At 71.5% G+C, this 53,900-nt stretch carries 68 protein-coding genes, 1 tRNA gene and 1 pseudogene (1 of these 70 running past the window's edge); 61 read left to right on the top strand and 9 right to left on the bottom strand.

The annotated features are described in order from the left end of the window. The 24 genes and pseudogenes from DT076_RS16770 to DT076_RS16670 all read left to right on the top strand — a co-directional run. Window positions 1–225, top strand: partial view of a hypothetical protein gene (locus DT076_RS16770; RefSeq protein WP_114127859.1) — the 3' portion only. Its footprint begins 93 nt before the window's first position; 225 of the gene's 318 nt are visible here — the last part of the coding sequence; its start codon lies beyond the left edge, outside the window; the stop codon is at window positions 223–225. Then, the gene (locus tag DT076_RS16765) at window positions 218–1,222 is read left to right on the top strand and encodes a DNA-methyltransferase (protein WP_114127858.1); all 1,005 of its coding nucleotides are present in this window, start codon (window positions 218–220) and stop codon (window positions 1,220–1,222) included. The genes DT076_RS16770 and DT076_RS16765 overlap by 8 nt, the downstream gene beginning before the upstream one ends. A gap of 127 nt (window positions 1,223–1,349) precedes the next feature. Next, window positions 1,350–1,616 carry a hypothetical protein gene (locus DT076_RS16760; RefSeq protein WP_114127857.1) on the top strand — a complete coding sequence of 89 codons (267 nt, stop codon included), beginning with the start codon at window positions 1,350–1,352 and terminating at the stop codon, window positions 1,614–1,616. After that, the gene (locus tag DT076_RS16755; RefSeq protein WP_114127856.1) at window positions 1,616–1,798 is read left to right on the top strand and encodes a hypothetical protein; all 183 of its coding nucleotides are present in this window, start codon (window positions 1,616–1,618) and stop codon (window positions 1,796–1,798) included. The genes DT076_RS16760 and DT076_RS16755 overlap by 1 nt, the downstream gene beginning before the upstream one ends. Next, a complete protein-coding gene (locus DT076_RS16750; RefSeq protein WP_114127855.1) occupies window positions 1,795–2,115 on the top strand; it encodes a hypothetical protein in 321 nt (106 codons plus the stop codon). The genes DT076_RS16755 and DT076_RS16750 overlap by 4 nt, the downstream gene beginning before the upstream one ends. Further along, a complete protein-coding gene (locus DT076_RS16745) occupies window positions 2,115–3,812 on the top strand; it encodes a DNA cytosine methyltransferase (RefSeq protein WP_114127854.1) in 1,698 nt (565 codons plus the stop codon). The genes DT076_RS16750 and DT076_RS16745 overlap by 1 nt, the downstream gene beginning before the upstream one ends. Then, window positions 3,809–4,201, top strand: coding sequence for a RusA family crossover junction endodeoxyribonuclease (locus DT076_RS16740; RefSeq protein ID WP_114127853.1), 393 nt, complete (start codon window positions 3,809–3,811; stop codon window positions 4,199–4,201). Before DT076_RS16745 ends, DT076_RS16740 begins: the two co-directional genes overlap by 4 nt. Further along, window positions 4,194–4,625, top strand: coding sequence for a hypothetical protein (locus DT076_RS16735; protein WP_114127852.1), 432 nt, complete (start codon window positions 4,194–4,196; stop codon window positions 4,623–4,625). Before DT076_RS16740 ends, DT076_RS16735 begins: the two co-directional genes overlap by 8 nt. Next, on the top strand, window positions 4,622–4,909 hold the full coding sequence (locus DT076_RS16730) for a hypothetical protein (RefSeq protein ID WP_114127851.1): 288 nt from the start codon (window positions 4,622–4,624) through the stop codon (window positions 4,907–4,909). Before DT076_RS16735 ends, DT076_RS16730 begins: the two co-directional genes overlap by 4 nt. Continuing rightward, a complete protein-coding gene (locus DT076_RS19485; RefSeq protein WP_158548181.1) occupies window positions 4,906–5,061 on the top strand; it encodes a hypothetical protein in 156 nt (51 codons plus the stop codon). Before DT076_RS16730 ends, DT076_RS19485 begins: the two co-directional genes overlap by 4 nt. Then, complete coding sequence (locus DT076_RS16725; protein ID WP_147264181.1) at window positions 5,058–5,381, top strand: hypothetical protein; 324 nt, start codon at window positions 5,058–5,060, stop codon at window positions 5,379–5,381. Before DT076_RS19485 ends, DT076_RS16725 begins: the two co-directional genes overlap by 4 nt. A gap of 50 nt (window positions 5,382–5,431) precedes the next feature. Next, the gene (locus DT076_RS16720; RefSeq protein WP_114127849.1) at window positions 5,432–5,620 is read left to right on the top strand and encodes a hypothetical protein; all 189 of its coding nucleotides are present in this window, start codon (window positions 5,432–5,434) and stop codon (window positions 5,618–5,620) included. Beyond that, window positions 5,613–5,876, top strand: coding sequence for a hypothetical protein (locus DT076_RS16715; protein ID WP_114127848.1), 264 nt, complete (start codon window positions 5,613–5,615; stop codon window positions 5,874–5,876). Before DT076_RS16720 ends, DT076_RS16715 begins: the two co-directional genes overlap by 8 nt. A 144-nt stretch (window positions 5,877–6,020) precedes the next feature. Then, complete coding sequence (locus tag DT076_RS16710; protein ID WP_114127847.1) at window positions 6,021–6,446, top strand: hypothetical protein; 426 nt, start codon at window positions 6,021–6,023, stop codon at window positions 6,444–6,446. Window positions 6,447–6,624: 178 nt separating this feature from the next. Then, entirely contained in the window at window positions 6,625–6,978 is a 354-nt protein-coding gene (locus tag DT076_RS16705) for a hypothetical protein (protein ID WP_114127846.1), read from the top strand. Further along, the gene (locus tag DT076_RS16700) at window positions 6,975–7,229 is read left to right on the top strand and encodes a hypothetical protein (protein WP_114127845.1); all 255 of its coding nucleotides are present in this window, start codon (window positions 6,975–6,977) and stop codon (window positions 7,227–7,229) included. Before DT076_RS16705 ends, DT076_RS16700 begins: the two co-directional genes overlap by 4 nt. Then, window positions 7,226–7,354 (top strand): annotated as a pseudogene (locus DT076_RS20465) (HGGxSTG domain-containing protein); the annotation flags it as partial. The gene DT076_RS16700 and the pseudogene DT076_RS20465, both read left to right, overlap by 4 nt. 57 nt (window positions 7,355–7,411) lie before the next feature. Then, window positions 7,412–7,912 carry a hypothetical protein gene (locus DT076_RS16695; protein WP_158548180.1) on the top strand — a complete coding sequence of 167 codons (501 nt, stop codon included), beginning with the start codon at window positions 7,412–7,414 and terminating at the stop codon, window positions 7,910–7,912. Beyond that, the gene (locus tag DT076_RS16690) at window positions 7,909–8,247 is read left to right on the top strand and encodes a hypothetical protein (RefSeq protein ID WP_114127843.1); all 339 of its coding nucleotides are present in this window, start codon (window positions 7,909–7,911) and stop codon (window positions 8,245–8,247) included. Before DT076_RS16695 ends, DT076_RS16690 begins: the two co-directional genes overlap by 4 nt. Further along, entirely contained in the window at window positions 8,244–8,372 is a 129-nt protein-coding gene (locus DT076_RS20285) for a hypothetical protein (RefSeq protein ID WP_267896840.1), read from the top strand. The genes DT076_RS16690 and DT076_RS20285 overlap by 4 nt, the downstream gene beginning before the upstream one ends. Then, window positions 8,369–9,235: a hypothetical protein gene (locus DT076_RS16685; protein ID WP_114127842.1), complete on the top strand. Its 867-nt coding sequence runs from the start codon at window positions 8,369–8,371 to the stop codon at window positions 9,233–9,235. The genes DT076_RS20285 and DT076_RS16685 overlap by 4 nt, the downstream gene beginning before the upstream one ends. Before the next feature lie 52 nt (window positions 9,236–9,287). Then, complete coding sequence (locus DT076_RS16680) at window positions 9,288–9,479, top strand: type II toxin-antitoxin system HicA family toxin (RefSeq protein ID WP_114127841.1); 192 nt, start codon at window positions 9,288–9,290, stop codon at window positions 9,477–9,479. Next, window positions 9,476–9,853 (top strand): type II toxin-antitoxin system HicB family antitoxin, encoded by a 378-nt coding sequence (locus DT076_RS20280; RefSeq protein WP_114127840.1) that lies wholly within the window; start codon window positions 9,476–9,478, stop codon window positions 9,851–9,853. Before DT076_RS16680 ends, DT076_RS20280 begins: the two co-directional genes overlap by 4 nt. After that, entirely contained in the window at window positions 9,850–10,440 is a 591-nt protein-coding gene (locus tag DT076_RS16670) for a hypothetical protein (RefSeq protein ID WP_114127839.1), read from the top strand. The genes DT076_RS20280 and DT076_RS16670 overlap by 4 nt, the downstream gene beginning before the upstream one ends. 254 nt (window positions 10,441–10,694) lie before the next feature. Here the strand turns inward: DT076_RS16670 and DT076_RS20110 are convergent, their stop codons facing one another. After that, entirely contained in the window at window positions 10,695–10,922 is a 228-nt protein-coding gene (locus DT076_RS20110; RefSeq protein WP_233494026.1) for a hypothetical protein, read from the bottom strand. A gap of 27 nt (window positions 10,923–10,949) precedes the next feature. Between DT076_RS20110 and terL the strand changes: the two genes are divergently transcribed. From terL to DT076_RS16515, 31 genes are all read left to right on the top strand, one after another. After that, window positions 10,950–12,470 carry a phage terminase large subunit gene (gene terL, locus DT076_RS16665; protein WP_233494025.1) on the top strand — a complete coding sequence of 507 codons (1,521 nt, stop codon included), beginning with the start codon at window positions 10,950–10,952 and terminating at the stop codon, window positions 12,468–12,470. 12 nt (window positions 12,471–12,482) lie between these two features. Continuing rightward, on the top strand, window positions 12,483–14,036 hold the full coding sequence (locus DT076_RS16660; RefSeq protein WP_114127837.1) for a hypothetical protein: 1,554 nt from the start codon (window positions 12,483–12,485) through the stop codon (window positions 14,034–14,036). Further along, window positions 14,033–14,353 (top strand): hypothetical protein, encoded by a 321-nt coding sequence (locus DT076_RS16655; RefSeq protein WP_114127836.1) that lies wholly within the window; start codon window positions 14,033–14,035, stop codon window positions 14,351–14,353. Before DT076_RS16660 ends, DT076_RS16655 begins: the two co-directional genes overlap by 4 nt. Window positions 14,354–14,356: 3 nt before the next feature. Beyond that, complete coding sequence (locus tag DT076_RS16650; RefSeq protein WP_114127835.1) at window positions 14,357–15,418, top strand: phage minor head protein; 1,062 nt, start codon at window positions 14,357–14,359, stop codon at window positions 15,416–15,418. Between the two features lie 125 nt (window positions 15,419–15,543). Then, a complete protein-coding gene (locus DT076_RS19480; protein WP_158548179.1) occupies window positions 15,544–16,839 on the top strand; it encodes a hypothetical protein in 1,296 nt (431 codons plus the stop codon). A gap of 2 nt (window positions 16,840–16,841) precedes the next feature. After that, window positions 16,842–17,216, top strand: coding sequence for a DUF2190 family protein (locus DT076_RS19475; RefSeq protein ID WP_158548178.1), 375 nt, complete (start codon window positions 16,842–16,844; stop codon window positions 17,214–17,216). Window positions 17,217–17,229: 13 nt separating this feature from the next. Further along, complete coding sequence (locus DT076_RS16635; protein ID WP_114127834.1) at window positions 17,230–18,375, top strand: phage major capsid protein; 1,146 nt, start codon at window positions 17,230–17,232, stop codon at window positions 18,373–18,375. A gap of 240 nt (window positions 18,376–18,615) precedes the next feature. Next, window positions 18,616–19,002: a hypothetical protein gene (locus tag DT076_RS16630; protein ID WP_114127833.1), complete on the top strand. Its 387-nt coding sequence runs from the start codon at window positions 18,616–18,618 to the stop codon at window positions 19,000–19,002. Continuing rightward, complete coding sequence (locus DT076_RS16625) at window positions 18,987–19,445, top strand: DUF6093 family protein (protein ID WP_114127832.1); 459 nt, start codon at window positions 18,987–18,989, stop codon at window positions 19,443–19,445. The genes DT076_RS16630 and DT076_RS16625 overlap by 16 nt, the downstream gene beginning before the upstream one ends. After that, on the top strand, window positions 19,445–19,621 hold the full coding sequence (locus tag DT076_RS19470; protein WP_158548177.1) for a hypothetical protein: 177 nt from the start codon (window positions 19,445–19,447) through the stop codon (window positions 19,619–19,621). Before DT076_RS16625 ends, DT076_RS19470 begins: the two co-directional genes overlap by 1 nt. Beyond that, the gene (locus tag DT076_RS16620; protein ID WP_114127831.1) at window positions 19,611–19,958 is read left to right on the top strand and encodes an HK97-gp10 family putative phage morphogenesis protein; all 348 of its coding nucleotides are present in this window, start codon (window positions 19,611–19,613) and stop codon (window positions 19,956–19,958) included. Before DT076_RS19470 ends, DT076_RS16620 begins: the two co-directional genes overlap by 11 nt. Further along, complete coding sequence (locus DT076_RS16615) at window positions 19,955–20,365, top strand: hypothetical protein (RefSeq protein ID WP_114127830.1); 411 nt, start codon at window positions 19,955–19,957, stop codon at window positions 20,363–20,365. The genes DT076_RS16620 and DT076_RS16615 overlap by 4 nt, the downstream gene beginning before the upstream one ends. Beyond that, window positions 20,362–20,604 carry a hypothetical protein gene (locus DT076_RS16610; protein WP_114127829.1) on the top strand — a complete coding sequence of 81 codons (243 nt, stop codon included), beginning with the start codon at window positions 20,362–20,364 and terminating at the stop codon, window positions 20,602–20,604. The genes DT076_RS16615 and DT076_RS16610 overlap by 4 nt, the downstream gene beginning before the upstream one ends. Next, window positions 20,601–21,131 carry a phage tail tube protein gene (locus DT076_RS16605; RefSeq protein WP_114127828.1) on the top strand — a complete coding sequence of 177 codons (531 nt, stop codon included), beginning with the start codon at window positions 20,601–20,603 and terminating at the stop codon, window positions 21,129–21,131. Before DT076_RS16610 ends, DT076_RS16605 begins: the two co-directional genes overlap by 4 nt. Before the next feature lie 133 nt (window positions 21,132–21,264). Continuing rightward, window positions 21,265–21,579, top strand: coding sequence for a hypothetical protein (locus DT076_RS16600; RefSeq protein ID WP_114127827.1), 315 nt, complete (start codon window positions 21,265–21,267; stop codon window positions 21,577–21,579). After that, on the top strand, window positions 21,576–22,124 hold the full coding sequence (locus DT076_RS16595; RefSeq protein ID WP_114127826.1) for a hypothetical protein: 549 nt from the start codon (window positions 21,576–21,578) through the stop codon (window positions 22,122–22,124). The genes DT076_RS16600 and DT076_RS16595 overlap by 4 nt, the downstream gene beginning before the upstream one ends. A 50-nt stretch (window positions 22,125–22,174) precedes the next feature. Next, window positions 22,175–22,579: a hypothetical protein gene (locus DT076_RS16590; protein WP_114127825.1), complete on the top strand. Its 405-nt coding sequence runs from the start codon at window positions 22,175–22,177 to the stop codon at window positions 22,577–22,579. A gap of 18 nt (window positions 22,580–22,597) precedes the next feature. After that, window positions 22,598–26,332, top strand: coding sequence for a phage tail tape measure protein (locus DT076_RS16585; protein ID WP_114127824.1), 3,735 nt, complete (start codon window positions 22,598–22,600; stop codon window positions 26,330–26,332). Then, entirely contained in the window at window positions 26,329–27,273 is a 945-nt protein-coding gene (locus tag DT076_RS16580; RefSeq protein WP_147264179.1) for a phage tail family protein, read from the top strand. The genes DT076_RS16585 and DT076_RS16580 overlap by 4 nt, the downstream gene beginning before the upstream one ends. Window positions 27,274–27,275: 2 nt before the next feature. After that, a complete protein-coding gene (locus tag DT076_RS16575; protein ID WP_114127822.1) occupies window positions 27,276–28,412 on the top strand; it encodes a Gp37-like protein in 1,137 nt (378 codons plus the stop codon). Window positions 28,413–28,420: 8 nt separating this feature from the next. Then, window positions 28,421–29,374 (top strand): hypothetical protein, encoded by a 954-nt coding sequence (locus tag DT076_RS16570; RefSeq protein WP_114127821.1) that lies wholly within the window; start codon window positions 28,421–28,423, stop codon window positions 29,372–29,374. Between the two features lie 14 nt (window positions 29,375–29,388). Next, a complete protein-coding gene (locus DT076_RS16560) occupies window positions 29,389–31,587 on the top strand; it encodes a glycosyl hydrolase family 28-related protein (RefSeq protein ID WP_233494024.1) in 2,199 nt (732 codons plus the stop codon). Window positions 31,588–31,693: 106 nt separating this feature from the next. Further along, window positions 31,694–32,107: a hypothetical protein gene (locus DT076_RS16555; protein ID WP_114127818.1), complete on the top strand. Its 414-nt coding sequence runs from the start codon at window positions 31,694–31,696 to the stop codon at window positions 32,105–32,107. Between the two features lie 3 nt (window positions 32,108–32,110). Further along, window positions 32,111–32,359 (top strand): hypothetical protein, encoded by a 249-nt coding sequence (locus DT076_RS16550; RefSeq protein ID WP_114127817.1) that lies wholly within the window; start codon window positions 32,111–32,113, stop codon window positions 32,357–32,359. Window positions 32,360–33,433: 1,074 nt separating this feature from the next. After that, window positions 33,434–34,489: an N-acetylmuramoyl-L-alanine amidase gene (locus DT076_RS16540; protein WP_114127816.1), complete on the top strand. Its 1,056-nt coding sequence runs from the start codon at window positions 33,434–33,436 to the stop codon at window positions 34,487–34,489. Window positions 34,490–34,500: 11 nt separating this feature from the next. After that, entirely contained in the window at window positions 34,501–34,950 is a 450-nt protein-coding gene (locus DT076_RS16535; RefSeq protein WP_114127815.1) for a hypothetical protein, read from the top strand. Further along, window positions 34,947–35,105: a hypothetical protein gene (locus DT076_RS19465; protein ID WP_158548176.1), complete on the top strand. Its 159-nt coding sequence runs from the start codon at window positions 34,947–34,949 to the stop codon at window positions 35,103–35,105. Before DT076_RS16535 ends, DT076_RS19465 begins: the two co-directional genes overlap by 4 nt. An 18-nt stretch (window positions 35,106–35,123) precedes the next feature. After that, the gene (locus DT076_RS16530; RefSeq protein ID WP_147264177.1) at window positions 35,124–36,131 is read left to right on the top strand and encodes a hypothetical protein; all 1,008 of its coding nucleotides are present in this window, start codon (window positions 35,124–35,126) and stop codon (window positions 36,129–36,131) included. Between the two features lies 1 nt (window position 36,132). Beyond that, the gene (locus DT076_RS16525) at window positions 36,133–37,140 is read left to right on the top strand and encodes a right-handed parallel beta-helix repeat-containing protein (RefSeq protein ID WP_147264176.1); all 1,008 of its coding nucleotides are present in this window, start codon (window positions 36,133–36,135) and stop codon (window positions 37,138–37,140) included. Between the two features lie 9 nt (window positions 37,141–37,149). Beyond that, on the top strand, window positions 37,150–38,118 hold the full coding sequence (locus DT076_RS16520) for a PKD domain-containing protein (protein ID WP_114127812.1): 969 nt from the start codon (window positions 37,150–37,152) through the stop codon (window positions 38,116–38,118). 161 nt (window positions 38,119–38,279) lie between these two features. After that, window positions 38,280–39,182 carry a glycosyltransferase gene (locus DT076_RS16515; RefSeq protein WP_114127811.1) on the top strand — a complete coding sequence of 301 codons (903 nt, stop codon included), beginning with the start codon at window positions 38,280–38,282 and terminating at the stop codon, window positions 39,180–39,182. A gap of 203 nt (window positions 39,183–39,385) precedes the next feature. Here DT076_RS16515 and DT076_RS16510 read toward each other — a convergent pair. The 3 genes from DT076_RS16510 to DT076_RS16500 form a co-directional block, all read right to left on the bottom strand. Continuing rightward, window positions 39,386–39,458: transfer RNA gene (locus DT076_RS16510), tRNA-Thr, on the bottom strand. A 7-nt stretch (window positions 39,459–39,465) separates the two neighbouring features. Beyond that, entirely contained in the window at window positions 39,466–40,344 is an 879-nt protein-coding gene (locus DT076_RS16505; protein WP_114127810.1) for a dihydrodipicolinate synthase family protein, read from the bottom strand. 24 nt (window positions 40,345–40,368) lie between these two features. Next, window positions 40,369–41,322 (bottom strand): hypothetical protein, encoded by a 954-nt coding sequence (locus DT076_RS16500; RefSeq protein WP_114127809.1) that lies wholly within the window; start codon window positions 41,320–41,322, stop codon window positions 40,369–40,371. Between the two features lie 157 nt (window positions 41,323–41,479). Between DT076_RS16500 and DT076_RS16495 the strand changes: the two genes are divergently transcribed. Genes DT076_RS16495 through DT076_RS16480 form a run of 4 tightly spaced genes read left to right on the top strand, consistent with a single transcriptional unit; the run spans window position 41,480 to window position 45,153 of the window. Further along, a complete protein-coding gene (locus tag DT076_RS16495) occupies window positions 41,480–42,121 on the top strand; it encodes an ABC transporter permease (protein ID WP_114127808.1) in 642 nt (213 codons plus the stop codon). Continuing rightward, entirely contained in the window at window positions 42,121–43,326 is a 1,206-nt protein-coding gene (locus tag DT076_RS16490; RefSeq protein ID WP_114127807.1) for an ABC transporter ATP-binding protein, read from the top strand. Before DT076_RS16495 ends, DT076_RS16490 begins: the two co-directional genes overlap by 1 nt. Continuing rightward, complete coding sequence (locus DT076_RS16485) at window positions 43,316–44,137, top strand: ABC transporter permease (RefSeq protein ID WP_114127806.1); 822 nt, start codon at window positions 43,316–43,318, stop codon at window positions 44,135–44,137. Before DT076_RS16490 ends, DT076_RS16485 begins: the two co-directional genes overlap by 11 nt. Next, window positions 44,134–45,153 (top strand): glycine betaine ABC transporter substrate-binding protein, encoded by a 1,020-nt coding sequence (locus DT076_RS16480; RefSeq protein WP_114127805.1) that lies wholly within the window; start codon window positions 44,134–44,136, stop codon window positions 45,151–45,153. Before DT076_RS16485 ends, DT076_RS16480 begins: the two co-directional genes overlap by 4 nt. Window positions 45,154–45,193: 40 nt before the next feature. Here DT076_RS16480 and DT076_RS16475 read toward each other — a convergent pair whose 3' ends face one another. The 5 genes from DT076_RS16475 to DT076_RS16455 form a co-directional block, all read right to left on the bottom strand. Further along, the gene (locus DT076_RS16475) at window positions 45,194–45,937 is read right to left on the bottom strand and encodes a DedA family protein (RefSeq protein ID WP_114127804.1); all 744 of its coding nucleotides are present in this window, start codon (window positions 45,935–45,937) and stop codon (window positions 45,194–45,196) included. Continuing rightward, the gene (locus tag DT076_RS16470) at window positions 45,924–47,099 is read right to left on the bottom strand and encodes a glycine C-acetyltransferase (RefSeq protein WP_199539261.1); all 1,176 of its coding nucleotides are present in this window, start codon (window positions 47,097–47,099) and stop codon (window positions 45,924–45,926) included. The genes DT076_RS16475 and DT076_RS16470 overlap by 14 nt, the downstream gene beginning before the upstream one ends. 40 nt (window positions 47,100–47,139) lie before the next feature. After that, window positions 47,140–48,165 carry an L-threonine 3-dehydrogenase gene (tdh, locus tag DT076_RS16465; RefSeq protein ID WP_114127803.1) on the bottom strand — a complete coding sequence of 342 codons (1,026 nt, stop codon included), beginning with the start codon at window positions 48,163–48,165 and terminating at the stop codon, window positions 47,140–47,142. A gap of 221 nt (window positions 48,166–48,386) precedes the next feature. Further along, window positions 48,387–48,896 (bottom strand): 5-(carboxyamino)imidazole ribonucleotide mutase, encoded by a 510-nt coding sequence (gene purE / locus DT076_RS16460; RefSeq protein WP_114127802.1) that lies wholly within the window; start codon window positions 48,894–48,896, stop codon window positions 48,387–48,389. After that, window positions 48,889–50,049, bottom strand: a complete 1,161-nt coding sequence (locus tag DT076_RS16455; RefSeq protein ID WP_267896839.1) for a 5-(carboxyamino)imidazole ribonucleotide synthase — start codon at window positions 50,047–50,049, stop codon at window positions 48,889–48,891. Before DT076_RS16455 ends, purE begins: the two co-directional genes overlap by 8 nt. A gap of 70 nt (window positions 50,050–50,119) precedes the next feature. Here DT076_RS16455 and DT076_RS16450 point away from each other — a divergent pair, with 70 nt between their 5' ends. Beyond that, window positions 50,120–53,464 (top strand): DEAD/DEAH box helicase, encoded by a 3,345-nt coding sequence (locus tag DT076_RS16450; protein WP_114127801.1) that lies wholly within the window; start codon window positions 50,120–50,122, stop codon window positions 53,462–53,464. 240 nt (window positions 53,465–53,704) lie between these two features. Further along, the coding region (locus DT076_RS16445; protein WP_147264175.1) for a hypothetical protein at window positions 53,705–53,900 on the top strand (196 nt) is incomplete at its 3' end.

Below are 53,900 nucleotides of genomic sequence, written 5' to 3'. Positions count from 1 at the left end.
GCCTTCACCAGCACCCACGAAGGGCTCCTCAGCGTCTGCTTCGGGCACGTGCCGGGACGCCTCGGCCTCGGCCAGGCCGACAGCGGCGTCCACCTCGACCCTGACGCCGCCCGCGCGCTGGCCGCCGAGCTCACATGGTGGGCCGACCAGGCCACCAAGCCCGCACACGACCCGCTCGAGCAGGACGACCTCCTCAGCGTGCTCCCGGAGGTCGACCATGCCTGAGCCGTTCTACTCCGACGACACCACCACGCTGCACCAGGGCGACGCGCTCACCGTGCTTCGCCAGCTGCCGGCGGCCGCGGCCGACTGCATCGTCACCAGCCCGCCCTACTTCGGCCTCCGCGACTACGGCCACCCCGACCAGTACGGCCTCGAGGCCACCCCGGCCGAGTACATCGACCGCCTCCGCGAGTTGTTCGCCGAGGCGCGCCGGGTGCTCGCCGACGACGGAACGCTGTGGCTCAACCTCGGCGACTCCTACGCCAGCGACCCTGGGGCCGGCCGAGGGTCTAGCAGCGCCTTGCAGGGTCGAAAGCACGATGCTGTCCAGGCACCCAGCCTGACGACGCGCCGGAAGAAGCCGGGCGTCGCCGTCCCCCGCAAGAGCCTCCTCGGGATGCCGTGGCGGGTGGCTCTGGCGCTCATCGACGACGGATGGACGCTGCGCAACCAGGTGGTGTGGGCGAAGCCGAACGCCATGCCGGAGTCAGTCACCGACCGCCTGAGCAGCCGCCACGAGCTGCTGTTCCTGCTCACCAAGGGGCCGCGGTACTGGTTCGACCTCGATCCCGTGCGCGAGCCCATCCTGCATCCGGACAAGCCCAGCACCGTCGGGGGCAACCACATCGACCAGGGGCGTCGGCGCGGCGGCAAGTGCGACCCGAGCACTCGCTTCCGCCCAGCTGACGGACAGCGCCACACCGGCGGGCACACCGCCGGGCGCAACCCGGGCGACGTGTGGACCATCCCGACCCAGCCCTTCCCCGGCGCCCACTTCGCCACCATGCCGGTCGCCCTCGCCGAGCGGTGCGTGCTCGCAGGGTGCCGACCCGGTGGCACCGTTCTCGACCCGTTCTCCGGCTCGGGCACCACCGGGCTCGCAGCAGCCCGCCACGGACGCCGCTACATCGGCATCGACCTGTCCGCCGACTACCTCGAGCTGTCGCTCCAGACCCGACTACGGCAGCCAGGCCTCGACTTCGCCGGCGGCGTCGCATGAGCCACCCACCTGACCACACCGGCTGCCCGCTCTGCGACAGCAGTCGAGCCCTGCCCGATCGGTGCACCCGCTGCTGCTGGCACCGCACGCAAGGCCACCACCCGAACTGCCCCGACAGGAGAACCCGATGACCATCAGGCCAGGCCAGATCTACGACCCCGCCGTGCGCGATAACGACAGCTGGCGCAGCGAGCCGACCGCCAAGCACCCCGTGCGCGTGGTCGAAGGACCACACCGCGACCGCTGGCGCACCGTCGACGTCGTCACCGTCGAGAGGCTCGACGGCAAGTACCGGCGCAACGTCCTCGCCAGCCAGTTCCACCAGTCCGACACCACCCACACCGGGGCCCGGCGCCAGTACGGCTACATCCTCCGCCCGGAGGCCACCGCCTGATGCCCAACGTCGACAACCCGCTCGCCGGTATCGGACGCGCCCGCCTCGAAGCCCGCCGCCGCGCCACCGCCCAGCGTCTCCGCGCCGCCCGCCAAGCCGGCCTGCAGGGCGCCGTCGAGCGCTACACCGCCGACCTCGCCGCCATCGACAGCCAGCTCGACCAGGCACAGGTGACCGCGTGAGCCAGCCGCTGCTGTTCGACGTCGGCCCGCTCGCCCGGCACATGGTGCTGCCGAACATGAGCCTGGCCTGCGGCCGCGACCTCCTCGCAACCTGCGATGCCGCCGACAAGGCCGGCCGCACCGAGTCGGTGCTGTCCACCAGCAGCGCCGACACCACCTGCCCGGCCTGTCTGGCCGAGCCGATCCGCGACCTCATCCGCTGGATGCAGACCGACGTCAAGACCCGCGGGCCGCGCCCCGGATCGGGCCTGTTGCCCCCGTGCCAGGACGTCTCCGTGGCCGGGCGGCGCCGCACGAAGGCCGAGGCGGCCGCCTGATGCTCACCCTTACCGACATCTTCGCCGGCGCCGGCGGCTCCTCCTCCGGCGCCGCGGCGGTACCTGGGGTGCAGGTCGTGATCGCCGCCAACCACTGGCGGCTCGCGGTCGATGTGCACAACCTCAACCACCCCGCCACCGTGCACGCCTGCGTCGACCTCCACATGGAGGACCCCCGGAACTTCCCGCGCACCGACCTGCTGTGGGCCTCCCCCGAGTGCACGAAGTGGTCGATCGCGAACAGTCGCGCCCGGCAGCTGTCGGTCGCGATGGGCGGTGACCCCACCCTCTTCGATGACGTCCCGGCCGACCTGGAGACGTCCGACCAGGAGGAGATCGACCGCTCCCGGCTGCTGATGTTCGACGTACTCCGCTTCATCGAGCACCACCGCTACCGCGCCGTCGTGGTCGAGAACGTCGTGGACATCGCCACCCAGCCGAAGTACGCCAGCGCGTGGGCTGCCTGGCGCCGCGGGCTCCGCCGCCTCGGCTACGCCTTCCGCGTCGTCTCCCTCAACAGCATGCACGCCCAGGCGGTCGGCGCCCCCGCCCCCCAGTCGCGGGACCGGCTGTACGTCGTCGCCTGGCCCGAGCGGGAGAAGGCGCCCGACCTCGACGCGTACCAGCGGCCGAAGGCCTGGTGCTCCCGCTGCGACGTCGTCGTGGAGTCCAGGCAGGCGTGGAAGCCCGGCCGCACCGTCGGCCGCTACCGCGCCCAGTACGTCTACGTCTGCACCGCCTGCGGCCAGCAGGTCGAGCCGGGGTGGCGCCCGGCCGCCGACGCCATCGACTGGACGCTGACCGGCCAGCGGATCGGCGACCGCGCCCGCCCCCTCTCGCCGAAGACGATGGCCCGGATCCGGGAGGGCCTGCGCCGCTACGCCCACGAGTTCGTGCTGGAGGCCGCCGGGAACACCTACGACGTCCACGACCCCCGGCACCCGCGCTACGGCGAGCCCGGCGGGTACAGCCGCGCCTGGCCCGTCACCGAGCCCCTGCGCACCCTCCACACCACCAGCTCGAAAGGGCTGCTCATCCCGACCGAGGGCCGCGACGGCAAGCTGGCCATGTCGGCCGGGCAGCCGTTCCGCACCCAAACCACCCGCAACGAGCTCGGCATCCTCACCACCCTCCGCGGCACCAACGCCCCGAAGACCACCCGCGACACCCTGGACACGGTCGCCGCTTCCGGCAACCACCACGGGCTGCTGGTGCCCTCCGGCGGCACCTGGCACACCGAGGCCCACCCGACCGGCGACCCGATGCGCACGGTCACCACCAGCGAGAACCACGGCCTCCTCGTGCCGTACTACTCCGCCAGCGAGACCGGCCGGCCCACCAGCCAGCCGATCGGCACCCTCACCACCCGCGACCGGTACGCGCTGATCATGCGGAACAACACGCCCCGCGGCGACGCCGGCCAGATGACCACCCCGGTCACCGAGCCGATGCGAACCCTCACCGCCGTCGGCGCCGGACAGTCCGTTCTCGAGCCCACCACGATCGATCCCGAGGACTGCACCTTCCGGATGCTCGAACCGCACGAGATCGCCGCCGGCATGTCGTTCCCGCTCGACTACCAGTGGCAGGGGTCCAAGCGGGACCGGGTCAAGCTCGCCGGCAACGCCGTCACGCCGCCCGCAGCACGCGACCTCATCGCCGCCGTCGCCGCCAGTCTCCTCGGGGAGGCAGCGTGAGCACCTGGACCCTGCCGCTGCCGTGGACACGGCCGCCGCTGTCGATGAACGACCGCCTCCACTGGCGGAAGAAGCGACCGATCGTGGCCGAGATCCGACGCGTGGGCGCGCTGCTGGCTCGACAGCAGAAGGTGCCCGCCTGCGCCCGGGTCGAGGTCCAGCTGCACTACCGGCCCAAGGACAACCGCCGCCGCGACGCCTCCAACCTGTGCGCGACCAGCAAGCCGCTGATCGACGGCCTCGTCGACGCCGGCGTGGTCCCCGACGACTGCGAGCCGTACCTGACCGAGGTCATGCCCCGACTGCACCCAGCCGAGCCCGGACAGCCCGGTGCCCTCTGGCTCACCATCACCGACCTCACCGACGAGAAGGAGGGCACCCGTGCCTGACCTGTCCGCTGCTGACGTCCCTGCCGCCGTCAACGCCGCAGCCCGGGCTCTGGTCAACGCCGAGCCGCACGAGGCAGTGGGGAGCGCATGGAAGGTTGCCGCCACGATCGCTCTGAACGCTGCTCTGCCCGCTCTACGTGCCGCACTGTGGCCGTGCGACAACTACGCAGCCCCTCGGACCTGCCTGACCGCTCCCAGCAGCGAGCCAGGACGTTGCGACTTCTGCTCAGAGCAGGCAAGTGCCACCGTCGAGTGGGCCGACGCCGAGCAGGACATCGAGTGGGGGTTCCGTCACCGGGAGACGGGGGATCAAGTCATCCGAGTCCCGGGCAAGGCGTCACCAGCCGGGATGGTCGGAGACAGCCCCGGCGTGACGGCCATCGTGCGCCGCACGGTCGGCCCGTGGGTCGAGGTGACCGAGTGACCGCCACCGTCACCGATGTCGATCTGCTCGCGCACCTTGATTGGACGCCCGCCTGCCAGCTGCCCGACTGCGAGCACGACCACCCGGAGGCCACTCACCGGCTGCTCATCCTTCCTGCCTGGACGGCCTGCCGGTGTCTCGACGGGCTGCTGGTGTGCACCCCGTGCGGAGCGATGGCCGACACCCAGTGGCGCGGGAGCCGCTTCCCCGCCCTGGCCGAGTGCCCGCTGTGCAAGGCAGAGGACGTCGTGCGCAGTGTCCCGCTGGAGGTGCGAGCGCTGTGACCCGCGTCGACTGGCTGGTGTGCGCGGCCTGCGGCACCACCGGCTGCGCCATCGGCCACTACGCCCCCCGCATCCCGTTCTGTCCCGACTACGCCACCGCGGCGCTGATCCGCCGTAGCCACTACCTGGGCGACGAGAGGAGACGCAGATGAACGCTTGCAAGGAACGCCGCGGCAGCCTGGCCGGTGTTCGACGCCACGAACGAGCGCACCAGCCGGTGTGCCGCTCATGCCGCAAGGCGCGGCGCGACTACTGGAACCAGTGGAACAAGGCTCGGCAGGGCATCACCGCACCGCTCACAGATGACGAGCTCCTCGTCGAGCTCGAGCACCTCCGCGGCAGCGACGACCCGGACAGCATCGCCCGCCGTCTCGGCTACAGCTCCGGCATCACCCTCGCCCGACGGCTCTACCGGATGGATCAGCGCGACCTGGCACGCGTCTTCGACCGGGCAGGAGCGGCCGCAGCATGAGCCCCTACGGCAACCGTCCAGGCCGCCGAGCATGCCTTCACGAGGCCGCCATGTCCGACACCGCCACCTCGGAGCACCGCGAGCAGCTGATCCGCCTCGGGCTGCGCCGCACCGACCGCGAGACCGCCCTCAACGCACTCCGCGACTACCGGCAGCTGGTCCAGGACGGCCAGCACACCGAAGCCGGACGGCTCCTCGACCAGCTCCTCGACCAAGACCAGGAGACCACCCATGCCTGATCAGCCCGAGGTCACCACCAACGACAACCTCGACGTCGAGCTGTGCGGCCTCACCGGTCACGACTGGCGCCCGCACGAGTACACCCGCTTCAACCGGCCACACACGTCCTGGCGGTGCGTCTGGTGCCACGCCGTCGCCTGCGGCGACTACGCCGAGGCCGACCCCTGCTGGCTCCCGTACCACCACCGCGAGCCGCACCGCAGTCGCAACGGGGAGCAGTGGCCCATCGGAGGCAATCGCCGTGAGCACGCCTGACCTGCCAGTGCCTCGCGACGAAGCCGACCGCGAGCGGCTCCGCCAAGCCTGGTCAGCCGGCTGGGGCGCCGGAGCCGCCGCCATGGCCGGCAACGGCCGCCGCAGCAAGCCCAACCCCTACCAGAGACAGGAGGCGAGCTCGTCGTGAGCAGACGCATCCCGCGGGAGTTCGTCCCGCTCGACCAGAACTACCTCCGCGACCCCGCGATCCGCCGGGCAGGACCGGACGCCGAGCTGCTCTACCTCCGCGCCCTCGCCCACGCGAAGGCCGGCGGCACCGACGGGTTCATCGGCGACTATGACCTGCCCGTCGTCGCTGTCGCGATCAAGGTCCGCAACCCGACCAGCCTGGCCGACGCCCTCGTCCGAGAGGGGCTGTGGGTTGCGGTCGCCGGCGGCTGGCGAATCCGGTCGTGGACGAAGTGGAACATGACCGAGGCGGAGAAGGAGATCGAGCGGCAGAAGAAGCGTGACGCCGCGATCCTCACCAACCACCGCCGCTACCACAGCGAGGGGAAGACCGAGCCCGGCTGCCCCCACTGCCCCCCTCGTCTCGGAGTCGCATCGTGACCCGAACAGCGATCACTGCACCGCTCGCTATAGCGACCGCTCCTGCCTCGCTACCTGCTCGCAGAGGTAGAGGGAGAGGGAGAGGGAGAGGGAGACAAGAACACTCACCTCACGCTGTGGTTCAGAGCTGGGGTCACCTCCACAGAACCACTCACCTACCCAACGCGCGAGCACCCCGATGAGCCCCACCTACAGCCGCCAGCACGCCGCCGCGCTCGCCGAACTGCTCCGGCTTATCCGCCCCTCCTGGGACGCCCTCGCCACCATCAACGCCCTCCACGACGTCGCCGACCGACCACTCGCCGACGTCGCCCGCGCCGCCATCCTCACCGCCCAAGACCACGACGCCCGCACACCCCGCGCCATCACCTTCACCGACAGCGACCACTGGCGCTCCCTCACCGCCGACGCCCGACCCCAGCCCGTCCGCCGCACAGAGCAATGCCCACGCCACGAAGGCGGCACCGCAGGCCGCTGCCCCATGTGCCGCTCCGAACAGATCGCCCACACCACCACCGAGGAGACACCGTGAACCCGACCAGCAACACCCGCCTCCGCATCAACCTCAGCACCGGCCAGCGGTATGAGACCGACGTCCCTCGAGCCATCGCCGAAGAGATCCGCGACGACCTCCTCGCAGGTGACCCGGGCATCCTCGAAGGCCCCGACGGCGAGAGCTGGATCAACCCCGCGCACGTCGTCTCCATCGGCCTCCGCCCCACACCCACAGTCCAGACCGCGCACGTCGACACCGACGCGCCCCAGCGGGTGGCCGGCTCGTGAGCGACCCCACGCACCAGGCGCCCGGGGTGGGAGCCCACGCACTCTGCGGTGCCCGGACACGCTCGGGTGCCCCCTGCAGCAACCCGCCGATGCTCGGCCAGCGCCGGTGCCGGATGCACGGTGGCGCGTCGCCCCGGGCCCGCTCTCGGGCAGAGCGGACGCTGGCGGAGCAGCAGGCTGCGTTGGCTGCGACCCGGCTGGGTGTGCTGGTGGAGACGTCCCCGGAGCAGGCGCTGCTGGACGAGGTGCACCGGTGCGCCGGGATGATCGCCTACTACGGGCAGCGCGCCAGGGAGGTCGAGGCCGGCACCATCGACGGCGACCGGCCCAATCGTCTCGACCCCGACGACCCGCGAGAGACCCGCAGGGATCTCGTTTGGGGCATCACCCGGCAGAAGACCGGCGGGGAAGACGCGGGCACCACCGAGGAAGCCGCCCCGAACGTGTGGCTGAAGCTGTGGAATGAGGAACGGGACCGGCTCGTCCGTGTCGCCGCCGCCTGCCTGAAGGCCGGCATCGAGGAGCGGCGGGTCCGGATCGCTGAGGAGACCGGGTCGCTGGTCGCACAGGTGATCCGGCGGGTGCTGGACCGGCTCGAGCTGACCGAGCAGCAGCGCACCCTGGTGGGCACCGTCGTGCCGGACGAGCTCCGGGCGCTGGCGAGTGCGGAGGTCGGCCGATGAATCTGTTCACCGCCTTCGAGGCAGCACTGCGTGCCGCAGCCGCGACTGAGGCGGCGTTCGCGCAACTTACGGAGGATCAGCGCACCCGTGTGCTGGACCTCGCCCGGACCAGCCCGTACACGACCGCCGAGGCCATCCACCGCGTCCGCGCAGCCGACGAGAACACATGGCTCGCTGACGTGAGCGGCGCCTTCGAAGCGCTCACCGCCTTCGGTATCACGCTCGACCAGCCCCACCGCTGCACCCTGCTGCCCCGCGGTGCGACCGAGCCGTTCCTGCGGCCCGACATCCCCGCCCGCTGCGAGCAGGCCGCTCGGACGGCGGTGCTCCTGTGAACCGGCACGACGTCACCTGCGCGCTCGGCTGCCGCGACTGCGACTGCCCCTGCCACGACCAGGCGCCGCCCGAGCGGCCCCGCAAGCCCAAGCCCCACCCGACCACCCGCAAGGAGACCCGATGAAGACCTGCACCAGCTGTGGCCGGCCGCCCGAGTCCGTCTGCCAGCCCTGCCGCGACGGCAACCCGCCCACTCCGCCCGCCCGGCGAACCGAGGGCCAGAAGCCACGCAGGAACCGGCCCACCCTGGACCTGCTCGCCAAACTCCCCGATCTCGCCGTGGAGGTCGCCATGACAGCCCTGATCGGCGCCCCGAACCCCGGTGCTGAGCGCGGCCTCACAAGACGTTCAAAGCCTGGCTCCCGCCCACCGCTCGACCTCGCCTGCGTAGACGCCTTCCACCCCACCTCCGGTCTCCTGGCCCGGCTGTCCGACGTCCGGATCGCCGTTTGCCAGGAAGGCGAAGGTCCCGTGCCGGATCCGCTCGAGGCGTCGACGTGGGCGGCGGAGGTGGACTGGCTGCTCGCCGCCGCCCAAGCGTGGCAGGACGGGCGTGAGCTCGGGGAGTGGGTCACGTCGGAGGTCGCCGACATCCACCGTCAGTTGGCGCTGCTGGCCCGGACGCCGCAGCGGAAGCCAGACGTGTGCCGCACTCCCGGGTGCGGACACCCGATGCACCTGGGCCCCGGTGAGGCGTTCTACCGGTGCGACGCCGGGCACCAGCACGACGGGCCGCGGACGCTGCTGACGACGTACCGGCGTGGTCGGGCAATGTCGGCGAAGGAGGCGCGGGAGGATCCGAATCTGCGGCTGTCGCCTGCGACGATCAGTCGAGCGAAGGCGCGAGGGGACATCAAGCCGGCGCGGACGGATGTGGTGAAGGGCCGCCGGGTGGACTTCTGGTTGCCGTGGGATCTGGTGGGGTTGGTGCATCCCGATCTAGTGCGGTTGGTCGAGGAGCGGGAGGCCGGTGGGGACGCCGCCTAATATGTGTCTAGAGCCCTTGACTTGATCTGTCAAGGACTCTAGACTTACCATCATGAAGCGCAGGGACCTGATGAAGCAGATCGCCAAGCACGCCAAGGCCAACGGCCTCGACGTCACCACCCGCGAGGGCGGCAGCCACACCGTCGTCACCGTCGGCGAGAACTCCACCACCGTCCCCCGCCACAACGAGATCAACGAGATGACCGCCAAGGCCATCCTCAAGCAGATCGGAGCCACCAAGTGAACGTCACCGCAGTCGCCCGCCGCTCCGGCGGCTGGTGGGCCGTCGAAGTCCCCGAAGTCGAGGGCGTCTTCACCCAGGCCCGCCGCCTCGATCAGGTCCCCCACATGGTCACCGACGCCGTCGCCGCCCTGCTCGAGGTCGACCCCTCCACCATCCAGGTCACCCTCGCACCCCACACCGACGCCGACGACATCGTCGCCGCCGCACGCGAGGCCAAGGCTCAGGCCGACGCCGCCAACGCCCGAGCCTCCGACGCCACCCGGCAGGCCGTCCACGCACTCCTGTCCGCCAGCCTCACGGTCCGCGACGCCGGCACTCTCCTCGGCGTCTCCCCCCAGCGGGTGTCGCAGCTCGCCAACGGCGGCCCGGCATGAGCGACGGCGACAAGCCGGCCAAGCGGTCGCGCGATCTCACGCCGACCGGGACCACGTCGGACAACGACCAGACCAAGACCCGGCCGGACGACGACCAGATGAGCATCGGCGAGTACCGCCAGGCGATGAAGGACCCAGCGCTGCAGGACGAGCGTTACGAGCGCACAAAGGCCGCCATCGAAAAGAACCCGGCGATAGACGCGCTCAGGCAGATCGGTGAGGAGATGGCCAGCAAGGTGACTGCACCAGCCGCCGAGATCGCGGGCAAGGCTGCGCGTAACCCTTTCGAACGCGCTCGCGGCTCCATGGACCCGAAGCCGCCCTCCTGGTCGGTTCCCCCTCTGCCCGAGGTGAAGATTCGCCCACAAGTCGGCCCCGAGGACGTGGCCCGGCAGACGAAGGCGACCGTCGACGCCCTGCAGGAGTTGCAGGGCGAGATCAAGAACTCGAACGACGAGGCAACCGAAGCCGCAAAGAGCACTAAGCGTCTCAACAAGTTGGTGTTGCTGGTGGCCGTATTGACCTTGCTGGCCACGATCGCCGGTGTCGCCGTTACCATCTACACCTTCCACGCGGGCAACAACTGAGGATCGGGCGACTCTTCACGACGAGCCGCGGGTTGCTTACGCCGGTGTAACTCGTCTGCTATCGTTTTCAGCAAGACCGCTGCGCGCGCCCTGAAACAGGGAGCCGGGCGGTCTTCGCATGTCCGGGCTGGTCGCGACCGCAGGTCGCACAGCTGACCCGGACCTCCCACTGGCTCCGTCCGGCCCTGGTCACCCGCAGACACAGAACCGCCCGAGGGGCCCACGCTGCGCGAGCACAGGGCCGGACGCGAACCTCACTTCTCGCCGTCGTGCCGCCAATCGTCGGGCACGGTGAACGGCGACTCGATCCGACACCGGTTGCACCAAAACACCGCCTGAGCGGGTTCGACGCGCTGCTTATGGATCGATCCCTGCGGAGTCCGGAACGTCTGCGTGTACGGCCGCGGCGGGATCCGACGGACGAACTCGACGAACAGGGACCTGCAGCTGAGGCAGGCGAAGGTCGGGGCGGTCTGACTCATGGCCGGACCCTAGAGGAGGGCAGCCCCGTGACCGCGACCGCACCCAGCGTCTGGGAGTTCGCGGCGCGGACGTTCGAGCAGCCCGCCCGCCGCTGGGACACCCCTGGCGACCTGGCCCGCCACCTCGACCCGCGCACCGTGCAAACCCCGGCGCTCGACCTCATCGACACCGAACTCGTCCGGCTCCTCGACGTCCCCGACGGGCGGCTCATCATCAGCATGCCGCCGCAGGAGGGGAAGAGCACCCGGGTCGCGAAGGACTTCCCGACGTGGGTGCTCACCCAGCACCCCGACACCCGGATCGTCACCGCCTCCTACGCGCAAGGGCTGGCGAACCGGAACGGGCGCACCATCCGGAACAACCTGACCGCGCACCCCGAGCTCGGGCTGAAGATCGCCGCCGACAACGGCGCCGTGTCGGAGTGGCAGGTCGACGGCCAAGAGGGCGGCGTGCTGTCCGTGGGCGTCGGCGCCGGCTTGACTGGCCGGCCGGCGGATCTGCTGATCATCGACGACCCGATCAAGGACCGCCGGGAGGCGGACTCGGAGACGTTCCGCGAGAACGCTTGGAACTGGTGGACCGACGTCGCGTCCACCCGCCTCGCGCCCGGCGCGCCCGTCGTGCTGATCCTCACCCGCTGGCACGAGGACGACCTCGCGGGGAAGCTGCTCGCCGCTGAGGACGGGCACCTGTGGCGGGTGGTGAACATCCCCGCGCAGGCCGACCATGACCCCGCGAAGGGCGAGACGGATCCGCTCGGCCGGGAGCCGGGCGAGTTCATGATCTCGGCCCGCCGCGACAAGAAGGGCCGGCCCCGCGACGAGAAGGCGTGGGAGAAGATCCGGATCCGGTCCGGCGCCCGCACCTGGGCCAGCCTCTACCAGGGCCGCCCGTCCGCCGCTGAGGGCGACATGCTCAAGCGCCACTGGTGGCAGGAGTACTCGACGCCGATGTGGCTCGAGCGCGAGGACGGTGCACGGATCTGCCCCGACCCCGGGGTCGAACTCATCATCTCCGCCGACCTCGCGTTCAAGGACACCGCCAGCTCGGACTACGTCGCCATCCAGGTGTGGCTGCGGCGCGGCGCCGACGCCTACCTGCTCGACCAGACCCACGCCCGGCTCGACTTCGTCGCCACCTGCCGGGCGCTGCGGGAGACGGCGGCCCGCTGGCCGCAGGCACTGCTGAAGCTCGTCGAGGACAAGGCGAACGGGCCCGCGGTGATCGCCGCCCTGGGCCGCACCGTGCCGGGGATCGTGCCGGTCGAGCCGGAGGGTGGGAAGGTCGCCCGGGTCGCCGCGGTATCGCCAGTCATCGAGGCCCGGAACGTGTGGCTCCCCTCCCCCGAGCTGGCGCCATGGGTGGGCGAGTTCATCGAGGAGGCGGCCGCGTTCCCGAACGGCCGCCACGACGACCAGGTCGACGCGATGTCGCAGGCGCTGTACCGGCTGCTGGTGAAGCCGCTGCTGGACGACGACGACAGCCTGCACGTGCCCGACGAGTACGAGCTCCACGACGCCGTGGGCTACAGCATCAGCGAGTGGTGAGAGGGGGCTGGGATGCCGGACTGGACGCTGACCGAGAACGGCTACGCCCCCGCCGGCACAGTCCCGGCACGTGACTCGGTGGAGGCGCTGGAGACCGCGTGGCGGCTGGAGCAGCTGTCTGAGGCTCTCGCTGACGCGCAGGCGCTGCTCGCGAAGGACGATGCTGGGTGGGCTCGGCTCGGTGACGTCACCGCGGAGGAGACCCCCGAGGCGCGGAAGGCGCGGGTCGGCCGGGCGCGGCTGATGGCTGGCGCGAACGCGCTGATCAAGCGCGGCCTCGGCCTGCGGATCGGCTACATCTGGGGCCAGGGTGTCGAGCTGTCGATCCGGCAGGACGAGGACAGCCCCGTCGACGTCAACGCAGTCCTGCAGACGTTCCTCGACGACCCGTCAAACCGGGCCACGTTCACCGGCGCGGACGCCCGTGAGCGCCTGGAGCACACCCTCGGCACCGACGGCGAGCTCGGCCTGGCCTGCGACACGGACCCTGTGACCGGCCGGGTGCAGGTGCGGCGGGTGCCGGCGGAGCAGATCACCGACCGCATCACCGACCCGGAGGACGCCGCCACCGTCCGGTTCTACCGGCGCGAGTTCACCGTGCAGCCGCTGAACGTGGACGGCACGAAGGGCACCGCGCAGACCCGGGTGGTGTGGCATCCCGCGCTCGGCTACACCCCTCCCGTCGGGCAGCGGCAGCCGCAGATCGGCTGCAAGCCGGTCCGCTGGGACCAGCCGATCCGGTGGGTGTCGGTCAACCGGGTCGGCGAGTCCTGGCGAGGTGTCGGCGACGTCGAGGCGGCGCTGCCGTGGGCGAAGGCGTCGAAGGAGTTCCTCGAGCAGTGGGCGCTGCTGATGCGGGCGCTCACCCGGATCGCGTGGCGGGCCACCAGCAAGGGCGACAAGACCCAGCAGACCGCCCGCCAGATGCAGACCGCAGTCAGCCAGGACGTGGTCGGCGGCACCGCGGTCATGTCCCCCGGCCAGACCCTGGAAGCGGTGCCGAAGACCGGCGCGACGATCGACGCCGACTCCGGCCGGCCGCTGCAGATGATGGTCGCGTCCGCGCTCGGGGTGCCGGTGACGATGCTCCTCGGCGACCCGGGCGCCACCGGCGCCCGCGCTGTCGCGGAGACCCTGGACCAGCCGACCGAGCTGGAGATGGGCCGCCGCCGCAGGCTGTGGGCTGAGGTGATGCGCGACATCGTCGACCACGTCATCGACGCCGCCGTCATCGGGCTCCGCGGCCCGCTGCGGGGCACCGTGGTCCAGCAGGGCGACCGCCGCCTCGTCACCCTCCCCGAGGGCGCCTCACGGACCCTGGTCGTGGCGTGGCCGTCGTGGGACTCCACCAGCGTGGACGTGCTGATGAAGGCGATCGCGGCTGCCGACGGGACGGACACGGTGCCGCCGCTGGTGCTGCTCCGGCTGATCCTGCAGGCGTTCGGCGTCGACGACATCGACGAGATCATCAAGACCGTCACCGACGACCAGGGCCGGTTCGTGCCGCCGGCGGACGTCGTCGCACAAGCCCGCGCCGACGCCGACCAGGACGGGCAGGGGCTGTGACCTCGCTGACCTGGGTGCTGCTCGCCATCATCGGGTGGCTGATGGGCATCGTCGCCCTGCGTTCTCGAGGTTCGATCAGGCCCCTCAACCTGATCGTGGTGCTCTGGCCCATCATGATCCCCGTCGTCGCTGTAGTGATGGCTGCTCGGTGGCTGTGGGATCAGTTCCAGATCCGACGCACGCTCAACCGCGACTCGGCTGAGATGGAGCGCACCAACCACCGCGCCGCCCGTGAGCGTGAGCAGTTGGGCCTGGAGCCGAAAGCCTGGGTGCGCACTCGGTGGGGCCTGGCCTCGTTCCGCCGGCTGGAGCGCTGAGCGGTGGCGGTCACTGATCGGACGCTGCAGGCGCTGCGGGAGCTGCGGATCGAGCTCGACTCCACCGTCGATGCCGCCACTCGTGACCTCGCGGCCAACTGGTCACGGGCGTGGGACGAGCTCGCCGACGAGTTCGCCGCGGTGATCGACGCGCTCATCGCCGCCGGCGCCGACGGGGACTGGCCCACCCGCCGCCAGGTGACCCGAGCCCGCCGCGTCGCCGCCGCGCTGCAGCACGCCTCCGACGCGATCAGCGACCTCACCCAAGCAGCAGGGGTCACCGTCACCGAGGCGCTGCCGATGCTGACCGGCGCCGCTGAGGAGTGGGTGGAGACCATCGCCCGCACCCAGCTGCCCGCCGGCGTGACCGTGTCCTGGGACCGGGTCGACCGGGCCGCGCTCGACGCGATCGTCCGCCGCTCCACCGAGCAGATCACGTCACGGCTGCTCCCGCTGTCCGACGAGGCCGCTGGGGCGATGCGGTCGAGCCTGATCCGCGGGGTCGCCGTCGGGGACAACCCGCGCACCGCCGCCCGCCGGATGCTGCAGCGGGTCGAGGGCGACTTCAACGGCGGACGCCGCCGCGCCGAGACCATCGCCCGCACCGAGATGCTCGACGCCCACCGTGAGTCCGCTCGGCAGGCGCGGATGGCGAACAGCGATCTGCTGGCCGGGTGGACGTGGCAGGCGACCCTGGACGCCCGCACCTGTCCGGCGTGCATCAGCCGCCACGGCACCGAGCACCCGGCGGGGACGCCCGGCCCGGAGGGACACCCACAGTGCCGGTGCACCAGCCTGCCGGTGACGAAGTCGTGGCGGGACCTCGGCATCGCCCTGGACGAGCCGGACGACGTCGAGCAGCCGACCGGGCGCGAGTGGTTCGACGCTCAGCCCGAGGCGGTGCAGAGGCAGATCATGGGCCCGGAGCGGCTCCGCCGTCTCCAGGCAGGGGACCTTGCCTGGTCGGATCTGGCGGTGCGCCGGACCAACGCGGACTGGCGTCCCTCGTGGCAGGTCGCGCCACTCGGTCCCGGAACCACGACGCGCCGCCAACGGGCCGCGTAGCCGACACCGCCAGGCAGCGGGCGCACTCGTACCGCTCCAGCGACCCGTCCACGCCGGCGACGACCTCAGCGAGCCGCCACGCGTGCTCGCATCCCTGATCCACACCAGCACCCTAGGAGGTCCCGATGGAGATCAGCGAGAAGGAGTACCGCCGGATCCTGCTCCACGAGTCCGCCCCGGCGGTGGAGACGTCCCGCGCCATCGTCGCCGAGGCCGGCGTCTCCCTCGTCCGCGAGGCCAGCCAGCCCGACAACGGCGCCCGCCGGTACTCCGCCCGCATCCTCGAGGCCGACGTGTGGGGCTCGTCCGGGCACTACCCCACCCGCACCCTCTCCGAGGCCGCGAAGAGCCGCGTGTTCGCCGCCGGCATCCCGGTCTACCTCGACCACCCGGGCAGCACCGAGGCGATGGACCGGCCCGAGCGGTCGGTGCGGGACATGGCCGGGAAGCTCGTCACCGACGCGGTGATGGAGTCCGACGGGCTCCACGCCGAGATCGAGTTCTACCCGCACATGGCCCCGGTCGTGGAGGCGATGGCCGGCGACGTCGGCCTGTCGATCCGGGCGTTCGCCGAGGCCGAGCCGGGTGAGGCCGCCGGCCGCAAGGGGATGCTGATCACCCGCATCACCGAGGCGCTGTCGGTCGACGTCGTCACGAAGGCCGGCGCCGGAGGCAAGCTGATCAGCCTGCTCGAGTCCGCCCGCGGCGGGACGCTGACCCGGGAGACGGCCACCGACGACGAGCGGGACTCCCTGACCCGTGTGCTGCCCCGCCGCGCATGGCTCCGCGACTTCGACCCGGCCGCCCGCCTCGTCTGGTTCACCCGCTACGACGAGCCCGACGACCGCTCCCGCACCTGGCAGCAGGCCTACACCCTCACCGACGGCGTCGCGACCCTCACCGGCAGCCCCGTCGAGGTCCGCGTCATCACCACCTACCAGCCGATCACCGACCCGAGCAGCACGCCCGCCAGCGAAGCGGGCGCCCCGACCACCCCTGCCAGCTCGGCCGGGGCCAACCCACAGGAGCACACGATGGAGATCACCGAGGCGGACTACGCCACGCTGACCGAGCGTGCCAACCGGGCGGACCAGCTCGCGGCCGAGCTCGCCCAGCTGAACGCCCGGCAGGCCGCCGAGCAGCGGGCCGTGACCCCGCTGGCCGAGGCCAACCTGCCCGACACCCTCAGTCGGCGGGCGCTCGCCGAGGCGCTGCGGGACCTCAAGCTCACCGAGGCCGGCGTCCTCGACGAGGAGGCGTTCGACACGCGCCTGACCGAGACGATCAAGGCCGAGACCGACCTGCTGGCCGAGATCACCCCCGACCGCAAGGTCACCGGCTTCGGCGCCGCCGAGTCCGCCCCCACCAGCAGCAGCCAGCCCCAGGTGAACCCGTGGGGCCGTCAGATCAAGGAGGCCTGATCATGGCCAAGAACATCATCTTCGACCAGGCCGACCAGCTGTCGCTGCCGGTCCGGGCCGGCACCAAGTCCGGCGACCCGGTCCGCGTCGGCGGGCTCAACGGCGTCGCGCTCACCGACCGCGCCTCCGCGTCCGCCACCCCGGACCCGGTCCGCGGCCCCGCGGTGAACCTCAACCCCGACGGGCACGCCTCGGTGAAGCTGAACGGCGCCGCCGAGTTCACCGTCGACTTCGCCGTCGCCAACGTCGGCGACCCGGTCTACATCACCGCCGACGGCGCCCTCTCCGGCGCCGCCACGGACAACAGCCTGTTCGGGCACGCCCTCACCACCAAGACCGCGCCCTCCGGGCCGCTGACCGTTCGCATCGCGAACTGACCAGGAGCACATCATGAGCATGCAGCTGATCAACGGGCAGGCCTCGGAGAGCGCCGCCGAGGACGGGTTCTTCGACGGCACCGTCTCCCCGCGCCGGTTCCAGGTCGCGGAGGCCTTCCGGGACCAGACCGCCGCCTTCATGCGCGAGGCGTTCGCCGGCCGGAAGTCGGAGAAGGAGCTGCGGGAGGCGTTCTCCACCAGCGACTTCACCCTGGCCGCGTACGCCCAGGTCGACTCCGAGACCCTGCAGCAGTACCAGGAGCAGCCGTCGGTGTGGCGGCAGTACACCGACATCACCACGGTCAACGACTTCCGCCCGAAGCGGCTGATGGACCGCTGGTCCAACATCCTCGGGCTGAAGCTGGTGCCCGAGCTGACCGAGTACCCCACCGGCGCCGGTCAGGACCACGAGAACTGGTGGATCAACGTCGCGAAGTACGGCCTCCGCGACGCCATCAGCTTCGAGGCGATGAAGAACAACGAGGCGATCGACGAGCTCGAGGCCATCCCGACCCGGTTCGCCCGGGCCGCGGCCGAGACCGAGACGATCAACGCGCTGGCGAACCTGCTGAAGATCGACCCGAAGACCAACCTGGCCTCCGACGTCAACACCGACTTCTTCAAGACGGCGAACGGCAACGCCCCCACCGCGCTGCCGCTGACCGCCGCCAACCTGGACACGGTGCTGACCGCGATGGCGCAGCGGAAGTCCCGCCAGGGCCGCCACGTCGCCCGCCCCCAGCTCCAGGTGGTGATCCCGACGTCGCTGGAGCCGCAGATGCAGCGCATCCAGGCGCTGCGGGAGATCCGGGAGACCGACGGCACCACCGAGTCGGTGTACGACAACTTCCTGCGGACCACCGACTACGTCGTCGAGCCGATGCTGGACGTCATCAACACCAACGCGAAGGCCGCCACGACCTGGTTCGTGCTGCCCAAGCCCGGCCAGGCCCGCCCGGCGTCGTTCGCGGCGTTCCTCCGCGGCTACGAGACCCCCGACCTGCGGGTCAAGGTGTCGACCGGGCAGCGGGTCGGCGGCGGGAACATCAGCCCGCTCGAGGGCTCGTTCGAGGTGGACGACATCCAGCACCGGGTGCGTCACATCGTCGGCCACCAGCACGGCGACCCGACGTTCACCTACGTCTCCCGCGGCTCCTGACCGACCGGCGGCCTGCCCTCAACCCCCCGACGGGGGCAGGCCGCCGGTCCTCTCCCCAGGCCTGGTGGTGGGCGTCAACTCGCACAAGTCGGCGCACCCGGTGGGGCACTTCTGCGCGTGCGAGAAGGCGGACTGAGGGTGCCCTGGCCAGGACCGGCCGGGCAGGCGCCGACGCCCTCCTTTCCACCCTCCTCGACGGACGACCTGCGCCCACCACCAACACCCTCCGGGAGGACAGCGATGGCGATCGACTACGACCCGACCAGCGACCGCGGCTACCTCCGCCTCCTCATCTCCGACCTCGGCGACACCCCGGTCTTCGACGACCAGGAGCTCGACGCGATCCTCGCCCGCACCCGGGGCCCGAAACGGGCCGCCGCGGAGGCGCTGCTGATCATCGCCGGCAACGAGGCCCGGCTGTCGAAGAAGATCACCACCCAGGATCTGTCGACCGACGGGCCGGCGCTGGCCCGGGAGCTCCGCGAGCAGGCGGCAGCGCTCCGCGCTGACGCCGACGCCGAGGACGCCGACGCCGACTGGGGGTTCACCGTCACCGGCGGTGAGCGCCCCACCCGAGGCTGGCCGGAGCTGGTGGAGGAGCCGGTGCGGCCGTGGTGTCCGTGGTGAGGCCCGGCTACCGCAGCCCGATCCGGCCCGGCTTCCAGGTGATCCCGGACGGCTGGGAAGCCCACCACACCCCGACCGCGGCCGGTCAGGCCACCGGACGCGGCCGGCTGGTCCGCCGAGGTGATCTGGTGTTTGACCCGGCGACCAACACCCAGACCCACACGTGGGAGCAGGTGTGGCCCGCCGACGCCGAGGACACCCCGATCCGGGTGCAGCAGCTGAACCGCACCCGGACCGACGACGTCGCCGACCAGGAGATCACCGACCACGACTACCGGGTGATGTTCCCCCGCGGCTGCGACGCCGCAGAGGTCGGTCTGTACGTGGAGGTCACCGCCGCCAGCGACGGCCAGCTGGTCGGGCAGCGGCTGCGGGTGACCGACGTCCTGCTCGGCACGCTGCGCTGGCAGCGGGACCTGATCTGCACCGACGACGTCGGCTGATGTTCCTCCGCGTCGAGATCCGCGGCTACTACGTCGAGATCGGCCGCAAGGACGAAGAGCACCCCACCGAGCAGAACGGGCCGCCGGTCGACACCCCCTACCCGATGCAGGCCCCTGTGGGGTTCCGGCAGCAGCCCTACCCCGGATGGCTGGAGGAGGACCGCGATGCCCGCTGACGTGTCCGACCTCCGCCGGCTGGCCCGGGACCTGCGCCGCGGCGCAGCCGGCATGGAGCTGCTGGTGCAGAAGGTGGTGGCGAAGACCGCCCTCGACATCGAGGCCGACGCCAAGCGGCTCGCACCCGTCGATACCGGCGCTCTGCGGAACTCCATCGGCCACGACCTCACCGAGGACAAGCTCGGCGCCGAGGTCGGCCCGACGGTCGACTATGCCGAGTACGTCGAGTTCGGCACGTCACGGCAGGCGCCCCAGCCCTACTTGCACCCGGCCGCCGACCGCCGCCTCCCAGCCTTCGAGAAGGCGCTGGAGAACATCCTGGACCGGCTCACGTGAACCTCCACACGCTCACCGAGACCATCTGGCAGCACCTCAAGGCCGAGACCAGCTACACCGCCATGGACGGCCAGGTCATCGACGCCGTCCCCGACGTGGCCTACGTCGTGTTCTACCCCGGCGCCGGCTGGGCCCGCGGCCGCCGTGCCGCCGACCTTGCTTCGGCGCTGCGGACCCCGTTCCAGCTGACCTGCGCCGGCTGGTCCCGCGAACAGGCCGCCAACACCGTCGAGATCGTCCGCAGCCGCTTCACCGGATGGCGCCCCTTCCCTGATCTGCCGTCTGCCGGCCGCTGCGTCGAGGACGACACCGGCATGACCCTCCAACGCGACGACAGCGACTCCGGCCCGCCCCGGTTCTGGCTGCCGCTCCGCTTCCACATCGCCACCGTCAGGAGCCCTCAGTGAGCCGACCCGAGTACGTCCGCGTGTCCGTGCCCGGCGGGCACACCACCAAGCCCGCCGTGTACGCCCGCGCCCACAACCTGACCGTGCTCAAGCAGCCCGCGACCAACACCGCAGGCGACCCGCTGCCGGACAAGCCCAGGCAGCCCAAGAACACCCCCACCACCTCCGGTGAGGGCAGCCAGGCCAGCCCGGCCACCACCATCAGCACCGCCGACCAGGCCGAGGAGGCCACATCATGACCCTGTACTTCCCGGAGGCCGTGAACGCGCTCAGCCGCGAGACGGTCCTGTACGTGCCCACCCTCGCCGACGTCGAGGCGATGACCACGGCGGAGGCGACCGGCGCCGGCGCCATCAACATCACCTGCGCGATCCGCCAGTTCAACGCGACCGCCACCCAGGCGAAGACGAAGAAGTACCGGCTGTGCTCGAAGCAGGGCTTCGACAGCCTGGGTCGGGTCGAGTGGACGGTGGAGCAGCTGACCTTCATCGACGACCCGCAGGCCGACGACGACGACCCCGAGTACGCGCACAAGAGCCTGGTCGAGGGCACCACCGGCTACCTGATCCGCCGCCGCGGTCTCGACTCCGCCCCGGGCGAGTTCGTCGACTTCGCCGCCGGGCAGCGCTACATCGCCTACCCCGTCCAGTTCGGCGTCCGGATCCCGAACGCGGTGAACCCGGAGGAGGACGGGCAGGAGTTCGAGTACATGCAGGAGATCGGCGTCACCGGGCCCGTCGTCGACGGCGTCGTCGCCGGAGCCTGACCCCAAGTCCGGTGGGTGCGGTTCTTGCTCGGGGCCGCACCCACCTTCCCCCGGCGTGCTGGGCACCTTCCCCGGCTCAGCAAGCCACACCCGACCCACCAACCCGAGCACCCGAGCACAGGAGAACCCGAGCATGATCCTGCACGTCAACCCCGACCTCGACGACTACAGCCCCGTCGACGGCACCCGCTGGTGCGTCGAAAACCACATCGACCCTTACCGCAGCACCCGCATCTTTATCGACACCGAGACCAGGAAGATGTACGTCCAGTACATCGCCAGTCCAGCCGACCAGACCGAGGGCGTTCCGGACTCCGTGAAGCCGGAGGACGTCGGACTTACCATCGGCTACAGCGACGCCCTGCAGCTACCGCTGTTGGTCGCGGAAGTCGTGCAACCGCTCGTGTCGATGCCGCCCGCCTCGATCTGCCGGGAGGTGCAGGCATGAGCAACCGGAAGAAGCTGGCGTCGGAGCGGCTGTCCGCCCGCCAGCGTGAACTGACCTTCTCGATCCTGCTGGACGAGGACACCCGCACCGAGCTCGACCGCCTCACCGCCGAGCGGGCGCGGCTGCTGGACCCGCCCGGCAAGAAGCGGGCCGCCACGGCGAACGTCGACACCAGCGCCATCGACGCGCTGATCGAGCAGGCGGAGCAGGCCGTGTGGGAGAACACGCTGCGGATGGTGTTCAAGGACGTCGGGAACCGCCGCTACGAGGAGATCCTCGCCGACTACCCCGACCCGGACCCGGAGACCGACAAGACCGGCGAGGCCCGCGAGCACGTCCGCCGCCAGTTCATCGACGCGCTCGCCGCGGCCGGCTTCCAGGGCGCCTGGATCGGGGACGAGCCGACCGACGACACCTGGCCGGACCTGGCCGACAGCCTCGGCTTCGGGGAGATGCAGTCGCTGCGGGCGAAGGTGCAGACCCTCAACCTGACCACCGCACCCTCCGTCCCTTTCGAGTCGAAGCCCTCCGCCAAGACCCGCTGACCCGCCGCGAGGTCACCCTGGCCCGCACCCTCGGCACCTCCCGCCGCAGGGTGCGGGGCTGGGAACCCCGCCAACGCACCACCGTCACCTCCTGGGACGACGAGGGCCGTCCCACCGAGTGGGTGACCACCCGCGAACCCGAGTACAACGCCGACGACCTCGCCTGGTTCCACGCGCTCGCCGAGTACGAGGCCGACCTCCACACCTGCGGCCGACCCCTGTCGGAGTCGTTGAAGCGCGAGGGACACACCGGACCCAAGTACGTCGTCGGTGAGGCGATCTGCCGAGCGTGCATGGCGCTGGACTCCCACCTGGCGAAGCGGGCCGCCGCCGACAAGGCCATCCGCGACAAGGGCTTCCACCCAGAGGCGTACCGGCAGTACTCGATCCACACCGAGGACGAGATGGCCGCCATCGTCGCCGCCCAACAACTGCACAGCGAGCACCACGACTGACCGGGAAGGGGGTGGCTGGTGAGCGAGCGCACCCTGTCCGTCAAGTACAGCGCCGACCTCGGCACCGCCCCCAGGGACCTCGAGCGACTCGCCGCCGCCTACGACAGGGTCGCCGACTCCGCGACAAAGGCCGGCAACGTCAAGCTCGCCGGGATCTCGGCCACCACCCAGCGGATCGGCGCTGAGGCTGAGCGGGCCGCGCCCAAGGTCGGCAGGCTGGGCACCGCCCTCGCGGCTGTGGACCGGCAGTCGGCCAGCCTCGACCGGATCGGAGGCGGGCTCACCCGTCTCGGGCTGGCCGCCGGGGTAGGTCTGGGCGCGGTCACGAAGGCCGCGATGGACTGGGAGTCCGCGTGGGCTGGGGTCACCAAGACCGTCGACGGCTCCGACGCCGAGCTCGTCCAGCTGGAGGGCGACCTGCGGCAGCTGGCGAAGACGATGCCGGCCGCGCACGGCGAGATCGCCGCCACCGCGGAAGCCGCGGGCCAGCTCGGCGTCAAGACCAAGGACGTCGCCGGCTTCACCAAGACGATGATCGACCTCGGCGAGACCACGAACCTCACCGCCGAGGACGCCGCCACCTCGCTGGCGCAGCTGATGAACATCATGGGCACCGCTCCGGAGAACGTGTCCCGGCTCGGGTCGACCCTGGTCGCTCTCGGCAACGACGGCGCGTCGACGGAGCGGCAGATCGTCGAGATGGGGCAGCGGATCGCCGCCGCCGGGAAGCAGCTCGGCCTGTCCGAGACCGACGTGCTGGCCTACGCGAACGCTCTCGCCTCCGTCGGTGTCGAGGTCGAGGCCGGCGGCACCGCTATCTCCACCTTCATGATCCGGGTCGAGCAGGCCGTCCGATCTGGTGGGCCGGCGCTGGAGACCATCGCCGAGACCGCGGGGATGACCGGCGCCGAGTTCCAGACGGCGTTCCGTGATGACGCAGCCGGCGCTCTCAACACCTTCCTGGTCGGGCTGAACGACGTCCAGGTGCAGGGCGGGAACACCAACGGCATCCTCAAGGCGCTGGAGATCAACGGCATCCGTGAGGCTGACGCCCTGCGGCGTCTGGCCGGCTCGGGTGATCTGCTGTCGGCGTCGCTGGAGACCGGCAACGAGGCTTGGCGGGAGAACACGGCCCTCACCGACGAGGCCGCCAAGCGGTACGCCACCGCCGAGTCGCAGGTCACGATCGCGTGGAACAACATCAAGGACTCCGCGATCGACGCCGGCGCCGGGATCCTCCCAGTCGTCACCGACATCGCCAGCGCGGCCGCTGAGCTCGCCTCCGCCTTCGGAGGCCTGCCGCCGGAGATGCAGTCCTTCATCGTGCAGGGCGGCGCTGTGCTGGCCGCGGTGGGGCTCCTCGGCGGCGGTCTGATCAAGGCGGCGACGTCCGCCGCCGGCCTGTACACCTCGTTCCAGGACCTGCGCAGGTCGAGCCCGGCCGTCGGGTCGGCAGCCACTCGGATGGGCCAGGCTTGGGATCGGGTCGGCACTGGCGTAATGGGCGCTACCGCGGCTCTGGCGGCGCTGCAGGCGGCCGGGCTGCTGGTCGACAAGCAGTTCGCGGACATGTCCCGCACCACCCAGCAGCTGTCCGGGGACCTGTCCAACCTCGCCTCCGGAGACGTCGCCGCCGTCAACGCCAGCTTCGACGGCATCTACCAGGGCGTCGACACCATGGGGCAGGCGTTCTCCTTCCTGGCCGGGACCGATGGGCCGCTCAACGCGGCCGCCCGCGGCCTGTTCGGGTTCACCTCCGCGATCTCCGGCACCGAAGGGCCAGCCGAGATGATGGAGGCACGGCTGCGGGAGATCGGCGCCGGGCTGGCCGCCTTGCACGCCACCGACGCCCCAGCGGCCGCGGCCGCGTTCCAACAGCTGCGGGTCGCCGCCGAGGAGAACGGCTACTCGGTACAGGCACTGATCGACCAGATGCCGGAGTACCGCGACGCGCTCCTCGCGCAGGCGGAGGCCCAGGGCGTCACCAACCTGACCGCCGGCGAGCTGGCGGACTGGATGGGCGGGAAGATCCCGACCGCGATGCAGGCCGCCTACGAGGCGTCGGGTGAGGCCACGGGGGCCACGCAGACCCTGATGGGCGCCCAGGACGAGCTGAACGCTGCCAGCAAGCGCCTCGACGAAGAGCTCGGCAACGTCATCGACTCCCTCACCATCCTCAAGGAGGGGGCGCTGGGCGCGGAGCAGGCGAACCTGGCGTGGGAGGAGTCGATCGACGACCTGACCGCGGCCGAGGGCGAGAACCGGGCCGAGCTCGACGCGAACACCGAGGCAGGCCGCCGGAACCGGCAGGCCGTCATCGACGCGATGACCGCGATGAACGACAAGGCCACCGCCGACTTCAAGGCCACCGAGGAGTCGAAGGGTCTGTCCGCGGCGACGAAGCAGGCGTCGGAGAACCTCAAGACGAACCGGCAGCGGCTCGAGGACGCTGCCGTGGCCGCGGGCTACTCCCGTGAAGAGGTCAAGAAGATGATCGACCAGTACCTCCTCACCCCGGAGGAGCTGGCCACCCAGATCAACACACCGGGCATGACTGCCGCCCAGACCGAGGTGCAGCGGCTCCAGGAGCGGATCAAGGAGCTGCAGGACAAGGAAGTCGACGTCCGGGTCAACTACCGGGTCCGGTCCGACGGGTCGGTGCAAATCGGCAACAAGGTCGCCAGCCCGTACGCGACGGGCGGTCAGATCGTCTCCAACGGCCACGACATGGTGTCCGCGCTCGGCGGCGGCATGCTGTCCGGCCCGGGTGGGCCGACCGACGACAAGCTCCTGCTGCTGGGGTCGAACCGGGAGTACATGATCCGGGCATCCAGCGCCGACAAGATCGGCAAGCGGGACCTGGACTACATCAACCAGCACGGGCGGCTGCCGCGATACCGCGACGGCGGTCTGGTGTCCCGCGACGTCGACGTCGTGCTGCGGACCAGCGAGGCGCCGTCGTTCGAGCAGCGGATGACGGACATGACCGGCAAGGTCGTGAACATCGTCGGTGCCGCGGTCGAAGCGGCCATACCGAAGAACGTCGGCACCGCACCGATGGGCAGCAACGGCATCACCAGCCTGCGCGGGTTCCGGTTCACCGAAAACTTCGCCAACCGGCTGCGGGCCGTGGAGGCGCAGTGGGGTCGGCTGAACATCACCCAGGGCGGGTTCCGTCCTGCTACCTCCTACTCGGGCACCTCCCACGCCGGGGACGCGGTCGACATCGCCCGCCCCTACAACTCCCGGCTGATCAGCCTGCTGCGAGCTCAGGGGATCGCTGCGTGGGATCGTGCCGGGCGGGGGAACTGGATCGACCACATCCACGGCGTTCCCCTCCCCTACGCCGGCAAGGCGGGCGGGTCGGGGATCTGGCAGGCGCAGGACTACCTGCGCGGCGGTGACGGCCTCGCTGATGGTGGGCTGCTGTACGGGCCGGCCGGCCGGGACAACCTGCTCGCTCGGGTGACCGGCGGCGAGTACGTGGTCAACCCGGTCGACACCTCGAAGCACCTCCCGCTGCTACACCAGATCAACTCCGGCCAGCTCACCCCGGCACGGCACTACTCGACCCCGGCCGGGGGCGGCGGGCATAGCGACATGAGCGAGATCGTGGCCGCGCTGGAGTCGCTGCCGCTGGTGGATGCGCGCTACTCGCAGTTCGGGACGGACGCGGATGAGGTGGCCCGGCGCCTGGACCAGCGGCGCCAGAACGCCCTGGTGGTGTCGGGAATCGCTAGGAGGCGGCTGTGACGGTCTTCGCGTTCGCCGCTCCCCCGTCCCCGCCGCCGTCGACCCCGGTTCCTCGTTGGACGACGAACACGATCCTGTGGACCGCTGACGGGCGTACATGGGATCTGTGCTCGGGCGCTGGTGGGGCGGTGCTGTGGTCCGGTGTGCGGGGGTTCGCGATGCCGCCGTTCCGGCAGCACAAGCAGACTGCGCCGGCTGTCGCGGGGGCGCGCTGGCGGGGCTACTCCACCGACGAGCGTGAGGTGTTCTGGCCGCTGGAGGTGTACACGTCGGCGGGCACGGAGGCGTGGTTGTCGCTGGATCGGGAGTTCTGGCAGACGATGCACCCTGGCAAGACGGGTCTGTGGTCTGTCATCACCCCGTCCGGGCAAGCCCGCCACCTGCGACTCCGGTTCACCGACGACGGCAACCCTGAGTTCCAGGATCCGCCCGAGCGGGTCGGCTGGCACCTGTACGGCATCACTCTGCATGCGGAGCAGCCGTTCTGGACGGGTGAGCCGATCCGGCAGGCGTGGTCACGGGGTGTGGATCTACCGTTCGTGCCGGAGACGGGCGCCCCGCCGTTCAACATCTCCGCCACCGCCACGCTGGAAACCGCGAACATCACCAACCCGGGCGATGAGGACGCGTACCCGGTGTGGACCTTGTACGGGCCGATCACGTCGGCGTGGATGGGGGTGGGCGACAGCAGGATCCACGTGCCGTTCACGCTGCAGGAGGGCGAGTTCCTGCGAGTCGACACCGCCCCCACCGACGGGCGGGCCATGTTCGGGCAGATCCCGTACGTGCCCGGCAAGGGCATCGACCGGACTGCGGATCTGGGGCCGTCGACCGAGTACGCGGAGATCCCTCCTGGTGAACGGCGGAAGCTGTCGCTGGACATGGAGGGCACCGGCACGGTCGAGGTGTCGTTGACCCCGCTCTACCACAGGGCGTGGTGAGGATGGGGCCGTTCAAGATCACCCTGTTCGACAAGACCTTCCAGCGGCTGGGCTGGCTGTCGGATCCGATCGAGGTGCGCTGCACCCCCCGCCACAACCGGATCGCTGAGTGCTCGATCACGGTGCCGGTCGATCACCGGCAGCGGAACCTGCTGCAGGCGCCCGGTGCGCGGATCACGGTCGACCACCGAGGCGAGCAGCAGTTCTCGGGCACGTGGGATGGGCTGGCCGCCCAAGGCCCGACGCTGGACGGGACAACGACACTGACCTACACGGGTGACCTGGCGTTGATCTACGACATGCTCGGCTACCCCCGACCGGGGTTCCCGGTCGGCCAGCAGACCGTCGAATCGGACAACCGCACCGGCCCCACGGAGACAGTGGTGAAGGCGGTCATCAGCGCCAACAAGGGCCGCTGGGGTGCCGTCGGGGACCGGATCATGGTGGCCCCCGACTCCGGCCGCGGCGCGGCTTCCCGCGTCAGGCTGCGCATGGTTCCTCTGTCCGACCAGCTCGAGCAGATCCTCGACCGGGGCGGCATCGGCCTGACCGTGCAGCAGATTGACGGGCAGCTGGTAGTGGACTGCTACGAGCCGGCGACGTTCCCGATCGCGCTGCGGGAGGAGTCGGGCGCGCTGCTGGACTGGCAGTGGTCCCGCTCCGCACCCACCGTCACCCGGGTTGTCGTGGGTGGCGCCGGTGAGGGCACCGCACGGATCTTCCGCAACCGGGTCGACACCGCACGTGAGGCGGAGTGGGGGTTCGTGCGGGAGCATTTCGTCGACGCCCGCGATGTCGGCGCCGACGACCCCGACATGGAGACCCTGCTGTCGGAGCGGATGGACGAAGCCCTCGCCGAAGGCGCTCCCACGGCCGGGCTGGGAGTCACCCTGCAGGACACGGGCGCGTTCTCCTACGGGGAGAACGTGCACGTCGGAGACCGGGTCACCCTCCGCTTCGGCTCCGGCCTGGAAGTCACCGACATCCTCCGCGAGGCGACGCTGGTGTGGTCCCGCGACACCGGCCCCGCCGTCGAAGCCACCCCCGTCATCGGTGAGCGGACCGACGACCCCGACCTCACCCTCATCCGCACAGTCGCCGCGCTCGCTCGCGGCGACCGAGCCCGCCGTACCCGATAGGAGCACCCATGGCGATCATCTCCAACGGCTACGTCGGCCAGATCATGCAGGGCGACCAGTTGGGCCGCTGGCACGGGTGGGCGGCCGGGCGCCGCTACTGGTGCTACAGCCATGCCGGTGGCGGCAGGATCAGCGTGATCCCCTCCGGCACCCGCGAAGTGGAAGCCTCCCCCGGCTACCTGGGCGCCTACGGCATCGTCGACCAGATCACCACGGACACCCCCCGTCAGATCCTGCAGCTCCCGGCGCCGTCGTCGGGAAGCCGGCACTACATGATCGTGATGCGCCGCGAGTGGGGGTCCAGCGCGGAGCAGCCGGGCCGCTCCTACCTCGCCTTCATCGACGCTGGCGATGGGCAGGTCCTGCCCACCCGGAACACCGACTACGGCACCCTCGACGACCAACCCCTCGCCCTGTACCGGGTCACGTTCGGAGAGAGCATCCCGCAGTTGGTGGCGGACCTGCGCATGGTCGGCACCGAGGGGAACTTGTACGCCCGCTCCGAGCTGGTGCTGCAGTACATGGAGTACCCCGGTGCTCGAGTCCGCATCGGTGACGACGAGTGGCGCTATGAGCCGTCCTACGACTTCAACGGGGCCGGCTGGCACCGGTATCCCTTCGTGGAAGGCCGCGAGGTGCCGGTGAACATCGCCCCGAACTTCACCGGGGCCTCGACGTTCGCGCATCGGCAGGGCCAGCGGGTCACGCTGCGGGGGCTGATCCAGTCCACACGGGGGAACCTGAATCCCGGCAGACGCTACTTCATCGGGGATCTGCCCACCCGGTTCCGCCCCACCGGGTCAAATCGGAGGTTCTACGTGCCCGGCTGGGCTGACCGGAACACCGTCCCGACGTGGCTGCTGTACGTGCAAGCCGACGGCGATCTCTACGTCGACGTGGTTGGCCCGGGCCGCACCGCCGACATCTACCTCGACTCCGTGACGTTCCCCGTCGGCGACTGAAAGGACAACCACTGATGACCGATCTCGCCGAGCTGACTGATGTCTACCAGTTTCCCGACTTGGTTGCGTGGGACCGCGATGCGGGGCAGCCCCGACCGAACGCGAAGGCGCAGGTGTACGCGACCTCGGATGTGCTGTTCGAGAACCCTTTGCCGATGTGGGACTCCTCTGGGGTGCCCATCACCGAACTGGACTCTGGCCCGCTGGGGATCTGGCCTGGGCCGAAGATCCAAGGGCATGTGACGGTGATGGTGAAGTCCGGGGACGCGCCGGCGCTCCCCTGGCAGACCAACGAGGCCGCACAGCGGGCGATGGTGAAGGCCGATGCCGCCGAGGGCCGGGTGAGCAGCTTCGAGCCCCGCGTGGACAAGGCCGTCACTGATGCATCGTTGGCGCTGCAGCTCGCCGAGGAGGCGACGCTGCCGTCTGTTGAGCTGGTCGATGCCCGCATCCAGGAGTCGGGGCTGCCTGCCGCTGTCACGGACGCGGTGCAGCGCGCTCAGGCGGCCGAGACTGTGGCAGCCGCCGCTGGTGGGGAGGCGAACGAGGCTGCGACTGGTGTTGCGGCGATGCGCCCGCGTAACAGTGGGCGGGCCGTAGGCCAGGGCGAGCTGATCTTCAACGTCAGGGACTTCGGCGCCGTGGGCAACAACACCACCAACGACTCCGCCGCCGTCCAGGCCGCCCTGACCGCCGCCGCGGGGAACCGGCTGGTGTGGCCCGCCGGCACCTACCTGATCGCGCAGACCCTCTCCGGGCTCCACCAGGTCCGCCATGAGGGACCTGGCCAGATCGTCCGTGGGTCGGTCACCTTCTACCCGGCCCCCAAGAAGAGCCAGCCGAACCGGCTCTACGTCCACCCGACCAGCGTCAACGCCTCGGACACCAACGACGGCATCACCAGCATCACGCCGTTCAAGACGGTCCAGGCAGCGTTCAACGCGCTGGTGAACTATGGCCCCGTGCTGGACGGGGAGTGGACCATCCAGCTCGCAGCAGGCATCTACGACGAGGCAGTGCGGGTGCCCGAGAACCTGCGCTCGGTGTCCCCGGTCACGATGCACGGGCCCGACGTGGGCGGCCACCCCAACGTTCCCACCGCTCGGTTCTCCCGCGGCGCTGGGGCGGCCTACCTCGGGCTTCGGGTCTACAGCCCCATCGAGTTGACGGTGAAGGACGTCAAGTTCTCCGACTACAACGGCACGTCCAGCTCGGGTGGGATCGGGGCGGCCAACGGCGCGGTGGTCAACGCGGTCAACGTCCATGCCTTCCGGTGCTTCTACGGCCTGACCAGCCAGGGGGCACGGCTCGACGCCAAAGGGGGCATCATCGAGGACTGTGGCCGCCTCCCCGACGGCAGCGGCGTGGGCGCGGGCATCCGCTCGCTGATGTTGTCGCGCCACTCCATCGGCACCCAGAACGCGGGCACCCTGGCGCTCGGGCCGATCATCAAGGGGTGCAGGTACGGCGTCTACGCCCAGGAGTCCAGCACGGGCCACGTGGACTACGTGACCTTTGAGGACAACGAGGACGCGGTGGTGCTGCGGGTCAACAGCCGCGCCAATCTGACCGGCTCCAGCTTCGCCCGCAACTGGCGCGACGTCCGCGCCGACGGCAACAGCCACGCCTTCTTCTTCGATCCGGTGTTCGGCACGGGGGCCAACGAGTCCCAGGTGCACCTGCTGTCCAACACCGGCGCGGAGGTGACCGGTGCGGCCTACTTCACCGACCGTGATCCGGCCTACGCGGTGGTACCCAAGACGCTGCAGACGATGTACCCGAACCAGTCGATCAAGGCCACCACGACCACCCTGATCCACCGGAACGAGCTCAAGGCGCCGTTCTGGCGCAACATCTCCACCGGGCTGACCGGAGGCAAGACCGTCCGGGTGCGGGTGATCGGCGAACTGATCGGCACCGCCGGCACCAAGCGCGTCAACCTGCGCCTCGGCGACTCCACCCCTGCGTCGATCGTCTTCACCGCCGTCGAGACGGGGCCGTTCGAGGTTGTCGGGACGATCTTCTTCCGCGACATCGCCAGCCAGCTGATCCACTGCTCCGGCACCCGCCATCTCGGCACCAGCGTCCGGCATGCCGTCGTCCCAGCCACCGAGGCGATGACCGCGGACACGTGGGCGCAGGTCGACGGGCAGGTTGAGAACACCGCCGACACCCTGCTGATTCACGCGGTCGAGCTCGGGTGGACCGGATGACCCCCCGAGGTGACCGAGTGGACCGTCCAGACCCCGCCGCACGGCATCGACCGAACCGGCGCCGGGTGTCCCGCCGCGGCCTCGGACCACTCGCCAGGAGCTGCTGATGGTCGACAGCCTCGCCGCCCGCGACGTCCTCCACCGGCAGCTCACCGGCGTCATGATCGCCCTCCACATGGCCGTCGCCCTCCTCTACCTCTTCGCCCGCGCCGCGTTCTCCGCACCCGTGCGCGACATGCCCGCACTGCAGCCGATCCTCGGCCAGCACCCCTTCTGGGGGCTCGTACACGCCGCCATCGCGGCCCTGCTCATCGCAGGCCTCGTCACCGTCCGCCCCCCACTGCCGTCGATCGCCTGCCACGCCTCCGCCGCCTGCTGGCTGGTGTGGGGCCTGCTCCTGCTCGTCTGGGGCGCTCTGGCCACCGCCAGCGTGTCCCTGGTCGGCCCCATCCTCGCCCTCGTCGGCGGGGTGCCCCTGAGCTGGCTGTGCGCTCGCGCGTGGACGACACGGGAGCACTGATGCATGGATCCGGCGCTGCTGTCTCAAGCGATCGTGGTGGTCGCCCTCGTCGTGATCGCCCTCGGGTCACGGTTCACCGACTCCGGCCGGAGGAAGGCACGCCGACTCCGGGCTGCGGAACACACCGTGGACGTCCTGCGGTCCTCCCTGTCGGAGCACCGGCGGCTGATGTACCGGCACAACGAGCAGTGCCCCACGCAGATCATGATCCCGCCACGTCCGCAGGAGGCCGCCGATGACGAAGATGGATGAGGAGGAGTTCGGCGTGCTCGACCGCGACGATCTGGTGCGGAAGAACCGGTGGTTGATCGTCCTCGTGGTGGCGGCCGCCGTTCTGGCTGCGGTCGCTGGGGCATGGTCGGCGAACGCATGGCAGTCGCAGGAGTCGGCCTCGACCCTCGCCGAGCAGGTGCAGCAGGTGTGCTCTGAGGGCGGGCCGCAGGCTCGCCGGCTGGAGCAGCAGGGTGCGTGCCAGACCGCGGATCGGGTGGAGCAGCAGGCTCCGCGGCCGGGACCTGCGGGGCCAGCTGGTCCGCCCGGGCCGCCAGGGCCGCCAGGGCCGATCGGACCCCGAGGTGTGCCGGGGGATGACTCGACGGTGCCTGGTCCGCGTGGGCCAGGTGGCGAGCCGGGTCCGACGGGTGCGCCCGGTCGTCAAGGCGACCCGGGCACACCGGGCACTCCGGGGGACGATGGCCGGCCTGGCGAACGCGGGGCGCCCGGAGCCCCGGGCGAACCGGGCGCAGCGGGTGAGGACGGCGGGCCCGGTCCTGCCGGACCGCCCGGAGCCGCAGGGCAGGACGGCGCACCCGGCCCGGCTGGCGCACCCGGGGAGCGCGGGCCGCAGGGTCCTGCTGGCGGCCCCGGCGAGCCCGGTCCCACAGGGCCGCCAGGTCCAGCTGGGCCACAGGGCCCGCCGGGCGCCGACTCCACCGTTCCCGGACCTTCGGGTCCTGCTGGCCCTCCGGGGCCGCAGGGCGAGCCTGGCCCGGCTGGCGGCCCGTCCGGCCCTCCCGGCCCGCCGGGACCGACTGGAGAGCCCGGCCCGGCCGGTCCTCAGGGTGAACCCGGCGCCGACTCAACCGTCCCGGGCCCCGAAGGACCCCAGGGCCCCGCCGGCCCCGCCGGCCAGGACGGCGAAGACGGCGAAGACGGCCGCGGCATCGCCGACCTCGAGTGCACCGACGACGGCTGGATCGTCACCTACACCGACGGCACCACCGACAACGCCGGCTCCTGCCGCCCTGGCGGCCTGCTCGGCTGACCATCACCCACCTACCACCCGGCTACCCGGTCGGGTGCTCCGCCATGCCCAAGGAGGCCGCTGTGCCCCGTTCGCTCTACTACCCGAAGGCCGACCGGCGCAGTCAGCTGTTCGTCGGCCGCTACCCCGGCTCGGTGATCACACCGAACTGCGGCGTCCTCCACACCACCGAGACCCCGTCCTGGCCCGGCTACAACGGCGGCGCCGCTGCCCCCACCAGCACCTACCACCCCGGCCTGCGCCGGTGGCGGCAGCACTTCCCGTTCAACCGCTCCGCCCGCGCCCTAGTCGACCGTGCCGGCGGCGCGGCCACCAACCGCGGCAACACCGTCCAGTTCGAGCTCATCGGCACCTGCGACAAGACGTACTGGAACCGCTGGCACCGCCTCTACCCCACCCTCGTCTACTGGCCCGACCCGCCGGCTCACGCCCTCCGCGACCTCGCCGACCACCTGGCCTGGCTCCACGACGAATGGGGCATCCGCCTCGACACCCCAGCCCGGTTCCTGCCCTACCCGTCCTCCTACGGCTCGGCCCGCGGACAGCGGCTCACCGTCGCCCAGTGGAACCGGCTCTACGGCTGGGTCGGACACCAGCACGTCCCCGAGAACGACCACGGCGACCCCGGGAACCTGCCCATCGGCCGCCTACTCGACCTCGCCCGCGGCGGCACCGCCGCCCCTGTCCAGCCCGCACCACCTCCGGCCCCGGCCGAGAAGGGACTCCTCGACATCATGACGAAGCACATCAACACCGTCCAGGGCGACGACCAGACCGTTGCCGCGAACAGCGTGGCCACCCTCCGCACCGGCAAGTACCAGAACTTCCTCAAGGGGCCCTCCTACCCGACGATCGTCACCGCGACCGTCGAGGTCCGTGGCCTCAAGGACGGCGACCCCCTCGACCTCGAGATCACCGCCCAGCAGGGCAGCAAGACCATCCGGGAGTCGCTGTCCACCATGCGCGGCAGCGCCGGCTCCCCCAACCGGCTCAACGCCGGCCAGGTCACCTTCACCGGCGCCACCGGCAAGGACTTCATGAACTTCGTCCGCGTCCACAACCCCAACCCGTACCCCGTGACCGTCGCCTACGTCCGCGTCCGCGGCTGGGCCCAGTGAAGGAGCAGACGATGAACCGCGAACCCCTCTTCACCGTCGGCGGCATCACGGCCGCCGTCGCCGCCGTCCTCGCTCTCCTCGTCGCGTTCGGCGTGCCGCTGACCGACGACCAGCAGAAGGCCATCCTCGGCGTCGTCGCCGCCCTCGGCCCCCTCGCCGTGGCGCTCATCACCCGCCGCTACACCGCCGCGTGGGCCACCGTGCTCGAGCAGCAGGCCAAGGACGGCACCAAGGTCGCCGGCCCCGCGAACCCCCTGGTTGCTGAGGGTGAGGAGATCCCCGACCTGGACGACCCGCACACCGCGAACCCATGGGCGGGTACACCCCGCACCGTCCCGCCCGAGCTCGGCGGTGACGCTGTCGCGTACGAGGTCGAGACCTACGAGCCCGAGCCCGACCCGGAGCCGGCCGGAGAGCGCTACCTCGACACCGACAACGACGGCACCCCCGACGTCCGGTGACCCTCCTCGCCGCGCTGGCCGCGGTCACCGCCGCGACGGTAGCTCTCGGGCTGCTGCTGCACCGGTGGCTCGGCTGGCGCGACGACCGGATCCAACGCCGACGTGAGCTCGACGAACACCTGCACCGCGATCTTCGACGCCGCGATCACCGCTGACCGGGGAGGAACCCGCTCATGACACAGATGCTGCAGCCCAGCCCCGACTGGAACACCGTGATCTGCCGGTGGATGGGCAACCATCTCGACGGGTCCGCGGCCCTCGGCAACCTCAAGGTCGTCTACAACGGCGCCGGGCCGTTGCTCGACCCCGACCCCACCAACCCGATGTCGGTGTTCGTGAACCCGCTCATCGTGCCCATCACGACCACCACCCTGCTGATCGACGGCGAGACCCGCGAGGTCGGGTTCTGCCAGTTCGAGCTGCCCGCCTCCAACGACCCCGACATCGTCGGCGGCGGCGGCTCCTACTCGTTCACCGAGGACCTCAAGAAGGGTGGCGGGCGCAAGGACGTCCCCTTCATCGCCGACAAGGACGCCCCCGACGGCGTCATCTACCTCAACACCCTCGCGGGTGGCACCCCGACCCCGGGGGAGCCGCTGTCCGTGGTGACGGTCCAGGAGTTCAACGAACTCACCGAGCGGGTCAACCTGCTGGAGGACAACCCTGGGGCCGAGTTGACGTCCTACACCGCGCAGGTGGAGGCGCTGGACGACTACCCGGCAGCGTTCCCGCCCGGACCGCACGCCCACCCGGCCTCGCAGATCAGCGACGCCACCACGGTCGGCCGCGACGTCCTCACCGCATCGTCCGCCACCGCTGCACGCACCGCCATCGGCGCCGGCACCTCCAACCTGCAGCTGGGGGTGGGGCCGACCACCGCGAAGGCCGGCGACTACACCCCCACCTACGACGAGATCACCGGCAAGCCGCCCGTCTTCCCGCCGGCGCCGCACACCCACGACATCGACGACGTCGACGGGCTGCAGACCGCGCTGGACGGGAAGATGGCGGCCGGCGCGGCCGTCACCTACGGGCAGCTGCCGGCCGGCTCCACCGTCACCGTCTCCGCGTCGCTGGCGTCCCGGCCGACGTCGGACACCGATGTGGTGGTGCAGGCTGTCGGGCCGACCGAGCCGGCGTGGCTCATCAACGGTGACTTCTGGCTCGAGACCCCGGCCTGACATGCCCACACAGCGTGTCGTGGAGTGGCACAAGACCGCTCTAGGGCTCATCCGGCTGGGGCGGAGCGTCGTCGACCGCGACGCACTGGTTGGCGGCAACTACATGCCCGGGCCGGGCACAACCGGCGTGATCGACGAGACCACGCTCACCCTCTACAACGGCGGCCAGAACTTCAACCCGTCAGGCAGCGCGCCGGAGACCTTCGAGGGCTACCGCTACCAGGGCATGGTCTACCTCAACTGCTCCAACAAGACCTTCCGCAACTGCCTATTCGAGGGGCCAGCCAGCCCGACCGGGGCCATCGTCCAAGGCAACTACGACGCCAGCTCGGGCAACACCTTCGAGGACTGCACGTTCCGCCCGCGCACCGCCAACGACGTCGTCAACTGCGTCCAGGGCCGCGGGCTCACCCTGCGCCGATGCGACATCTCCGGCGGCGTCGACGGGGCGGGCGCCACCCGCGGCAGCACCTCGCTGCGCTCCGACGTCGTGGTCGAACAGTGCTGGATCCACGACCTGCTGTACTACCGCCCCTCCGACACCCACGCCGACGGCCAGACCCACTCCGACGCGATCCAGTGGCACGGCGGACTGGGGCTGACCGTGCGCTACAACCGCATCGAGGGCTTCTCCCCCTCCCCCGACGCGAACCGTCCCGACGACGGCGCTGGCGGCGGGGCGCCGTTCTACCCGCTGAACGTCATCATGAGCCTCCTGATGGTCAACGGCACTGCGTCCGCCCCCACCGGGGAGCTGCTTGTTGAGGGGAACTGGATGGACGGCGGCTTCGTGCTGATCAACGCGCAGCAGACCGCGAACTGCCTCACCACCGGACCCAACCGGATCATCGGCAACCGGTTCGGAGACGCGGTCGGCTACACCAGCCCCGTCCCGCACATCCTGAGCACCCGCTCCGACAAGCAGATCGAGTTCACCGGCAACACCCACTGGGACAAGGCCATCCCGCTCGCCACCGGCACGGCGGCCAACCACCGCGTCAACGTCTAGGAGGCACTGATGGCGATCCGCCGCAACAACCTGCGCGGCACCCCGGGCGAGACGGTCACCGCCGCCAACATGGTGCCCAGCGGCGACCCGTTCGACTTCATCGCTGGCGGTTCAGCCGTCTACATTGACGGCGGCGGGATGGAGCTGGCGCTCGGCTCCGGCCAGACCTACGGCGCCGCCACCGACGACCAGGCGGGTACCAGGTTCGTGTGCGCCACGCTGGCCCCGTGCCCGTCCGGCCACACCGCCGAGACCGGCGTGCTGTCGATGACCTCCGGCGGAACCTCCCGCACCCGCATCCTGGTCCCCACCAACTACCGGCCGCGGATCGCCAGCGGCTCGACCGGCGTCACCGCAACCCAGATGCCGGACCCGCTCACCCCCGGCGAGCTGTATCTGTGGGAGCTGGCCTACACCCCCGACCCGGGCGGCGGCACCGGCGTCATCCAGTACCGGGTCAGTCAGCCCGACGGCACCCTCATCTTCGAGTGCCCCGCCCAGACCCACAGCATGATCGGCTCCCCCGCGTACCGGTTCGGCACCGCGCAGACCACCCACGGCCTCACCACCCAGAAGATCCGCGACGCCCAGTGGGGGCCGCTGGAGTCGGGCTGGATCGGCCCGTACCCGCCGCCGGCCAACGAACCCCCAGTAGCGAACGCCGGCCCAGACCAGCTGGTGGAGGCCGGCCAGCAAGTCACACTTACCCTCACCGGCACCGACCCCGACGGCACCATCACCGCCGCATCGTGGGAACAGACCAGCGGCCCCACCGTCGACCTCGACGGCACAGGAGCCGTGCGGACCTTCCGCGCCCCCATCAGCCTCACCGACACCGCGCTCGGGTTCCGCGGCACCGTCACCGACGACGACGGCGCCACCGGCAGCGACACCATGCAGGTCACCGTGCTGGCTGCGCCGCTACGGATGAAGACCGCAGGCGGGCTCGTACCTGTCGTCCGCCACCGCAAGACCTGAGCACCCCAACCGCCGGCCATCCACGCACGGGTGAGCCGGAGCCCACGGTGATGGGCAAACGTGAAGCGCCCCCTCTGGACCAACCGGAGGGGGCGCTTCACGTGTTTGGAGGTTCGCCCTGACGAGCTGTCCCAACGGGCTGCCGCAGTAGTGTTGCCGACATGGAACTTGCGCCGAGGACGTGGTTCTACACCCGCGTCGGCATCGGAATCTTCGACGAGGCCTGGTGGGAGTTCCGTACCCGACTCTTCGCCGCAACGATCCTGCCCTCGGTCGCCCGCTTCTGCCAGCAAGGCGCCCGATGGGTGCTCGTCATCGACGAAGACCTGAGCGACAGCAGGGTCGCCGCCCTTAAGGCGATGGTCGCCGAGGCCGGGATCACCAGCCAGGTCACCCTGCTCCCCGTCCAGTTCCACACCGACCTCTTCGACGCCCTGCACGTGCTCCTGCTCGAGCAAGCAGACGAGCGCCGCGTCGGAATCGTCCGCGTGGACGACGACGACGCCCTCGCCGCGGACTTCCTCTCAAGGGCCTCCCAACACCTACGCGAAGACGCATCCGCCCTCGTCACCATGACATCGGGGTGGGAGGTCGCACTCGCCGAGCGCAAGAAGCGACCAATGGAACTCCGCTTCGGCTCCCTGAACACCCTCTACTGGGGACTGCCCGACACCTTCCGCTCCTACGCCGCGGTGGGACACCACAACCTGCCCATCTGGGCCGAGAAGAACGGCATCCCCGTGGTCGCCGACAGCGAAGGTGACCGCATGTTCATGTACATGCGGCACAAGCAGTCCGACTCGAGCTTCGGGGGCCGGCGCAAGGCCATCCTGGAAGACCCGGCGGTGCACGACATGACGGCCGAAGCGATCGAGCGCTTCGGACTCGACCCCGACCGCTACACGGCCTGGCGGGAGTTCGCCCGGACCGCACCCGGCACCGGCTCGGCGAAGACATGGGCACTGGCCGCGGACATCGTGGCGGCTGCCCGGGCCGAGCCCGAGAAGCGGGCGGAGCACAAGCGGCGGCTGATCGAGGCCACGCGCAACGTCCTGCAGCAGTAGCCCCCGCAGTTCCCTCTTCGACCGTCGCGGGAGCGATCGGCCAGCGCCTGACTTGGGCCACATCTTGGGCCACACGACCACGCAGCACCTCCTGTCGGCCGCACAACCACGCGGTCGATCAGCCACGTCGGGCCACACCGCTCGCCACCGCTCGCAGCGCCAGCACACCCACCCGAACCGCGTGTGACTAGGTGAAACACCAGAGCCCCCGACAGGATTCGAACCCGCGACCTGCTGTTTACAAGACAGCTGCTCTACCAGCTGAGCTACGGAGGCAACCCGGTCATTGTGCCGGACGTCGGCCGCCCGACGACACCCGGAAACCACGGTTTACCAGCGCCTCGATCTCCCGGCGGACCTCCTCGCCGAGCGCGGGCATCGACATCCGCGCGCGCCACGGCCGACCGGTCTGGCGCGCCAGGGCGAGCTTCTGCCGGGCGATCGAGGGGCCGAGGACGTCGACCACCCGGTCGACGGCCGGCTGGGCGGCGGCGTCCCCGGGCTGACGGACGGCCTCGAGGAACGGCTGCGGGAGCACCGGGAAGCACCCGGAGACGACGCCCGTGCCACCGACGCCGGTGATGGTGAGGAGACGGCGGTCGTCACCGGTGTACAGCTCCTGGTCCGCACGGAGGGCGGCACGGTAGCCGGCCAGGTGGTCGTTGGCCGAGCCGGACACCTTGATCCCGCGGACGTGGTCGAGGCCGGCGATGGTGGCCAGCGCCGCCGGCGTCACGGTGGCGCCGGTCCGCTCGGGGAAGAGGTAGGCGTAGGTGGCCAGACCCGGCTGCCGGGCGCTGAACTCCCCGAAGAAGTCGACCACCTGCTGCTCCTCGACCGGCAGGTAGTACGGCGTGAGCAGCGCGACCCGCGTCAGACCCAGCTCGGCCGCGGCGGCGGTCAGCGCGAGCGCCTGGTGGAGGCTGGCCGCACCGACGTGGGCGACCACCCGGTCCGGGCCCAGCTCCTCGGTGGCCACCCGGAACAGGTGCACCCGCTCGGCGTCGGTCAGCGCCGGGAACTCCCCCGTCGTCCCCGCGACCAGGACGTCGCGGTGCGGTTCCGGCAGCCGCCGCAGCAGCTCGCGGAACGCCGGCTCGTCCACCTCCAGGTCGGTGTCGAACGGGGTCGGCAGCGCGCTGATCACGGCAGGCGGTCCCATGGCCCCATCCTGCCCCCGTCCCGCTCACCAGCCGCGGTCGACCACCCGCTGCAGCCGGCGCCGCGCGGCGGCGTCGAAGGCCGGGTCGGCGAGCGCCTCGGCCGCCACGTCGCGCAGCTCACGTCCCTCCGAATCGGCGCGGATGCGCAGCCAGCCGTCGAGGGCGGCCGCGTTGCCCGGGGTGTGCGCGGAGCGGCCGGGCGTCAGCGCCAGCTGGTACAGCGTCGGCAGCCGGGCGGGGTCGCCGAGCTCGGCGAGGAAGTGCGCCACCCCGGACTGGAAGGTCCAGCCCCGGCGGCGCACGCTGGTGGCGACGACGTCCTCCAGCGCCGGGTGGCCGCGCCGGTGCAGGGCGGTGAGGAACCGCCACACCAGGACGTCCTTCGGTGCGGCGCTGTAGATCTGCGGCCAGCGCGCGAGCAGGGCCTCCAGGGCCGCGTCGGTCAGCCGGTCCGGGTCGACCAGCCAGCGCACCACGGAGCCCTGCGCGGCGACGTCGCCGCCGACCATCACCTCGTTCAGCCAGGCCCACTCGGCCTCGGTGCGCTCCTCGGCCGGACGCGCGGTGATGAGCGCGACCCGGGCCTTGACCGCCGGGGTGTCGGTGACGTCGGGGAACGGCTCGGCGGCGCGGTCGGCGACCGCCCGGCTGGTGATCTCGAAGACCCCGTCCGGCCCGTGACTGGTCACCTCGAAGGGTTCCGGCAGCCGGCTGAGCACCTCCGCGACGCGGGCGTGGTCACCGCCCCAGTTGATCCGCAGCGGGCCGGTGAGCTGGCCGTCGGCGTCGAAGGCGGCTGCGGCCTGGGAGTGCCAGAACAGCCAGTGCGGACGCTCGATCCCCCGCCGGGCCGCCTCGGCCCGGGCCTCGTCGTGGCCCTCGGACTGGTCGAGCCGGTCGCCGGGCGGCAGCGCCACCACGTCGCCGGTGTCGACCGAGCGGAAGAACGCGGTCAGCAGGGCTCGCTCGGAGGGCACGGCCGCGACGCTACCGCCGCGCCGGGTCGCGCGCGTTTAGCAGGTGCCGATGGCCCCTCGCGAGGCCCGGGCGCCGAACGTGATGCAACGGTGATCAACATTTGCGTCGTGACGGTGGCTGCGTTTGGGTAGTGGAGCCCTGGAGAGAGGAGCCCGTGTGCTCGAGTTCGTGCTCGACCGCGCCCCGGACCTGGCGTACCGGTCGTTCCAGCACGTCAGCCTGGTGGTCCAGTGCGTGGCGCTCGCGACGGTGGTCGCCGTCGCCGCCGCCCTGCTCGTCACCACCGTCCCCCGGCTGAAGCCGGTGGCCAACTTCATCAGCTCGGTCGGGCTGACGGTGCCGTCGCTGGCGCTGCTCGGTCTGATGCTGCCGGTGGTCGGCATCGGCACCCTGCCCTCGGTGGCGGTGGTGACGTTCTACGCCGCGCTGCCGATCCTGCGCAACGCGGTCGTCGGGCTCGAGGGCGTCTCGGCGAACCTGCTGGAGTCGGCCCGCGGCATGGGGATGAACCCGCTGCTCACCTTCCTGCGGGTGCAGCTGCCGATGGCCTGGCCGGTGATCCTCGCCGGGCTGCGGGTCTCCACCCAGATGTCGATGGGCGTGGCCGCGATCGCCGCCTACGCCCTCGGCCCCGGTCTGGGCGGCTGGATCTTCACCGGGCTGGCCCAGATCGGCGGCCAGAACGCCGTGAACTACGCCCTGACCGCCACCATCGCCATCGTCGTCCTCGCCCTGCTGCTCGACCTGCTGCTGCGGCTGCTGGGACGGTTCACCATTTCGAGAGGGATCAGCGCCTGATGACGACCACCGAGCCCACCCCGACGACCGACGCGGCCCCCGAGTCGGTCAGCGGCGCCGAGATCGTCTTCGACCGGGTCACCAAGAGCTACTCCAGCCAGGGGAGGCCGGCGGTCGACTCGCTCTCGCTGACCATCCCGGCCGGCCAGATCGTCATGTTCGTCGGCCCGTCGGGCTGCGGCAAGACGACCTCGCTCAAGATGATCAACCGGCTGCACGAGCCGACCTCGGGCACCATCACCATCAACGGCAAGGACGTCCGCGGCCAGGACCCCGACGACCTGCGGCGCCAGGTCGGCTACGTCATCCAGGGCGGGTCGCTGTTCCCGCACATGACCGTCGCCCAGAACATCGGACTGGTGCCCGGGCTGCTGCGCTGGGACAAGCAGCGCATCGCCGAGCGGGTGGAGGAGCTGCTCGACCTGGTCGGCCTCGACCCGGTCCGCTACCGCGACCGCTTCCCGCGCGAGCTCTCCGGCGGTCAGCAGCAGCGCGTCGGGGTGGCCCGCGGGCTGGCCGCCGACCCGCCGGTGATCCTCATGGACGAGCCGTTCGGCGCGGTCGACCCGATCACCCGGCAGCGGTTGCAGGACGAGCTGATGAGCATCCAGTCCGAGCTGAAGAAGACGATCGTCTGCGTCACGCACGACATCGACGAGGCGATCAAGCTCGGCGACCGGATCCTCATCCTGCAGGAGCACGCCCAGATCGCCCAGTACGACACCCCCGAGGCGATCCTCTCGGCGCCCGCCAACGAGTTCGTCGAGGACTTCGTCGGCAGCGGCTCGGCGCTGAAGGCGCTGTCGCTGACCCGGGTGGAGGAGGTCGAGCTGACCGAGTGGACGACCGCCACGGTGGGCGAGCCCGTCGGGCCCGTGCTGGAGCGGGCCCGGGCGGCACGGCAGAAGTCCGTGGTCGTGCTCGACCAGCGCCGGCGACCCGTCGACTGGGTCAACATCAAGGCGCTCACCGGCGAGACCGTGCCCGCCCCCGTCGACGAGGCCCGCGACCTGCACCAGATCGACCACCGCGCCACCCTCAACGACGCGCTGGACACCATGCTCGTCTCCGCCTACGCCGGCGTCATCGTCACCGGCCGACGTGACCAGTACGTCGGGGTGGCGACCTTCGAGGCCGTCACCGCCCTGATCACCGCCCGCAACGAGGCGGCCCGGCAGGCCCAGGAGGACGCCGATGAGCAGTGACACCGCCATCACCCCTCCGTCCAGGGCCGGAGACGTCCCTCCCCCGGCGCAGGGAGACGGGGCGCGCTCGCGCCGCCGGGTCTCCCGCGACGACCTCGGGCTGCTGCTCGGGCTGCCGGCGCTGTGCGCCGTGCTGCTCGGCGGGTGGGCGCTCTGGCGGGCCACGGCCGACCTCGACGACATCGAGGCCCGCTCGCTGGCGTGGGGACTCATCGTCGAGCTGTTCGGTGAGCACCTGCTGCTGACCGCGCTCTCGGCCGGTGCGGTGATCCTCACCGCCATCCCGCTGGGCATCGCGCTCACCCGTCCCGCCGCCCGACGGGCGGCCCCGGCCGTCGTCACGGTGGCGAACTTCGGCCAGGCGGCGCCGGCCATCGGCATCCTCATCCTGCTGGCCATGTGGCTGGGCTTCGGCGTCCCGGTCGCGGTGCTGGCGCTGTCCCTCTACGCCTTCCTGCCGGTCCTGCAGAACACCATCGTCGGCCTGCAGGGCGTGGACCAGACGCTGGTGGAGGCGGCCCGGGGCATGGGCATGTCGCGCTGGAGCGTGCTCGGCCGGATCGAGCTGCCGCTCGCGCTGCCGGTGATCATGGCCGGCGTCCGCACCGCCCTCGTGCTGGCGGTCGGCACGGCCGCGTTCGCCACCTTCATCAACGCCGGCGGGCTCGGCTCGGTGATCACCACCGGCTTGTACCTGTTCCGCAACTCCGTCCTGATCAGCGGTGGCCTGCTGATCGCCGTGCTCGCCCTGCTGGTCGACTGGGCCGGTCGCGTGCTCGAGCTGGTGGCCACCCCGAAAGGCATGCGATGACCCCGACGACAGCAGCGACCTCCGCCACCCGGGCCGGACGGCTGCGCCGCGGTGCGCTGGCGCTGGCCACCAGCCTGACCCTGGGCCTCAGCGGCTGCGGGCTGGGCACCGCCGGTGGGTTCGTCTCCAGCGGCGAGCTGGCCGGGCCACTGGCCGGGGTCCCACCGCTGGAGGGGGCCCAGATCGCGGTGGGCTCGAAGAACTTCACCGAGCAGCTGGTGGTCGGCAAGATGGCCGTCATCCTGTTCGCCTCCGCCGGCGCGGACGTGCAGGACCTCACCAACATCCCCGGCAGCTCCACCACCCGCCAGGCCCAGGTCTCCGGCGAGCTCGACATGGTCTTCGAGTACACCGGGACGGCCTGGATCGCCTACATGGGTGAGACCGAACCGATCCCCGACGAGCAGGAGCAGTACCGGGCGGTGGCCGAACGCGACCGCGAGAACGGGCTGACGTGGCTCGAACCCGCGCCGATGAACAACACCTACGGCATGGCCGTCACCCAGGAGACGGTCGAGGAGTACGGGATCAGCACCCTCTCCGACATGGCCGAGGTGCCGGTCGAGGAGCGCACCTTCTGCGTGGAGTCGGAGTTCAACAGCCGCAACGACGGCCTGCGGCCGATGCTGGAGACCTACGGCGTCCCGGTCGGCACGGAGGTGCCGGAGGACAACATCAAGATCTTCGACACCGGCGCCATCTACGCCGCCACCGCCAACGGCGAGTGCACCTTCGGCGAGGTGTTCACCACCGACGGCCGGATCGTCGCCCTCGACCTGGAGGTGCTGGAGGACGACAAGAAGTTCTTCCCCAACTACAACCTCGCCGCCGTGGTGCAGCAGGACGTGCTGGCCGAGCACCCCCAGATCGAGCAGCTCCTCACGCCCGTGACGGAGGAGCTGACCGACGAGGTGATGCTGGAGCTCAACGCCCAGGTCGACGTCGAGGGCCGCGACCCCGCCGACGTCGCCTACGAGTGGCTGGTCGCCGAGGGGTTCATCACCCCGTCGGCGTGACCCGGTCGTCGGCTCAGGGCGTCCTGGTGGGGTCAGCGCGTCAGGGTGCCGGCGGGGTGTCGGCGTCCTCCTCGACCGGCTCCGCGCGCTGGCCCTGCTTGCGGCGCGAGCGGACGATCGCCGTGACGAAGACGACCCCGATCAGGCCCAGGGCGATCCACAGCGAGATGTCGGCGTAGGCCTCCACGACCACCCGCGCCGGCTCGCCGAGGGCGAAGCCGAGGGTGACCCAGCCGCACTGCAGCACGATCGAGCAGAGGATGCTGACGATCCAGTAGGTGCGCCAGCTCATCCCGGCGATGCCCACGGCCGCCACGATGATCGTCCGGGGCAGCGGCAGCGGGAGGAACGCGATGACCAGCGCCAGCACCCCGTAGCGGCGGGCCAGCGCCTCGGCCCGCTCGGCGTTGCGGCGGGCCCGCTTGCCCCGTCCCTCCAGCAGCAGGTCGATCAGCCCCTGCCCCCAGAGCCGGCCGGCGAGGAAGAAGATCCAGTCGAACTTGAGCAGCGAGAGGATGCCGAGCACCAGCCCCAGCACCCACAGCGGGTGGTCGACCACCCCGAGCACCACCAGGGCGGAGCGGCTACCGGTCAGCGCGGCCTGCAGCACCGGGTTGGCCACCACGAGGTAGGCCCGCAGCGGCAGCATGACGAGGCTGTAGATCCCCATCACGACGATCCCGAACCAGCAGACGAGGTCCCACCGGCCGGGCTTGCCCTTCCAGGGCATCCGGGGGTCGTCCCACCACTCCTTCTCGGTGCCCTCCGGCTCAGACGCGGTCACGGGCCACCTCGAACGCGGCGATCGCCCGGTCCAGGTCGTCACGGCTGTGCGCGGCCGACATCTGGGTGCGGATCCGGGCCCGGCCCCTCGGCACCACCGGGTAGCTGAACGCGCGGACGTAGACGCCCTCGGCCAGCATCACGTCGGCCATCGCCGCGGCCCGGGCGGCCTCGCCCACCATCACCGGGACGATGGCGTGGTCGGACTCGGGCACCTCGAAGCCCCGCTCGGCCAGCGCCCGCCGGAAGTAGGCGGTGTTCTCGCGCAACCGCTCCAGCAGCTCCTGCGACGACTCCAGCAGCCGGATCGCCGCCAGCCCGGCGGCCACGATCGAGGGCGCGACGGAGTTGGAGAACAGGTAGGGCCGCGAGCGCTGCCGCAGCACCTCCACGATCTCGCCCCGGGCGGAGGTGAACCCACCCGAGGCCCCGCCGAGCGCCTTGCCCAGCGTGCCGGTGACGACGTCCACCCGGTCCTGGACGCCGAACAGCTCCGGCGTGCCGGCCCCGGTCGGCCCGGTGAACCCGACCGCGTGGGAGTCGTCGACCATCACCAGCGCGTCGTGGCGCTCGGCCAGCTCGCAAATCTCGTCCAGCGGGGCGAGGTAGCCGTCCATCGAGAAGACGCCGTCGGTGGCGATCAGCCGGAAGCGGGCCCCGGCGGCCGCCTCCAGCTGGGCCTCGAGGTCGGCCATGTCGCGGTTCTGGTAGCGGAACCGCGAGGCCTTGCAGAGCCGGACGCCGTCGATGATCGAGGCGTGGTTGAGCTCGTCGGAGATGATCGCGTCCTGCGGGCCGAGCAGGGTCTCGAACAGCCCGGCGTTGGCGTCGAAGCAGGAGGAGTACAGGATCGTCGCCTCGGTGCCGAGGAAGCGGCTGATGGCCGCCTCCAGCTCGGTGTGCAGGGTGGTGGTGCCGCAGATGAAGCGCACCGAGGCCATCCCGAAGCCCCACTCCTCCAGCGCGTCACGCGCGGCGGCGACCAGCTCGGGGTGGTCGGCCAGCCCCAGGTAGTTGTTGGCGCAGAGGTTGACCACCTCGCGGCGCCCGCTGCCGTCGGGCACGGCGATGTGGGCCGACTGGGGACTGACCAGCGGCTCCTCCACCTTGTACAGCCCGTCGGCGCGGAGCTGGTCGAGCTCGCCCCGCAGGTGGTCCTTCATCGCGGCGTACATCGTCACCTCTCGTCCTTCGCTGGGCCCATCATCCCCACCTCATCACGACCTTGCCGCTGGCGCCGTCGCGTGCGGTGGCGAAGGCCGCCTCGTGCTCGGTGGAGTCGAACCGGTCGGTGATGACGCCGGAGATGTCGAGCCCGGCCTGGGTGAGGACGTCCATCGCGTACCAGGTCTCGTACATCTCCCGGCCGTAGATGCCCTTGATGGTGAGCATGTTGAGCACCACCGTGGCCATGTCGATGCTGACGTCGCCGGCGGGCAACCCGAGGGCGGCGATCCGGCCGCCGTGGGTCATCGAGGCGATCATGTCCTGCAGGGCGGCGGCGCTGCCCGACATCTCCAGCCCGACGTCGAAGCCCTCCCGCATCCCCAGGGCCCTCTGCGCCTCCGCGGCCGAGGACGTCCGGACGTCCACCGCCAGCGTCGCGCCGAGCTGCTCGGCCAGCGCGAGCCGCCGCTCCGACAGGTCGGTGACGACCACGTTCCGCGCGCCGGCGTGGCGGACCACCATCGCCGCCATCAGCCCGATCGGGCCGGCCCCGGTGACCAGCACGTCCTCACCCAGGCAGGGGAAGGTCAGCGCGGTGTGCACGGCGTTGCCGAAGGGGTCGAAGATCGCGGCGACGTCCAGGTCGACCGGTTGGCGGTGCACCCACACGTTGCTGGCCGGCAGCACCACGTACTCAGCGAAGCAGCCGTCGGCCTGCACCCCGATCCCGATGGTGTTGATGCACAGGTGGCGCCGGCCCGCGCGGCAGGCCCGGCAGCGTCCGCAGACCAGGTGGCCCTCGCCGCTGACGACGTCGTCGACGTGGACGTCGGTGACCGCCGAGCCGACCTCGACCACCTTCCCGGAGAACTCGTGGCCGACGACCCGCCCGGGTGCGACCCGGGCCGCGGCCCAGGCGTCCCAGGACTCGATGTGCAGGTCGGTGCCGCAGATGCCGGTGCTCGCCACCCGGATCAGCACGTCGGACGGGCCGGGCTCGGGGACCGGCACGTCGAGGAGCTCCAGACCGGGTCCGGCCTGGGTCTTGACCAGGGCCAACATGCTGCGTGATCTCCCCGTGCCGACGACGTCCCGGCGCAAAGGTAGCGACCGAGACCGTCACCGGTCATCCGGTCGGACCGCCGAGGTCGTCGACGAGGTCCCCGAGGCCGGCGTAGCGCCGGCGGCAGGCGGCCTGGATCGAGGCCCCGCCCAGGATGGTCAGCGGGGGCAGCAGCGTGGTCGTCCCTGCGCCAGCACCCCGGCAAGAGCCGGGTGTGGTGTCAGCCGCGCTCGCGGACCCGGGCCCCCTTCGCCTCGGCGGCCTGGCGCAGCTCGTCCTGGAACGTCAGCACCCGCTCGGTCAGCGCGGGGTCGCCGGCGGCCAGGATGCGCACGGCCAGCAGCCCGGCGTTGCGGGCGTTGCCGATGGCGACGGTGGCCACCGGGACACCGGTGGGCATCTGCACGATCGACAGCAGCGAGTCCATCCCGTCCAGGTGCTTCAGCGGCACCGGGACGCCGATCACCGGCAGCGGGGTCAGCGCGGCGAGCATCCCCGGCAGGTGGGCCGCTCCACCGGCGCCGGCGATGATCACCTCGATCCCGCGGGTGTGCGCCTCGCGGCCGTAGCGCACCATCGCCTCGGGCATCCGGTGGGCGGAGACGACGTCGGCGGTGCAGGGGACGTCGAACTCCTCCAGCGCGGTGGCTGCGGCCTCCATGGTGGGCCAGTCCGAGTCCGACCCCATGAGGATCGCGACGCGGGGACGTCCGGCGGTCGGCTCAGGCATCGGGGTCTCCCATCAGGTAGCCGGCGGCGTGCCGGGCGCGGCGGCGGACGTCGTCGAGGTCGCGGCCGAAGGTGGTCACGTGGCCGACCTTGCGGCCCGGCTTGACCTCCTTGCCGTAGAGGTGCGCGCGGAGCCGGCGGTCGCGGGCGAAGCAGTGCAGCAGCGCCGACGGCAGGTCCTCCTCGGCGCCGCCGAGCACGTTGCCCATCACCGTCCAGGGCTGGCGGGCGGTGGGGTCGCCGAGCGGCAGGTCGAGGACGGCGCGCAGGTGGTTCTCGAACTGCGAGGTGTGCGCGCCGTCGATGCTCCAGTGGCCGGTGTTGTGCGGGCGCATCGCCAGCTCGTTGACCACCACCGAGCCGTCGCGGCGCTGCATCAGCTCCACCGCCAGCAGACCCACCACCTCCAGCTCGGCGGCCAGGCTCAGCGCCAGGTGCTGGGCGGCGGTCGCCTGCTCCTCGCTGAGCCCGGGCGCCGGGGTGGTGGTCTCGACGCAGACGCCGTCGCGCTGCACCGTCTCGCTCACCGGGTAGGCCACCGCCTGCCCCGAGGGCGAGCGCACCACCAGCGCGCTCAGCTCGCGGGCGAAGTCGACGAACTCCTCCGCCACGACCTGGACGCCCTCGCGCAACCCGGTGAAGGGCACCTCGGCCTGCTCGGGGCCGTCCAGCTTCCACACGCCCTTGCCGTCGTAGCCGCCGCGGGAGGTCTTGGCGATGACCGGCCACCCGGTGCGCTCGCCGAAGGCGCGCAGGGCGTCCGCGTCGGGGACCACCTCGAAGACCGGGCAGGGGGCGCCGGAGGCGGTCAGCCGCTCCCGCATCACCGCCTTGTCCTGGGCGTGCACCAGCGCGGCCGGACCGGGGCGCACGGCGACCCCGTCGGCCTCCAGCTGCTGCAGGATGGCGGTCGGGACGTGCTCGTGGTCGAAGGTGATGACGTCGCAGCCGGCGGCGAAGGCGCGCACGGTGTCCGGGTCGGTGTAGTCGCCCACGGTGACGTCGGCGACCACCTGGGCGGCCGACACGTCGGGGCCCTCGGCCAGCAGCCGGGTGCGCACGCCCAGCCCGATGGCGGCCTGGTGCATCATCCGGGCCAGCTGACCGCCGCCGATGATGCCGACGACGAACGGACGGGCGGGAGCAGGGGTCACGAGGCGGGAGCCTAACCGACCGCCCCGGCCCGCACCGGAACCGTCGGAGCCGCCGCGTACGGTCGTCCCCGTGCTGTCGTTGCCCGCCCTCGCCGAGCCCGAGGCGCTTCACGACTGGGCCGAGCCCGAGTCGGTGCGCCGCGGTCTGGAGTACGCCCGCGCGGGGCGGGTGACCCGCAGCGAGGTGCGCCAGGAGCGTCCCGACCACCTGGAGGTCAGCGGCACGGTGCAGGGTGCGGTCGGCTACCGCACCGCGATCAGCTTCACCGAGCTGCCCGCGCACCTGGCGGCCCGGGCGGTGTGGTCCCCGGTCGAGGTGGACGCCCGCTGCACCTGCCCGGTGCGCTGGTCGTGCAAGCACACCGTCGCCACGGTCGTCGAGGCGGCCCGCAACACGTCGCTGCCGTCCTGGCGCTCGGCGCTGGAGGAGCTGCTGGACGGGGTGGACGAGCGCGACGAGGAGCCCGGCCCACCGCCCGAGGTGACCCCGGTGGCGCTGATGGTGGTGCTGCCCAACGCCCAGCAGCAGCGGGCCCGGGTGTTCGCCACCCAGACCTCCGGACGTCCCCGGCTGGCGGTCCGGCTGACCCGGCGCGGGCGCTCGGGACGCTGGGTGCGCAGCGGGCTCTCCTGGCGCGAGCTGGCCGCGGTCGAGCACAGCACCTCGGAGCGCTACGACCCCCACCACCTGCAGCTGTTCCGCGAGCTGCAGGTGGTGCTGCAGGGCAGCCAGCCCTACTGGAGCCCGGGCTCGGACACCGCCGACCTGCACGCGGCCGGGCCGGCGCTGTGGCCGCTGCTGGAGCGGATCCGCGAGGCCGGGGTGCCGTGGGTGTGCTCCGAGCGCCGCACCACCGTCGGGGTGGCCGACCAGCCGGCCTCCCTCGAGCTCGACCTCAGCACCCGCGAGGGCGGGGTCGAGGTGCGCTCGGGGGCGACCTGCGGGTCGCACCACCACGAGGCCGCCGACGTCGGCTTCATCGGCGAGCCGGCGCACGGGGTGGCGCTGTGGCGCGAGGACGGGTCGGGCACCACGATCACGCTGGCCCCGCTGACCCGGCCGGTGCCGCGGTCGGTGCGCACCCACGTCGTCCAGCACCGTCCGCTGCTGGTCCCGGCCGAGGGGGTCGACGACCTCCTCGCCGACTACCTGCCGCGGCTGCGCAGCACGGTCGAGGTGCGCTCCCGCGACGGGTCGGTGCCGCTGCCCGACCAGGCCGTGATCCGGCTGCGCGGGCAGCTCACCTGGCACGAGGACGCCAGCGCGGAGCTGGCCTGGCGCTGGGTCTACGACGTCGGCGACGGCCACCCGCGCGATCTGCCGGTCGACGACCGCGACGTGGGCCGCGGCCAGCGCGACCCGCGCCGGGAGCGGGAGCTGCTCGACGCGCTCGACCTCGACGAGGAGCTGGCGGTGCTGCTCGGGGTCGGCCAGCACGGGCCCGGGACGCTGGCCGCCCGCCGCCGCTACCGCGGGCTGGAGGCGATGGACCTGCAGCGCGACCGGCTGCCCGCGCTGCGGGCGCTGGCCGCCGCCATCGAGGCGGTGGAGCTGGTCGAGGTCGGCACCGAGCCGGAGTTCCGGCCCGCCACCGGCTCCCCCGTCGTGCGCTTCACCGGCTCCGCCGAGGCGCACCGGGAGGGCCGCACCGACTGGCTCGAGCTGGAGGTCGTGGTGGTCATCGACGACGTCGAGCTCGGCACCGTCCACCTCGGGCTGGCCCAGGTGCTGGCGGCGCTCGCCACCGGCCAGACCCGGGTGGAGATCCGCCGCGGCGTCTACGTCGACCTGGACCGTCCCGAGCTCGACCAGCTGGCCCGGCTGGTCGAGGAGGCGCGGGCGGTGGTCGAGCAGCCACGCGACCGGGTGAAGCTGTCCCGCCACGACCACGACCTGCTGGCCGACCTGGAGGAGATCGGGCCCACCGACGAGCGGGTGCGGGCGTGGATCCGGGCCGCGGCGGCGCTGCGCGACCTCGGCACCGTCGAGCCGCCACCGGAGCCGGCCGGGCTGCAGGCGGTGCTGCGGCCCTACCAACGCACCGGCTTCGGCTGGCTGAGCCTGCTGCACGAGCACGGCCTGGGCGGGGTGCTCGCCGACGACATGGGCCTGGGCAAGACGTTGCAGACCCTGGCGATGGTGCTGCGGGCCCGCGAGCAGAGCCCGGACGCGCCGCCGTTCCTGGTGGTGGCGCCCTCCAGCGTGCAGAGCACCTGGGTGGCCGAGGCGGAGCGGTTCGCGCCGGGGCTGCGGGTGCTGGCGATCACCGGCGCGGCGTCGCGGCGCGGCTGGGGGCTGGACCGGCTGGCCGAGGGCGGGGTCGACCTCGTCGTCACCACCTACACGCTGCTGCGGCTGGAGGCCGAGGGCTACGCCGCGCTGCCCTGGGCCGGGCTGGTGCTGGACGAGGCGCAGCTGGTGAAGAACGCCGCCAGCGCCACCCATGCCGCCGTCCGCGGAATCGAAGCCGGGTCGCGGTTCGCCATCACCGGCACGCCGATGGAGAACAACCTGATGGAGCTGTGGGCGATCCTCTCGGTCGTCGCGCCGGGGCTGTTCCCCCACGTCAAGGACTTCCAGACCCGCTACGCCCAGCCGATCGAGCAGGACGCCGACGCCGACGCGCTGGCCCGGCTGCGGCGTCGGGTCGCGCCGGTGATGCTGCGGCGCACCAAGGAGGTGGTGGCCGCCGACCTACCCGCGAAGCAGGAGCAGGTGCTGAGCGTCGAGCTCGGGCCGCGGCACCGCCAGCTCTACGACACCCACCTGCAGCGGGAGCGGCAGCGGATCCTGCGGCTGCTGGAGGACCTGGACGAGAACCGGCTGACGATCCTGGCCTCGCTGACCCGGCTGCGCCAGCTCAGCCTCGACCCGGCGCTGGTGGACGAGGACCATGCCGACATCGGCTCGGCCAAGATCGACCTGCTGGTCGAGCACCTGACCGAGATCGCCGCCGAGGGGCACCGGGCGCTGGTGTTCAGCCAGTTCACCGGGTTCCTCGCCCGGGTGCGGCAGCGGCTGGACGCCGAGGGCCTCGGCTACCGCTACCTCGACGGCCGCACCCGCGGGCGGGCGAAGGTGATCGACGGGTTCCGCTCCGGGGACGACCCGGTGTTCCTCATCAGCCTGCGCGCCGGCGGGGTGGGGTTGACGCTGACCGAGGCCGACTACTGCTTCCTGCTCGACCCGTGGTGGAACCCGGCGGTGGAGGCGCAGGCGGTCGACCGGACGCACCGGATCGGCCAGACCCGCAACGTCAACGTCTACCGGCTGGTCTCGGAGGGCACCATCGAGGAGAAGGTGATGGAGCTGGCCCGGCGCAAGGCGGCCCTGTTCGCCAGTGTGGTCGACGCCGACTCGATGGCCTCCTCCTCGCTCACGGCCGACGACATCGCGACGCTGCTGGGATCCTGAGCCCTCAGCGCGGGGGCTGCGGGCGGAGCACGCCCTCGGGGAAGGCGGCACCGCGGGCGGCGAGCGCGGCCCGGTGGATGTCACAGGTAGGGCTGGCCCGCCCTGGCCGTGGTGCTGCGCGCCTCCCCCTGGCGCCACCCCCGGATCAAGCTGTCCACAGGCCAGAAGCACCTCGAAGCGCCATCCACAAATTTCGCTTCTGTGTTCGATTCCGTCGATCGGTCGCCGTAGCGTGGAACCATGCTGCAAGCCAGGGAGGACCGGGTCGCGCGGGACCTCCGCGCCACCACCGGCGCGTCCGCGAGCCCGGGCAGCAGCACGGCGCCGGCGGCCGCTGACCTCGGCGCACTACCGGTCGGGGAGCTGTCGGACCTGGTCGCTGAGCACACCCTGGTGGTGCGCCGCTGCGAAGCAGCCGTGCTCGACCTCGCCTGCG

The organism is Desertihabitans brevis (genome assembly GCF_003327535.1).
GTDB classification, from domain to species: Bacteria; Actinomycetota; Actinomycetes; order Propionibacteriales; family Propionibacteriaceae; genus Desertihabitans; species Desertihabitans brevis.
This window is presented reverse-complemented; position numbering and strand designations above follow the sequence as displayed.

Bases quoted from the DNA above. Each gene is read 5' to 3' on its own strand.
- DT076_RS16765 (WP_114127858.1), top strand. From the start codon at position 218: ATGCCTGAGCCGTTCTACTCCGACGACACCACCACGCTGCACCAGGGC.
- DT076_RS16760 (WP_114127857.1), top strand. From the start codon at position 1,350: ATGACCATCAGGCCAGGCCAGATCTACGACCCCGCCGTGCGCGATAAC.
- DT076_RS16755 (WP_114127856.1), top strand. From the start codon at position 1,616: ATGCCCAACGTCGACAACCCGCTCGCCGGTATCGGACGCGCCCGCCTC.
- DT076_RS16745 (WP_114127854.1), top strand. From the start codon at position 2,115: ATGCTCACCCTTACCGACATCTTCGCCGGCGCCGGCGGCTCCTCCTCC.
- DT076_RS16725 (WP_147264181.1), top strand. From the start codon at position 5,058: ATGAACGCTTGCAAGGAACGCCGCGGCAGCCTGGCCGGTGTTCGACGC.
- DT076_RS16720 (WP_114127849.1), top strand. From the start codon at position 5,432: ATGTCCGACACCGCCACCTCGGAGCACCGCGAGCAGCTGATCCGCCTC.
- DT076_RS16715 (WP_114127848.1), top strand. From the start codon at position 5,613: ATGCCTGATCAGCCCGAGGTCACCACCAACGACAACCTCGACGTCGAG.
- DT076_RS16705 (WP_114127846.1), top strand. From the start codon at position 6,625: ATGAGCCCCACCTACAGCCGCCAGCACGCCGCCGCGCTCGCCGAACTG.
- DT076_RS16690 (WP_114127843.1), top strand. From the start codon at position 7,909: ATGAATCTGTTCACCGCCTTCGAGGCAGCACTGCGTGCCGCAGCCGCG.
- DT076_RS16685 (WP_114127842.1), top strand. From the start codon at position 8,369: ATGAAGACCTGCACCAGCTGTGGCCGGCCGCCCGAGTCCGTCTGCCAG.
- DT076_RS16680 (WP_114127841.1), top strand. From the start codon at position 9,288: ATGAAGCGCAGGGACCTGATGAAGCAGATCGCCAAGCACGCCAAGGCC.
- DT076_RS16670 (WP_114127839.1), top strand. From the start codon at position 9,850: ATGAGCGACGGCGACAAGCCGGCCAAGCGGTCGCGCGATCTCACGCCG.
- DT076_RS20110 (WP_233494026.1), bottom strand. From the start codon at position 10,922: ATGAGTCAGACCGCCCCGACCTTCGCCTGCCTCAGCTGCAGGTCCCTG.
- DT076_RS16660 (WP_114127837.1), top strand. From the start codon at position 12,483: ATGCCGGACTGGACGCTGACCGAGAACGGCTACGCCCCCGCCGGCACA.
- DT076_RS19480 (WP_158548179.1), top strand. From the start codon at position 15,544: ATGGAGATCAGCGAGAAGGAGTACCGCCGGATCCTGCTCCACGAGTCC.
- DT076_RS19475 (WP_158548178.1), top strand. From the start codon at position 16,842: ATGGCCAAGAACATCATCTTCGACCAGGCCGACCAGCTGTCGCTGCCG.
- DT076_RS16635 (WP_114127834.1), top strand. From the start codon at position 17,230: ATGAGCATGCAGCTGATCAACGGGCAGGCCTCGGAGAGCGCCGCCGAG.
- DT076_RS16630 (WP_114127833.1), top strand. From the start codon at position 18,616: ATGGCGATCGACTACGACCCGACCAGCGACCGCGGCTACCTCCGCCTC.
- DT076_RS19470 (WP_158548177.1), top strand. From the start codon at position 19,445: ATGTTCCTCCGCGTCGAGATCCGCGGCTACTACGTCGAGATCGGCCGC.
- DT076_RS16620 (WP_114127831.1), top strand. From the start codon at position 19,611: ATGCCCGCTGACGTGTCCGACCTCCGCCGGCTGGCCCGGGACCTGCGC.
- DT076_RS16605 (WP_114127828.1), top strand. From the start codon at position 20,601: ATGACCCTGTACTTCCCGGAGGCCGTGAACGCGCTCAGCCGCGAGACG.
- DT076_RS16600 (WP_114127827.1), top strand. From the start codon at position 21,265: ATGATCCTGCACGTCAACCCCGACCTCGACGACTACAGCCCCGTCGAC.
- DT076_RS16595 (WP_114127826.1), top strand. From the start codon at position 21,576: ATGAGCAACCGGAAGAAGCTGGCGTCGGAGCGGCTGTCCGCCCGCCAG.
- DT076_RS16575 (WP_114127822.1), top strand. From the start codon at position 27,276: ATGGGGCCGTTCAAGATCACCCTGTTCGACAAGACCTTCCAGCGGCTG.
- DT076_RS16570 (WP_114127821.1), top strand. From the start codon at position 28,421: ATGGCGATCATCTCCAACGGCTACGTCGGCCAGATCATGCAGGGCGAC.
- DT076_RS16560 (WP_233494024.1), top strand. From the start codon at position 29,389: ATGACCGATCTCGCCGAGCTGACTGATGTCTACCAGTTTCCCGACTTG.
- DT076_RS16555 (WP_114127818.1), top strand. From the start codon at position 31,694: ATGGTCGACAGCCTCGCCGCCCGCGACGTCCTCCACCGGCAGCTCACC.
- DT076_RS16550 (WP_114127817.1), top strand. From the start codon at position 32,111: ATGGATCCGGCGCTGCTGTCTCAAGCGATCGTGGTGGTCGCCCTCGTC.
- DT076_RS16535 (WP_114127815.1), top strand. From the start codon at position 34,501: ATGAACCGCGAACCCCTCTTCACCGTCGGCGGCATCACGGCCGCCGTC.
- DT076_RS16530 (WP_147264177.1), top strand. From the start codon at position 35,124: ATGACACAGATGCTGCAGCCCAGCCCCGACTGGAACACCGTGATCTGC.
- DT076_RS16525 (WP_147264176.1), top strand. From the start codon at position 36,133: ATGCCCACACAGCGTGTCGTGGAGTGGCACAAGACCGCTCTAGGGCTC.
- DT076_RS16520 (WP_114127812.1), top strand. From the start codon at position 37,150: ATGGCGATCCGCCGCAACAACCTGCGCGGCACCCCGGGCGAGACGGTC.
- DT076_RS16515 (WP_114127811.1), top strand. From the start codon at position 38,280: ATGGAACTTGCGCCGAGGACGTGGTTCTACACCCGCGTCGGCATCGGA.
- DT076_RS16505 (WP_114127810.1), bottom strand. From the start codon at position 40,344: ATGGGACCGCCTGCCGTGATCAGCGCGCTGCCGACCCCGTTCGACACC.
- DT076_RS16490 (WP_114127807.1), top strand. From the start codon at position 42,121: ATGACGACCACCGAGCCCACCCCGACGACCGACGCGGCCCCCGAGTCG.
- DT076_RS16485 (WP_114127806.1), top strand. From the start codon at position 43,316: ATGAGCAGTGACACCGCCATCACCCCTCCGTCCAGGGCCGGAGACGTC.
- DT076_RS16480 (WP_114127805.1), top strand. From the start codon at position 44,134: ATGACCCCGACGACAGCAGCGACCTCCGCCACCCGGGCCGGACGGCTG.
- DT076_RS16470 (WP_199539261.1), bottom strand. From the start codon at position 47,099: ATGAAGGACCACCTGCGGGGCGAGCTCGACCAGCTCCGCGCCGACGGG.
- tdh (WP_114127803.1), bottom strand. From the start codon at position 48,165: ATGTTGGCCCTGGTCAAGACCCAGGCCGGACCCGGTCTGGAGCTCCTC.
- purE (WP_114127802.1), bottom strand. From the start codon at position 48,896: ATGCCTGAGCCGACCGCCGGACGTCCCCGCGTCGCGATCCTCATGGGG.